At 73.0% G+C, this 56,993-nt stretch carries 50 protein-coding genes and 2 pseudogenes (1 of these 52 running past the window's edge); 28 read left to right on the top strand and 24 right to left on the bottom strand.

All coding sequences use genetic code 11. The features are described from left to right. Both groEL and ABGB17_RS10380 read left to right on the top strand, forming a co-directional pair. Positions 1 to 177, top strand: a pseudogene (groEL, locus tag ABGB17_RS10375) (chaperonin GroEL); the annotation flags it as partial. Positions 178 to 487: 310 nt separating this feature from the next. Next, positions 488 to 1,180 (top strand): DUF998 domain-containing protein, encoded by a 693-nt coding sequence (locus ABGB17_RS10380; protein ID WP_347627884.1) that lies wholly within the window; start codon positions 488 to 490, stop codon positions 1,178 to 1,180. On the opposite strand, the gene ABGB17_RS10385 is transcribed toward ABGB17_RS10380, so the two are convergent. Both ABGB17_RS10385 and ABGB17_RS10390 read right to left on the bottom strand, forming a co-directional pair. Further along, a complete protein-coding gene (locus ABGB17_RS10385; RefSeq protein ID WP_347627886.1) occupies positions 1,146 to 1,592 on the bottom strand; it encodes a GNAT family N-acetyltransferase in 447 nt (148 codons plus the stop codon). The genes ABGB17_RS10380 and ABGB17_RS10385 overlap by 35 nt on opposite strands. A gap of 38 nt (positions 1,593 to 1,630) precedes the next feature. After that, positions 1,631 to 3,877, bottom strand: a complete 2,247-nt coding sequence (locus ABGB17_RS10390) for an AAA family ATPase (RefSeq protein WP_347627888.1) — start codon at positions 3,875 to 3,877, stop codon at positions 1,631 to 1,633. A gap of 169 nt (positions 3,878 to 4,046) precedes the next feature. Here ABGB17_RS10390 and ABGB17_RS10395 point away from each other — a divergent pair, with 169 nt between their 5' ends. Continuing rightward, positions 4,047 to 4,388, top strand: coding sequence for a hypothetical protein (locus ABGB17_RS10395; RefSeq protein WP_347627890.1), 342 nt, complete (start codon positions 4,047 to 4,049; stop codon positions 4,386 to 4,388). A 233-nt stretch (positions 4,389 to 4,621) separates the two neighbouring features. On the opposite strand, the gene ABGB17_RS10400 is transcribed toward ABGB17_RS10395, so the two are convergent. The 3 genes from ABGB17_RS10400 to ABGB17_RS10410 all read right to left on the bottom strand — a co-directional run bounded on the left by ABGB17_RS10400 (position 4,622) and on the right by ABGB17_RS10410 (position 9,671). Further along, positions 4,622 to 6,268, bottom strand: a complete 1,647-nt coding sequence (locus ABGB17_RS10400) for a DNA repair helicase XPB (protein WP_347627892.1) — start codon at positions 6,266 to 6,268, stop codon at positions 4,622 to 4,624. A 294-nt stretch (positions 6,269 to 6,562) separates the two neighbouring features. Then, complete coding sequence (locus ABGB17_RS10405; protein ID WP_347627894.1) at positions 6,563 to 7,207, bottom strand: hypothetical protein; 645 nt, start codon at positions 7,205 to 7,207, stop codon at positions 6,563 to 6,565. Positions 7,208 to 7,277: 70 nt separating this feature from the next. Then, positions 7,278 to 9,671 carry a helicase C-terminal domain-containing protein gene (locus ABGB17_RS10410; RefSeq protein WP_347627896.1) on the bottom strand — a complete coding sequence of 798 codons (2,394 nt, stop codon included), beginning with the start codon at positions 9,669 to 9,671 and terminating at the stop codon, positions 7,278 to 7,280. A 235-nt stretch (positions 9,672 to 9,906) separates the two neighbouring features. On the opposite strand from ABGB17_RS10410, the gene ABGB17_RS10415 reads away from it, so the two are divergent. Further along, on the top strand, positions 9,907 to 11,169 hold the full coding sequence (locus ABGB17_RS10415; RefSeq protein WP_347627898.1) for a hypothetical protein: 1,263 nt from the start codon (positions 9,907 to 9,909) through the stop codon (positions 11,167 to 11,169). Here the strand turns inward: ABGB17_RS10415 and ABGB17_RS10420 are convergent. Further along, positions 11,114 to 11,761, bottom strand: coding sequence for a helix-turn-helix domain-containing protein (locus ABGB17_RS10420; protein WP_347627900.1), 648 nt, complete (start codon positions 11,759 to 11,761; stop codon positions 11,114 to 11,116). The genes ABGB17_RS10415 and ABGB17_RS10420 overlap by 56 nt on opposite strands. 122 nt (positions 11,762 to 11,883) lie before the next feature. On the opposite strand from ABGB17_RS10420, the gene ABGB17_RS10425 reads away from it, so the two are divergent. Next, positions 11,884 to 12,519 (top strand): HAD family hydrolase, encoded by a 636-nt coding sequence (locus tag ABGB17_RS10425; RefSeq protein ID WP_347627902.1) that lies wholly within the window; start codon positions 11,884 to 11,886, stop codon positions 12,517 to 12,519. Between the two features lie 63 nt (positions 12,520 to 12,582). Next, entirely contained in the window at positions 12,583 to 12,981 is a 399-nt protein-coding gene (locus ABGB17_RS10430; RefSeq protein ID WP_347627904.1) for a cold-shock protein, read from the top strand. Positions 12,982 to 13,013: 32 nt separating this feature from the next. Here ABGB17_RS10430 and ABGB17_RS10435 read toward each other — a convergent pair whose 3' ends face one another. Next, entirely contained in the window at positions 13,014 to 14,660 is a 1,647-nt protein-coding gene (locus ABGB17_RS10435) for an MFS transporter (protein WP_347627906.1), read from the bottom strand. A gap of 167 nt (positions 14,661 to 14,827) precedes the next feature. Between ABGB17_RS10435 and ABGB17_RS10440 the strand changes: the two genes are divergently transcribed. Further along, positions 14,828 to 15,640: a DUF3027 domain-containing protein gene (locus ABGB17_RS10440; protein WP_347627908.1), complete on the top strand. Its 813-nt coding sequence runs from the start codon at positions 14,828 to 14,830 to the stop codon at positions 15,638 to 15,640. A gap of 119 nt (positions 15,641 to 15,759) precedes the next feature. Continuing rightward, positions 15,760 to 18,804, top strand: a complete 3,045-nt coding sequence (locus ABGB17_RS10445) for a hypothetical protein (protein ID WP_347627910.1) — start codon at positions 15,760 to 15,762, stop codon at positions 18,802 to 18,804. 66 nt (positions 18,805 to 18,870) lie between these two features. Here ABGB17_RS10445 and ABGB17_RS10450 read toward each other — a convergent pair whose 3' ends face one another. Further along, complete coding sequence (locus tag ABGB17_RS10450; RefSeq protein WP_347627912.1) at positions 18,871 to 19,212, bottom strand: DUF2530 domain-containing protein; 342 nt, start codon at positions 19,210 to 19,212, stop codon at positions 18,871 to 18,873. Between the two features lie 227 nt (positions 19,213 to 19,439). On the opposite strand from ABGB17_RS10450, the gene ABGB17_RS10455 reads away from it, so the two are divergent. Beyond that, positions 19,440 to 20,870 carry an NCS2 family permease gene (locus tag ABGB17_RS10455; RefSeq protein ID WP_347627914.1) on the top strand — a complete coding sequence of 477 codons (1,431 nt, stop codon included), beginning with the start codon at positions 19,440 to 19,442 and terminating at the stop codon, positions 20,868 to 20,870. A 59-nt stretch (positions 20,871 to 20,929) separates the two neighbouring features. Here the strand turns inward: ABGB17_RS10455 and ABGB17_RS10460 are convergent, their stop codons facing one another. The 8 genes and pseudogenes from ABGB17_RS10460 to ABGB17_RS10495 all read right to left on the bottom strand — a co-directional run bounded on the left by ABGB17_RS10460 (position 20,930) and on the right by ABGB17_RS10495 (position 27,572). After that, on the bottom strand, positions 20,930 to 22,237 hold the full coding sequence (locus ABGB17_RS10460; RefSeq protein WP_347627916.1) for an NAD(P)/FAD-dependent oxidoreductase: 1,308 nt from the start codon (positions 22,235 to 22,237) through the stop codon (positions 20,930 to 20,932). A gap of 64 nt (positions 22,238 to 22,301) precedes the next feature. Beyond that, on the bottom strand, positions 22,302 to 22,847 hold the full coding sequence (locus tag ABGB17_RS10465) for a PadR family transcriptional regulator (RefSeq protein WP_347627918.1): 546 nt from the start codon (positions 22,845 to 22,847) through the stop codon (positions 22,302 to 22,304). A 71-nt stretch (positions 22,848 to 22,918) separates the two neighbouring features. Next, positions 22,919 to 23,134, bottom strand: a pseudogene (locus ABGB17_RS10470) (DUF305 domain-containing protein); the annotation flags it as partial. Then, positions 23,074 to 23,364, bottom strand: coding sequence for a DUF305 domain-containing protein (locus ABGB17_RS10475; protein ID WP_347628312.1), 291 nt, complete (start codon positions 23,362 to 23,364; stop codon positions 23,074 to 23,076). The gene ABGB17_RS10475 and the pseudogene ABGB17_RS10470, both read right to left, overlap by 61 nt. A gap of 390 nt (positions 23,365 to 23,754) precedes the next feature. Further along, the gene (locus tag ABGB17_RS10480) at positions 23,755 to 24,876 is read right to left on the bottom strand and encodes a cellulose binding domain-containing protein (protein ID WP_347627920.1); all 1,122 of its coding nucleotides are present in this window, start codon (positions 24,874 to 24,876) and stop codon (positions 23,755 to 23,757) included. Between the two features lie 124 nt (positions 24,877 to 25,000). Then, entirely contained in the window at positions 25,001 to 26,167 is a 1,167-nt protein-coding gene (locus ABGB17_RS10485) for a retropepsin-like aspartic protease (RefSeq protein WP_347627922.1), read from the bottom strand. Further along, positions 26,164 to 26,787, bottom strand: a complete 624-nt coding sequence (locus ABGB17_RS10490; RefSeq protein WP_347627924.1) for a hypothetical protein — start codon at positions 26,785 to 26,787, stop codon at positions 26,164 to 26,166. The genes ABGB17_RS10485 and ABGB17_RS10490 overlap by 4 nt, the downstream gene beginning before the upstream one ends. 131 nt (positions 26,788 to 26,918) lie before the next feature. Beyond that, entirely contained in the window at positions 26,919 to 27,572 is a 654-nt protein-coding gene (locus ABGB17_RS10495; protein WP_347627926.1) for a peroxiredoxin-like family protein, read from the bottom strand. Positions 27,573 to 27,684: 112 nt separating this feature from the next. On the opposite strand from ABGB17_RS10495, the gene ABGB17_RS10500 reads away from it, so the two are divergent. The 6 genes from ABGB17_RS10500 (at position 27,685) to ABGB17_RS10525 (ending at position 32,194) form a co-directional block, all read left to right on the top strand. Then, entirely contained in the window at positions 27,685 to 28,296 is a 612-nt protein-coding gene (locus ABGB17_RS10500; protein ID WP_347627928.1) for a TetR/AcrR family transcriptional regulator, read from the top strand. A gap of 116 nt (positions 28,297 to 28,412) precedes the next feature. After that, positions 28,413 to 29,675 (top strand): MFS transporter, encoded by a 1,263-nt coding sequence (locus ABGB17_RS10505; protein WP_347627930.1) that lies wholly within the window; start codon positions 28,413 to 28,415, stop codon positions 29,673 to 29,675. Positions 29,676 to 29,730: 55 nt separating this feature from the next. Beyond that, the gene (locus tag ABGB17_RS10510; protein ID WP_347627932.1) at positions 29,731 to 30,189 is read left to right on the top strand and encodes a MarR family transcriptional regulator; all 459 of its coding nucleotides are present in this window, start codon (positions 29,731 to 29,733) and stop codon (positions 30,187 to 30,189) included. Next, complete coding sequence (locus ABGB17_RS10515; RefSeq protein ID WP_347627934.1) at positions 30,186 to 31,589, top strand: MFS transporter; 1,404 nt, start codon at positions 30,186 to 30,188, stop codon at positions 31,587 to 31,589. Before ABGB17_RS10510 ends, ABGB17_RS10515 begins: the two co-directional genes overlap by 4 nt. Then, complete coding sequence (gene thpR, locus ABGB17_RS10520) at positions 31,543 to 32,100, top strand: RNA 2',3'-cyclic phosphodiesterase (protein ID WP_347627936.1); 558 nt, start codon at positions 31,543 to 31,545, stop codon at positions 32,098 to 32,100. Before ABGB17_RS10515 ends, thpR begins: the two co-directional genes overlap by 47 nt. Next, positions 32,072 to 32,194: a hypothetical protein gene (locus tag ABGB17_RS10525; RefSeq protein ID WP_347627938.1), complete on the top strand. Its 123-nt coding sequence runs from the start codon at positions 32,072 to 32,074 to the stop codon at positions 32,192 to 32,194. Before thpR ends, ABGB17_RS10525 begins: the two co-directional genes overlap by 29 nt. Positions 32,195 to 32,232: 38 nt before the next feature. Here the strand turns inward: ABGB17_RS10525 and ABGB17_RS10530 are convergent, their stop codons facing one another. Beyond that, positions 32,233 to 33,204 (bottom strand): aldo/keto reductase, encoded by a 972-nt coding sequence (locus ABGB17_RS10530; protein WP_347627940.1) that lies wholly within the window; start codon positions 33,202 to 33,204, stop codon positions 32,233 to 32,235. Between the two features lie 145 nt (positions 33,205 to 33,349). On the opposite strand from ABGB17_RS10530, the gene ABGB17_RS10535 reads away from it, so the two are divergent. Continuing rightward, the gene (locus tag ABGB17_RS10535) at positions 33,350 to 34,507 is read left to right on the top strand and encodes a hypothetical protein (RefSeq protein ID WP_347627942.1); all 1,158 of its coding nucleotides are present in this window, start codon (positions 33,350 to 33,352) and stop codon (positions 34,505 to 34,507) included. A 5-nt stretch (positions 34,508 to 34,512) separates the two neighbouring features. On the opposite strand, the gene ABGB17_RS10540 is transcribed toward ABGB17_RS10535, so the two are convergent. Together ABGB17_RS10540 and ABGB17_RS10545 are read right to left on the bottom strand one after the other, a co-directional pair. Beyond that, positions 34,513 to 35,355: a hypothetical protein gene (locus tag ABGB17_RS10540; RefSeq protein ID WP_347627944.1), complete on the bottom strand. Its 843-nt coding sequence runs from the start codon at positions 35,353 to 35,355 to the stop codon at positions 34,513 to 34,515. A 160-nt stretch (positions 35,356 to 35,515) separates the two neighbouring features. Next, the gene (locus tag ABGB17_RS10545) at positions 35,516 to 35,908 is read right to left on the bottom strand and encodes a hypothetical protein (RefSeq protein ID WP_347627946.1); all 393 of its coding nucleotides are present in this window, start codon (positions 35,906 to 35,908) and stop codon (positions 35,516 to 35,518) included. A gap of 126 nt (positions 35,909 to 36,034) precedes the next feature. Between ABGB17_RS10545 and lhgO the strand changes: the two genes are divergently transcribed. From lhgO to ABGB17_RS10560, 3 genes are read left to right on the top strand one after another with little or no spacing between them, the layout of a single operon-like run. Further along, a complete protein-coding gene (gene lhgO, locus ABGB17_RS10550) occupies positions 36,035 to 37,219 on the top strand; it encodes an L-2-hydroxyglutarate oxidase (RefSeq protein ID WP_347627948.1) in 1,185 nt (394 codons plus the stop codon). 25 nt (positions 37,220 to 37,244) lie between these two features. After that, entirely contained in the window at positions 37,245 to 37,949 is a 705-nt protein-coding gene (locus ABGB17_RS10555; protein WP_347627950.1) for a response regulator transcription factor, read from the top strand. Further along, the gene (locus tag ABGB17_RS10560) at positions 37,946 to 39,391 is read left to right on the top strand and encodes a HAMP domain-containing sensor histidine kinase (protein WP_347627952.1); all 1,446 of its coding nucleotides are present in this window, start codon (positions 37,946 to 37,948) and stop codon (positions 39,389 to 39,391) included. Before ABGB17_RS10555 ends, ABGB17_RS10560 begins: the two co-directional genes overlap by 4 nt. Positions 39,392 to 39,394: 3 nt before the next feature. Here the strand turns inward: ABGB17_RS10560 and ABGB17_RS10565 are convergent, their stop codons facing one another. Beyond that, a complete protein-coding gene (locus ABGB17_RS10565) occupies positions 39,395 to 41,452 on the bottom strand; it encodes an efflux RND transporter periplasmic adaptor subunit (RefSeq protein ID WP_347627954.1) in 2,058 nt (685 codons plus the stop codon). A 147-nt stretch (positions 41,453 to 41,599) separates the two neighbouring features. Between ABGB17_RS10565 and ABGB17_RS10570 the strand changes: the two genes are divergently transcribed. From ABGB17_RS10570 to ABGB17_RS10610, 9 genes are all read left to right on the top strand, one after another. Further along, on the top strand, positions 41,600 to 42,766 hold the full coding sequence (locus tag ABGB17_RS10570) for an HlyD family efflux transporter periplasmic adaptor subunit (RefSeq protein WP_347627956.1): 1,167 nt from the start codon (positions 41,600 to 41,602) through the stop codon (positions 42,764 to 42,766). Further along, positions 42,763 to 43,578, top strand: a complete 816-nt coding sequence (locus ABGB17_RS10575; protein WP_347627958.1) for an ABC transporter ATP-binding protein — start codon at positions 42,763 to 42,765, stop codon at positions 43,576 to 43,578. The genes ABGB17_RS10570 and ABGB17_RS10575 overlap by 4 nt, the downstream gene beginning before the upstream one ends. Next, entirely contained in the window at positions 43,575 to 44,855 is a 1,281-nt protein-coding gene (locus ABGB17_RS10580; protein ID WP_347627960.1) for an ABC transporter permease, read from the top strand. Before ABGB17_RS10575 ends, ABGB17_RS10580 begins: the two co-directional genes overlap by 4 nt. 14 nt (positions 44,856 to 44,869) lie before the next feature. Next, a complete protein-coding gene (locus ABGB17_RS10585) occupies positions 44,870 to 45,457 on the top strand; it encodes a hypothetical protein (protein WP_347627962.1) in 588 nt (195 codons plus the stop codon). An 8-nt stretch (positions 45,458 to 45,465) separates the two neighbouring features. Then, positions 45,466 to 46,155 carry a response regulator transcription factor gene (locus tag ABGB17_RS10590; protein WP_347627964.1) on the top strand — a complete coding sequence of 230 codons (690 nt, stop codon included), beginning with the start codon at positions 45,466 to 45,468 and terminating at the stop codon, positions 46,153 to 46,155. A 31-nt stretch (positions 46,156 to 46,186) separates the two neighbouring features. Further along, the gene (locus ABGB17_RS10595) at positions 46,187 to 47,746 is read left to right on the top strand and encodes a HAMP domain-containing sensor histidine kinase (RefSeq protein WP_347627966.1); all 1,560 of its coding nucleotides are present in this window, start codon (positions 46,187 to 46,189) and stop codon (positions 47,744 to 47,746) included. A gap of 94 nt (positions 47,747 to 47,840) precedes the next feature. Continuing rightward, the gene (locus ABGB17_RS10600) at positions 47,841 to 48,419 is read left to right on the top strand and encodes a hypothetical protein (RefSeq protein WP_347627968.1); all 579 of its coding nucleotides are present in this window, start codon (positions 47,841 to 47,843) and stop codon (positions 48,417 to 48,419) included. A 239-nt stretch (positions 48,420 to 48,658) separates the two neighbouring features. Next, on the top strand, positions 48,659 to 50,689 hold the full coding sequence (locus tag ABGB17_RS10605; protein ID WP_347627970.1) for an ABC transporter: 2,031 nt from the start codon (positions 48,659 to 48,661) through the stop codon (positions 50,687 to 50,689). Next, entirely contained in the window at positions 50,686 to 52,425 is a 1,740-nt protein-coding gene (locus ABGB17_RS10610) for a GTPase (RefSeq protein WP_347627972.1), read from the top strand. Before ABGB17_RS10605 ends, ABGB17_RS10610 begins: the two co-directional genes overlap by 4 nt. A 28-nt stretch (positions 52,426 to 52,453) precedes the next feature. Here the strand turns inward: ABGB17_RS10610 and ABGB17_RS10615 are convergent, their stop codons facing one another. The 4 genes from ABGB17_RS10615 to ABGB17_RS10630 all read right to left on the bottom strand — a co-directional run. Beyond that, the gene (locus tag ABGB17_RS10615; RefSeq protein WP_347627974.1) at positions 52,454 to 53,530 is read right to left on the bottom strand and encodes an SPFH domain-containing protein; all 1,077 of its coding nucleotides are present in this window, start codon (positions 53,528 to 53,530) and stop codon (positions 52,454 to 52,456) included. A gap of 18 nt (positions 53,531 to 53,548) precedes the next feature. Further along, a complete protein-coding gene (locus ABGB17_RS10620) occupies positions 53,549 to 53,980 on the bottom strand; it encodes an NfeD family protein (protein WP_347627976.1) in 432 nt (143 codons plus the stop codon). Between the two features lie 111 nt (positions 53,981 to 54,091). Continuing rightward, positions 54,092 to 55,297 carry a fumarylacetoacetase gene (gene fahA, locus ABGB17_RS10625; RefSeq protein WP_347628314.1) on the bottom strand — a complete coding sequence of 402 codons (1,206 nt, stop codon included), beginning with the start codon at positions 55,295 to 55,297 and terminating at the stop codon, positions 54,092 to 54,094. A gap of 863 nt (positions 55,298 to 56,160) precedes the next feature. After that, positions 56,161 to 56,993: the 3' portion of a homogentisate 1,2-dioxygenase domain-containing protein gene (locus ABGB17_RS10630; RefSeq protein ID WP_347627978.1), read on the bottom strand. The gene runs 343 nt beyond the window's last position; only the last 833 of its 1,176 coding nucleotides appear in the window; its start codon lies off the right edge, out of view — the gene reads right to left on this strand; it ends in the stop codon at positions 56,161 to 56,163.

Here is a 56,993-nt window from a genome sequence, read left to right on the forward strand (position 1 = left end):
TACGTCAACATGCTCGAAGCCGGCATCATCGACCCCGCCAAGGTCACCCGCTCGGCCCTGCAGAACGCCGCGTCCATCGCCGCGCTGTTCCTCACCACCGAGGCCGTCATCGCCGAGAAGCCCGAGAAGACCCCGGCCGCGCCCGCCATGCCCGGCGGCGGCGACATGGACTTCTGAGTCCGCAGTAATGGGCTCCTGAGTCCGTCAGTACCTGAAAGGGCCATCCCCGGCACCGCCGGGGGTGGCCCTTCGGCGTTCCACACCTCACGGACAGCCTTTCCACCTGCACGACGGAGTCCCCTGCGGAACCCGGACGGCGAACCGCGCGCCGGCGGTCACCGGGACCGGCGTGCCGCACGCGGTCCGCCCCGAGCGGTCGCGCCGTGGACGTTCGATACCGGTATGGGGGCATGTGGCACTCAGGACTCATGAGGAGCGTTCTCATGCTGACCGTGCTGATGCCGTCACCCGACATGGGAGGCCGATCATGACACCCGCGACGACGCGGCGCCTGCTCACCTGTGGCGCGATCGGGGGGCCGTTCTTCATCGTGGCGTTCCTCGTCGAGGGGGCCACCCGGGACGGGTACGACCCGGTGCGGCACCCGGTCAGCTCGCTGGCGCTCGGCGACTTCGGCTGGACGCAGACGGCCAACTTCCTCGTCACCGGCACGCTGATGCTGGCCTTCGCCTTCGGGTTGCGGCCGGCGTTGCTGCCCGGCAGGGGCGCCCGGTGGGCACCCTTGCTGGTGGGGATGTACGCGATCGGCCTGATCGGCGCGGGGGTCTTCGTGACCGACCCGGTGAACGGCTACCCGCCCGGCACCCCGGACAAGGGGGCGCAGACCACCGTCGGCCTGCTGCACGACCTGTTCTCCGCGCCGGTCTTCCTGGCGCTGCCGATCGCCTGTTTCGTGCTCGCCCGGCGGTTCACCGGCACCCGCCAGGTGGGCTGGGCGGTGTACTCGCTGGTCACCCCGGTGTTGTTCCTCGCGACGTTCTTCATGGCGGGCCTCGGCTTCAGCGGTCAGGAGGGCCTGATCGAGGTGGGCGGCTTGTACCAGCGGCTCAGCATCGTCATCGGGTGGACGTACCTGAGCCTGCTCGCCGTCCACCTGCTCCGGGCGGGCGCCGCGCAGGGGACGGTCAGCCTGCCGGGCGACCGCCGGTCAGCGGCTTGACCCACCGGTCGGTGTGGGTCTGCTGGCGGTAGCCGAGGGCGTCCCACGCCTCGTGCGCGGGGAGGTTGTCGTTGAGGACCATGGCGTCGGCCCGCACCCCGCCGAGCGTGGCCAGCCGCTCCTCGGCGGCGGCGAGCAACGCGCGGGCGACGCCGCGGCGGCGCGCCGCGGGATCGACCGCGAGCCGGTACAGGTGGCAGCGCCACCCGTCCCAGCCCGCGATCAGCGTGCCCACCATGCGGCCGTCCAGCTCGGCGATCATCAGGGCGTCCGGGTCACGGGCGATCAGCCTCCGGACGCCTTCGGGCGTGTCGTGCCGGTCGGTGTTCTCCGCCGCGCCCTTCCAGAAGCGCAGGACCGCCTCCACGTCGTCGTCCACGGCGGGACGCAGCACGAGGTTCGATTCGTTCATGCCGTAGAACGTAGCAAGATCCCCCGAAGGCGGCGGAGTCAGGACAGCCGGCCCGGAAGCGGGCGGGCGTGCAGCAGAGTGAGGGTGGTCACCGCGCGGGTGAGCACCACGTAGAGCCGGGCGAGGCCCCGGGGCTCGGCCTCGACGATGTCGGCGGGCTCCAGCGCGACGACGTGGTCGTATTCGAGGCCCTTGGCGAGCGAGGCCGGGATCACGCAGACCCGGCGCGCCGCGGCCGTGTCGGGCGCCAGCACGTCGTGCTCGACGCCGGAGGAGGTGAGCGCGGCCGAGGCCGCGGGGACCGTGGCGTCGGCGGCGATGACGCCGACGGACCCCTCGTGGTCCAGCACGCCGCGCACGGCGGCGGCGAGGTCGGCGAGGACGTCGGCGGACGGGCGCACGGTCAGCGACCCGGCGCCGGGGCGCAGCGAACGCGGGGCGGCGAGATCGGGGGCGATGGACGGCAGCAGCCGGGCGGCGAAGTCGAGCACCTCGCGCGGCACGCGGAAGCCGAGGGTCAGCTCGGTGACCACGCCCTCGGCGGCGCCGAGGTGGGTGAGCACGTCGTTCCAGGAACGCGCGGACCACGGCGTGGTGCCCTGCGCCAGGTCGCCCAGCACGGTGGCCGAGCCGGTGCGGCACCGGCGGCCGAGGGCGCGCAACTGCATCGCCGACAGGTCCTGCGCCTCGTCCACCACGATGTGCCCGAGGGTGGGGGTGCGCTCGTTGAGGTCGGCCAGCTCGTCGAGCAGCGCGGCGTCCGCGGCGGACCACTTGGCGGACTTCCAGGAACGGGGCGGCTTGCGCCACAGCAGCGCCTCCCGCTCCTCGGCGGTCAGATCGCTCTTGGCGGCGGCGGCGAGGAACGCGTCGTCGGAGAACAGCCGGAAGAGCACCTGCGCCGGGGTGACCTTCGGCCAGACCTGGTCCAGGAGCCGCTTGACCGGCGCGGACCGGGCGACCGCGTCCTGCACCCGGTCGTCGGGTGACTCGCCGCGCTGTTCCATGCGCACCAGCACGGTGTGCGCGAGGCGCTGGGCGAGCGCGGCGCGGCCGGGGCCGTACCGGGTGGTGCCGCGCAGCGACGCGACGATCTCGCGCACCTCGTGGTCGGCGACCCGGAAGCGGCTGGCGCCCCGGGTGATCAGCAGGCCCTCCTCGGGCTTGTTGATGTGCAGCCACAACGCGCGGCGCAGCACCGGCGCCATTCGGGCGTCGCCCTTGATCGCGGCGACGGCGGGGTCCTCGGGCGCGGCGTGGCCGCCGAGGATGCCGGCGACGGTGGTCTGGTCGACCTTCACCTCGCCGAGGGCGGGCAGCACCGAGGAGATGTACGACAGGAACGCGCCGTTCGGGCCGACGATCATCACGCCGGACCGGGCGAGCTTCTCGCGATGGGTGAACAGCAGGTACGCGGCCCGGTGCAGGCCGACGGCGGTCTTGCCGGTGCCGGGGGCACCCTGCACGCACACCGTGCGGGTGAGGTCCTCGCGGACGATCTCGTCCTGGTCGGGCTGGATGGTGGCGACGATGTCGCGCATGGGGCCGGTGCGGGGCCGCTCGATCTCCTCGGTGAGGATCCTCGACTGCGAGAGCGGCGCGCCCTCGTCCAGCCGCTCGTCCTCGAACGCGGTCAGCTCACCGCCGCGGAAGCCGAACCGCCTGCGCAGCCGCACGCCCATCGGGTCGGCGGGCCTGGCCTGGTAGAACGCCCGCGAGATCGGCGCACGCCAGTCGATGACCAGCGGCCGGCTCTGGTCGTCGTGCACGTGGCGGCGCCCGACGTGGATGGTGTCCGGCAGGTCGTCGGCGGCGGACCGGTCGAGGCGGCCGAAGAACAGGGGCGTGTCGGGGTGGTCGGCCAGCGCGGCCACCCGCTGGTCGAGCAGGCTCTGCAGGATCTGCTGGGACACCCAGTCGCCGGCCGCGTCGGCGGACAACGACTGCGCGTGCTCGCGCATCGCCTGGAGCGCGGCCCGGGAGGCGGCGAGGTGGGCACGTTCCCCGCCGAGCACGGCCGCGGGGTCGCCGGCGGTCGGGTCGCCTGTGGTCGGGTCGCCTGTGGTCGGGTCGCCTGTGGTCGGGTCGCCTGTGGTCGGGTCGCCTGTGGTCGGGTCGCCTGTGGTCGGGTCGCCTGTGGTCGGGTCGCCTGTGGTCGGGTCGCCTGTGGTCCGGTCGCCTGTGGTCCGGTCGCCTGTGGTGCCGCCGTCCGCGGTCCGGTCGGCCGTGGTCGTGCCGATGGTCTGGTCGTCGGGTATGTCGGGGGCCAATCGATGTCCCGGCATGCTGAAGCGCTCCTTGGGGGACGGGGTGGGTTCGACTGAGGCGCGAACCCACTAGCCTACGCGCCCCACGTTCCACCGGCATCCGAATATCCGGTGGCCCACCTGCGGCGGTGCGATCTAGTGCTTATCCGGCGTTTGCCCGCTCTTGGCTTTTGGGTACGCCGTGGAGGTGACGACGCGCACCGAGAAGATGACGGTCTCGCCGGTCATCCCCGCCATGGCCAACCTGCTGCTCGGTGGGCTGTGGACGCTCTCGGTCTTCGCCGGCTGGGGGCTCGCGGCGTTCTGCGGCAGGGAGGAGTCGCCGGAGTCGTGTGTGGACCGGCTCATCGTGGTCTCCACGCTGTCCGGATTGTGCGCCTTCATCGCGGCGACCTGCACAGTTATCGGCTTGCTGCCGCCACTTATGCGTAGATATCCCGAAAAGTCACTCGTGCTGGTCGCGGTCGCGACGGCGTCTTGGCTATTGGCGTTGGGTGTGCTTTACGTGGGAGGGTTAGTCGGTCGGTGATGTCCCCGACACGATGCGTTAGTACATACCAAAATCCCCAAAAAGCGGGACAAACCTTGTGATTTGGTTAGATCATGGGGTATGTCGCAGTTGGCGTGCGTGGCAGCCAATACGCGAGGGGGTGACGCGGTTGAACAGGGCCGACGGTATTTCCTGGACCTGAATGCCCGCCCACCCGGGGTGAATATCCACGGGCGGGTCCGGGGGAGCCGGCGACGTGCCGCTCAGCGAGGTCATTCGCTGGCGAGCACGTCGTCCGCGTCGATGATTTCGTAGGCGTAACCCTGTTCGGCCAGGAACCGCTGCCGGTGGGCCGCGAAATCCTGGTCGATGGTGTCGCGGCTGACCACGCTGTAGAACCGGGCCCCGCCGCCGTCCGCCTTCGGCCGCAGCACCCGGCCGAGCCGCTGCGCCTCCTCCTGGCGCGACCCGAACGTGCCCGACACCTGGATCGCCACCGACGCCTCCGGCAGGTCGATGGAGAAGTTGGCGACCTTGGAGACGACGAGCACCTGGATCTCCTTGTCGCGGAACGCCTGGTACAGCCGCTCCCGCTCCTTGATGCGCGTCTCGCCCTTGATCACCGGCGCGTTCAGGTGCTCGGCGAGCTCGTCGAGCTGGTCGATGTACTGCCCGATCACCAGCACCTGCTCACCCGCGTGCCGCCGCACCAGGTGCTCGGTCACCCGGGTCTTGGACGGCGTGGTGGCGCAGAAGCGGTACCGCTCCTCGGCGTCGGCCATCGCGTACGCCAGCCGCTCCTCGTCGGTCAGCGTCACCCGCACCTCGACGCAGTCGGCCGGCGCGATCCACCCCTGGTTCTCCATCTCCTTCCACGGCGCGTCGTACCGCTTCGGGCCGATCAGGGAGAACACGTCGCCCTCGCGGCCGTCCTCGCGGACCAGCGTCGCGGTGAGGCCCACCCGGCGCCTGGCCTGCAGGTCGGCCGTCATGCGGAAGATCGGCGCGGGCAGCAGGTGGACCTCGTCGTAGATGACCAGGCCCCAGTCGCGGGCGTCGAACAGCTCCAGGTGGCGGTAGGTGCCCTGCCGCTTGGTGGTCATCACCTGGTAGGTGGCGATGGTGACCGGGCGGATCTCCTTCTTGCTGCCGGTGTACTCGCCGATCTCGTCCTCGGTGAGCGACGTGCGGCGCAGCAGCTCCTGTTTCCACTGGTGGGCGGACACCGTGTTGGTCACCAGGATGAGGGTGGTGGCCTGCGCGTGCGCCATCGCCGCCGCGCCCACGATGGTCTTGCCGGCGCCGCAGGGCAGCACGACGACGCCTGAGCCGCCGTTCCAGAACGCCTCGGCGGCCTCCCGCTGGTAGGGGCGCAGGTGCCAGGTGTCCTCGTTGAGCGCGATGCGGTGGTGCTCGCCGTCGACGTACCCCGCGAGGTCCTCGGCCGGCCAGCCGATCTTCAGCAGCGCCTGCTTGATGTTGCCGCGCTCGCTCGGGTGCACCACCACCGAGTCGTCGCCGATGCGCTCGCCGAGCATCGGCTGGATCTTCTTGGACCGCAGGACCTCGGCGAGCACCGCCTTGTCGGTGCTGGTGAGGACCAGCCCGTGGTGCTGGGTCTTCTCCAGCCGCAGCCTGCCGTACCGCGACATCGTCTCCGCGACGTCCACGAGCAGCGCGTGCGGCACCGGGTAACGACTGTGCGTGATCAGCGCGTCCACGACCTGCTCGGCGTCGTGCCCGGCCGCCCGCGCGTTCCACAGCGCGAGCGGCGTCACCCGGTAGGTGTGCACATGCTCGGGCGCACGCTCGAGCTCGGCGAACGGCGCGATCGCCTTGCGGCACTCGTCGGCCCTGTCGTGGCCGACCTCCAGCAGCAAGGTCTTGTCGGATTGGACGATCAGCGGCCCGTCAGACACGTCTCTCTCTTCTCCCGGATTCGCCGGAGGCCGCGATGACGGCCCATCCCGCTATCCAACAAGACTAGGAGCCGGATCAGTCCCGTTTTCCCGCGCCTTGACCCACGGCCTCGTCCGCGTGGCGCTCCCGTCCGTGTGCGTGGGGATCGTGTGGCGCTCCCGTCCGCGTGCGTGGCGACCGTGTGGCGCTCCCGTCCGCGTGCGTGGGGACCACAGCGTCCAGGCCGCGCCGGGTTCTCACGGCGCCGACGCGGCGGGACGTGGTACGGTGAACGCGGCGCCGCCGTACGGCGGTCAGCTCGAGAGGCCGCTCGGGGTGAAGGCTCCGTTGACGCCGAGGAAGACGATCAGGGCGATGCCGGCGATCAGCAGCACGACGTTGATGCCGATGGCGATCCAGCACCACTTCAGCAGGGAGCGGGCCCGCTGGGGCTCGGTGTCGACCTTGCCGAGGGCGATGCCGGCGAGGATGGCGCCGGCGAGCCCGCCGAGGGACACGTAGCAGCTCAGCGCCAGAATAATGCTGATCACCAGCGCGACGATCGCGTGGGTGCGCGGGCCCTGGCTGCCGTACTGCGGCGGCGGGCCGTACGGCTGCTGGTAGCCGTAGCCCGGCTGGGCGTAGCCGCCGTACTGCGGGTCGTAGCCCTGGCCGTACCCGCCCTGGTCCGGCGGCTGGCCGTACCCGGGCTGGCCGTAGCCCGGCTGGCCGTACCCGGGCTGGTCCTGGGGCTGCCCGTGGCCCGGCTGGCCGTAGCCGCCCTGGCCCTGGTCGGGCGGCTGGTTGTAGCTCGGCTGGCCGTAGCCGGGCTGGCCGTAGGGCTGCTGGCCGTGCTGGTACTGACCGCCGTAGGGATCCTGGTGGCCGTACTGGCCGCCGTACGCGTCCTGCGGGGTCTGGGGGTGCCAGCCGTGGTGCTCCGGGGTGCCGCTGCTCACGATCTTCTCATTTCCTGGCCGTCCGAGCGGATCTACAAATACCACGACGGCACACGCGCAAGGGGGAGGATCAGCTTACGTCGGCGACCCCGGTGATGCGATGAAGCGCGAAACGGTGGACGGCGGCGCGGGTCTCGTCGTACGCGGTGAGGTAGCCGCCCTCCATGCGCGCGGGTTCCAGGATGCGGCTGGTGGCCTGCCCCTGCGCGTCGAGATAGCCGATCCACACCCGCGCGCCCTGCCTGATCGCCTCCTGCAGCGCGGTGATCGTGCTGGACGACGGCGAGCGCGGCACCTGACCATCCGGCTCGGGCACCGGCCGCCGCCGGGCCCGGTGCGCCTCGTCGCCCGCCCGGACGGCGCGCACGGCCGCCGCCACCACGTCGGTGTCCAGGCCGAGCGCCCCGGGGGCGGGGCGTGCGGCGGGCGGGCGTTCGGTGCGCTTGGCGTCGGCCCGGGACACCAGCACGTCGCCGTCGGACGACTCGGCCACCGGCGCGTACCCGAGGGCGCGCAGCGTGTCCACGACCACCGTGCGGGAGTTGCGCGAGGCCACCACGGTCGGCGCGAGGCGGCGCAGCCGCAGCGGCGAGGCCCGCCGGTCGGCCATCACCTCGTCAAGGACCGCCGGGTCGTCGCACCGCACGTACGCGCCGGCCGTGCCGACCCGGACGCGTCCGTGCCGCCGGGCGACGTCGGTCACCAGGTAGCGCAGCGGCTGCGGCACCGGCGTGGTGGAGTGTTTCTCCAGCATGGCCAGCAGCTCGTCGGCGCTGGACCCGGCGTCCAGGGCCCGCCGGATCGACCCCTCGGCGAACCGGTACACCGTCGCGCCGCCCTTGGACTCGATGTCGGCGGCCAGGGCCAGCCACCGCCCGAGGTCGCTGGTGAGCGGCCCCGGCGCCACCGCGGTCAGGTCGGCCTGCAGCACCACGTGGTCGACCGGCTCGGGCAGCAGGGGCGCCAGCACGAGGGCCGCCTCGCCGGAGGACCCGGGGAGCAGGGCGCGGCCGAAGGCGGACAACGTGCCGAGGCCGGTGACGCCGAGCTGCTCGGCCTCGCGCAGGGTGAAGGCGACGAGCTGGTCCCGGTACGCGGCGCGGCGGCGCGGCTGCTCGTACGCCAGCCGCTCGTGGACCGACTCGGGGGCCGGGGCGAGGCCCGGCGGGGCGGAGGCGAGCACGCGCAGGGTGCGCAGGCGCACCTCGGCCGCCACCGGGCGGCGCAGCTCGGGGTGCAGGACGTTCAGCAGGCGCTCGCGGTCGTCCCGCTCGCCGACCAGGCCGGGGACGCGCTCGCTGGTCAGCCAGGACGACGCGAGCGCCTCCCAGCGGTCCTCGGTGGCGCGCACCCGCCACACGTCGTAGGCGGTCGTGGGGGTCCACTCGCCGTCGGCCTGGCCGGTGGCGGCGATCAGGCCCGCGCCGTGGGCGACCTCGATGACCAGGGCGGCGGTCCACTCGGGCAGGTCGAGCACCTGGGCCGTGCGTTTCAGGTCGCGCACCGCGAGGCCGCCGGTGCGCAGCATCCCCGGCGGGTCGACGCCCCAGTGCTCGCAGAGCTCCTCCACCGTGCGGGTGAACGTGAACGCCTGCCCGGCGGCGGTGCGGTCGGCGAGCCGCTGGTCGCGGTCCGCGCCGGTCAGCGCCGGTGCCCACGGGCTGAGGTCGCGGTGCACCCGGCCGCCGCGCAGCACCAGGCCGACCTCGCGGGGCAGCGCCACGCTCTCGTCGCCGGTGGCGCCGAGCAGGCCGCGGGCCAGGAGCTGCTCGATGGGGGACTGGGCGGTGGCGAGGGTCACCTCGCGCCTGGCGTTGGGGACGCGGCCGGTGGGCGGGCCCCAGGTCAGCTCCTCAAGGGCGGCCCTGGCCTGGGGGCCGACGTCGGCCAGCAACCTTTCCACGACCCCGCCCTCGGCCAGGGCCTCCGCGAGCCGTTCGACGACGCCGGCCTCCGCGCCGGGGCTGTGCTCGTGGCCGTGCACGGCGTCCAGCAGGCCGGTGAGGCGGTCCGGCGGGTGGTGGCGGAAGACGTCGGCGGCGGGTGGGCCGAGGCCGGCGGGGCTGTCCGAGACGTCGCGGACGCCGGGGGCGACGCGCAGGCCCTGGTCGTCGCCGTAGGCCAGCGCGGCCGTCTTGAGTGCCTCCACGGCGCGGCGCAGGGCCTCGTCCAGGCGCGGGGTCTCGCCCGGGGGGACGGAGCGGGCCACGGCGGCGCGCAGAGCGGTGTACGGCAGGGCGGGGCCGTCGTCCTCGGTCAGCACGACGAGGGTCTCGATCACGGCGAGGGTGAAGCGGTCGAGGCGGTCCAGGGCCCTGCTGGTGGCGGAGGGGCCGGCGGCCCGGATGGCGAGGCCGTCCACATGGGCGGGCACGGGAGTGATCAGCTCGGGGCGGGTGGACACCAGGGCGCGCAGCCGGTCGTCGGGCAGGCCGCGCAGCCACTCAGCGAACTCGGTGTTCACCACGCACCACCGAACCCCCTGTCAGCCGTCACCGCGTGCCCGTTCCACACCGTGGGATCCACTCCATCGTAGGAGGCGAGAGCGGATGGCACGGCGCTGGAGGGATCAACTCCATGTGAACTCCCTCATTCCTGACATCTCACCAATGGCCTTAGTGGAGGGCCATTACCTCCGTAAAACCCGCCATTCATCCGAAGGGATGCGGGGGGCCTGCGGCTGGGGCAGTATGACGAGAGTGATCGAGCGCGCCGACCAGCTCGTCCTGGAGTACGTCAGCAAAGTGGCCGACGCCGCCCACGGCGTGCTGCGCACCGAACAGCGGCTTGACTTCGTCCGCCGGCTGCGTGACCGCATCGAGGAGGAACGGCGCGGCAGCGACGACCCCGCCACCGTGCGGAAGGTGCTCGGCCGCTTCGGCGACCCCGCCGTCCTGCTGCGCCGCGAGATCGAACGCCTCACCGCCGCCGGCCAGCCCCTCGCCGCCCGGCCCGCCTCCGCCCGCTCCACCCGCACGTCCGGCCCGATGACCGGCGCCGGGTCCGGACGCGTGCCCGGCTCCACCGGCCTCTCCGCGACGCCGCCGGCTCCCGGCGGCGGGGGCCCGGCTCAGGCCGGCGGGCCGCCGCCTACGGATGCCGCTCCCCCGGCCGACGGCCCGGGCGGCGTGACCCCGGGGGCGGCGGGTGAGGTGTCCGAGGCCGACTTCGACGACTCGGCCACGCAGGTGCTGCCCGTGGTCGGCGACGCCGCGCCCGACGAGCCGGTCACCGCCGTGCAGCCTCCTGTGCCGCCCGTCGAGCCGGCCGTCGAGCCCGCCGCGTCCGGTGTCCGGTCAGAGGAACCCTCAGGGCCGGACGGGCCCGGCACGCGGATGCGGGCGGGGCGGGCGCCGTTGAAGGGCACCTGGGGGGCGCCGCCGGCGAGTATGCGCAGGGCGCCCTCCTCGGGTGCGGCACGCAAGCCGTTGCCGCCGTCGGCGCCCCGGATGGCGCGGGGCGCCACCCGGGGGCCGGTGGCGTCAGGGCGGCCGTTGGGGGAGCGGTTGCGGCGGGCCACCGGGGCTGCGGACGGGCGGGACGTGGGAACGGTGCTGCGGAATGAGCGGCGGGAGGTGGCGGGGATGGCACTGCTGCTTCTGGCGGGGTTGTTGATTCCGTTCCCGTTGCCTTACGTTGCGATTTTTCCGTTCCCGGTGTTGGTCTGGGCCGTCGGGGCGCTGACCGTGCTGGCGTCGCACGGGTGGATGTTCAAGGATCGGCTCACCGGATTGGCGGCGCCGATCCTCGCTTATGTGGTCGGCGGGGTCGTGCTCGGCGCGCTCAGGTCGCCCGAGGAGGAAGGCAACGCGCTGGAGGCGTTCACCGCGTCGTTCTTCCACGTCAGCGGGCTGATGTTCATGTTCGGCGCGGCCGGTGGCGTGGCGTGGCTCGGGTACCGGCTGCTCAACCCGCCACCTCCGCCACCCCGGCGGTCGTCGCCGCCCGGGCTGGTGCGCTGAGCAGGCCCAGCGACAGGCGCACCCAGGACGCCACGAACCGGTCAGGATCGGCGTGGCCCGGCATGTCGCTCACGGTGTCCTGGAACAGGCGGTAGTGCACGACCGCGCCGCCGAGCACGGCACCGATGGCCGGCCAGTCGACGTCGGCCTCGGCGTACTCCGGCTGCGCGCGGAACCACGTGGTGATCGCGTCGAACATCGGCTGGAGCAAGCCCTCGCGCACGAGGACGACCAGCTCGGGGAACTGGCTGAGGTCGCGGAAGAACACGCGCGTGAGCTGGCCTTCCTCACGCACCTTGGCGAGACCCGCGCGGCAGATGTGCGCGAGCCGCTCCTCCAGCGGCACGGGCGCGCCGAGCGCGCTCGCCTCCGCCAGCGCGTCCGCGATGTGCGTGCGGGTGCGCGCGGCGTGCTCGCCCACCGCGGTGGCCAGGACCTCGTACTTGGACCGGAAGTGCCGGTAGAGCCCGCCCGCCCCCGGGGAGAGCCCGGCGGCGGCCTCGATCTCGGCGACGGAGGTCGCCGCGTACCCTCGCTCGGCGAACAGTCGCAAGGACTCGCCGACGATGCGATCGCGCGTGGATCTGGTCATGTCGCTCCACACCTTCCTCGGCCGGTGAGCGCCCCGAGATAAGTGACCCCTTTCTTTGGTGCACTCAGGTTCCCATACGAGGACTGGGGTGCGCGCGGCCCTCGGCTGTTTGGCATCCTGCAATGGTGTGCTCGGTAGGATTCGATCTCGATCTGACGCTGGCGGACACCCGCGCGGGGATCGCGGCGGTGTACGACGAGGTGGCGTCCCGGCTCGGCGTGCGCATCGACAGCGCCGAGGTGGTGAGCAGGCTGGGCCCGCCGCTTGAGCAGGAGCTGGCCCGCTGGCTGCCCGAGGAGGACGTCCCGGAGGCGGCGGCGCTGTACCGCTCTCTCTACGGGGAGGTCGCCGTGCCGCGGACGACGCTCATGCCGGGTGCGGCGGAGGCGGTGGCCGAGGTGCGCCGCCACGGCGGCCGGATCATCGTGGTGACGGGCAAGAACGGCGTCTCCGCGCGCGAAACGGTCGATTTCCTGCGGCTGGATGTGGACGAAGTAGCGGGTTCAGTGTTCGGAGCGGCTAAAGGGGCCGCCATCGCGCAATTCGGGGCCGCCGCCTATGTCGGGGATCACGTGGCCGATATCGCGGCGGCGCGGGCGGGCGGCGCGGTCAGTGTGACGGTCACCACCGGGGCCTACCCGCAGGAGGCGATGCGGGCCCATGGAGCCGACGTCATCCTGCGCGATCTGACAGAATTCGCCTCGTGGTTCTCGGCGTGGTGCGCCCAGGAAATCGGGGCCGTTTCGACGGTCATCTGACGTCCCGGGTGGGCATAACCTACATCCATTACCATTCATGACAGTCTGAACGAGGTCACCCCTGTGCCTACTGGCAAGGTCAAGTGGTACGACGCTGACAAGGGCTTCGGATTCCTCACCCGCGACGACGGCGGTGAGGTGTTCGTGCACTCCTCGGCGCTCCCCAAGGGCGTCGAGGCGCTCAAGCCCGGTCAGAAGGTCGAGTTCGGTGTGGCCGAGGGTCGCCGTGGCCAGCAGGCGCTGTCGGTCCGTGTGCTTGAGCAGCCCCCGACGCTCGCCAAGACCGTGAAACCCAAGGGCAAGCGCAAGAAGCCGGACGAACTCGTCGTCATCGTCGAAGACCTGATCAAACTTCTGGACGACGTCTCCAACTCGTACCAGCGGGGCAAGCACCCTGATGCCGCCCACGCCAAGAAGATCGCGAGCGTCCTGCGGGCCGTCGCCGACGACATCGACGCCTGATCCTTCCCTCGCCCGGATGTGGCGGGGGATGATCAGCCGTATGGGTTGGTCAAGGGCTTGGTTGTTCCTGGCCGCGCGTGGCCGCCATCCGTCCCCGGCCGGTCACCTTCCGTCGCGTCCGGCGTCCCGGACGGCCCGGCGTCCGGTGCCGGGCCCTCCGGCTCCCGCGGCGGCCCGGTGCCGTCCGGTTCGTCCCGTCCCTCCGCCCGTGCGGGGACCACGGCCGTGGTGCGGGCCGCGGCGCGCAGCCGTTCCCTGGCGGCGCGCAGCCGGCGTCGGCGCGCGCTGACCAGGGCGACGAGCGCGACCACCATGGCGGCGGCGATCACCGCGAGGCCGGTCGGCCCGGCGGCGCGGCCGGACAGCAGCGACAGCAGCAGCCCGGCCAGCCCGCCGATCACCCAGGCGATCTGCAGCAGCGCCTCGACCACGCCGAACGTCGAGGAGCGCACCTCCTCGCCGATCTCCCGCTGCACGATGGCGTCCAGGGCCAGCTTGCCGACCTCCTGGGCGAACCCGGCCACGGCGGCGACGGTGACGGCCGGCCACAACGAGAAGAAGAACGCGCCCGCGACGGCGGTCGCCGTGGCGAGGCCGAGGGCGATGAGCACGATCACCTGCGGGGAGTGCCCGCGCACCCACGAGGCGACCACCGCGCCGAGCAGGCCGCCCGCCCCCGCCCCGGCCGCGAGGATCGCGATCAGCACCTGCTCGGACAGGCCGCTCTCGCGCAGATGCCCCTCCTGCACGAGGAACAGCAGGAAGAAGATTAAAAAGCCGGACAACACGCGGAGCGCGGCGTTCGCCCGCATCGCCTCGGTGACCACCGGGCCGAGCGTGAACAGCGTGCGCCAGCGCCGCTTCCCGCGTCCGCCCTCCGGTTCGCCCTCCTCACCGAGGTCGAGGTCGGGCGCGTCCACGTGCCGGGGCAGCCGCATGGCCGACACCCCGGCCGCCAGAAAGATGATCATGGTGCCGCGCAGCACCCACTCGCCGCCGATCCAGGCCGCGAGCCCGGCGCCCGCCGCGGCCGTCACCCCCACGGACACCAGCGAGAACAGCGCCACCCTGGCGTTCGCCGTCACCAGGCTGATGTCGGCGGGCAGCACGCTCGGCATGGTCGCGGCCCGCGACACGTTGTAGGCCTTGGACAACACGAGCACCGCGAGCGCGGCGGGGAACAGGGTGAGGCCGTCAGCGGGGCCGATGGCCGCCGCCATCGCCCAGCACAGCAGGCCCCGCGCGAACAGCGTGCCCGCCATCACGTAGCGGCGCCCGGAGCGGAAGCGGTCAAGGACCGGCCCCACGAACGGCGCGACCACGGTGAACGGCACCATCGTGATCAGCAGGTAGAGCGCCACCTGGCCGCGTGCCTGGTCCACCGGCAGGCCGAACAGCAGCGTGCCCGCCAGCGACACCGTGATCAGGGCGTCCCCGGCGCTCTGCGTGGCGGTGAGCTCGATCAGCCGCCCGAGCCCGGTGCGGCCGGCGCCCTGGGCGTGCGTGAGCCTGCGCGTGGCGTGGCCGACCCCCTTGCCGGCGCGCGCCACCCCCTTGGCGGTGACCTGCCCGGCCCGCGCCGTCCGGGTGGCCGCCGTACGGCTCGCGCGCAGCGTGCCGCGCCCGGCGCCCGCCACGGCGCGGCCGGCTCGCCGCGCCCGTTCCCAGCCGCCTCCCATCAGTCCCGCGTGGACGGCGTCCCACCCCTGGACCGGCCCATACTCCCTCCCCTCACGCTCGATTTCCCCGCCGTTGATCTCCCTGGTCCGGTCTGCCGCATCGGTTTACAGTCCTACCCCACCGATAGGCGTGATGTCCGCTCGTGACATGGGTGAGAATTGACAGTGTGAGTCGCACTCGTTCCCGCACCTTCGCCGTCGACCAAGCCTGTGCCGACGCCGTCGACCTCGCCCGTGCCGCGGCCGAGCAGATCGCCCGCGCCGGCGAGGTGGGCGAGCATCTCGGCTTCGTGAGCGAGGCCGAGCGCGTCGTCACCCACTACTTCGCCTGCCTCGACCGCGCGTACAGCGGCTGGCGCTGGGCCATCACCGTGGCCCGTGCCTCCCGCGCCCGCAACGTGACGGTCAGCGAGACGGTGCTGCTGCCCGGCACCGGCGCGCTGATGCCGCCCGCCTGGGTGCCGTGGAGCGAGCGGCTGCTGCCGGGCGACCTCGGCGTCGGCGACCTGCTGCCGACGTCCGACGACGACGACCGGCTCGCCCCGGGCTTCACCCAGACGGACGACGACCCCGACCACCAGATGCTCTTCGAGTACGGCCTCGGCCGGGCCCGGGTGCTCTCGGCCATCGGGCGTGACCGCGCCGTGCACCGCTGGCACGCCGGGGAGTCCGGCCCGCACACCCCGATCGCGCACGCCGCGCCCGCCCAGTGCTCCACCTGCGGCTTCTACTGGCCGCTCGCCGGGTCGCTGCGGCTCGGCTTCGGCGTCTGCGCCAACGAGTTCGCCCCCGACGACGGCAAGGTGGTGGCCGCCGACCATGGTTGTGGCGCCCACTCCGAGGCCGCGGTGGTGCAGGGCGGCGGCGAGGCGGCCACGCCGATCCTCGACGATCTCGGCTACGACCTGATGGACGACGGCGCACCGGCCGTAGGCTCGGTGCCCGATGAGGAGGACTCCGAGCCCCTCGGCCACGCCTGACCCTTCCGACCGGCGTGCCCCGTCCCGTGACCCGCGGGACGGGAGATCCCGCCTGTTCTCCGGCGACCCATCGCGTACCGTGCTCGCGACGGGTCTTCCCGACCTTTTGGACGTGACTGGTGACTGACACCTTTGGCACCGAACATCTGCGCACGACCGTCCTCGCCGCCTGGGCGGCCTCACCCGCGAGGTTCCGTGAGGACGCCAACGCCGAGGAGGACTTCGCGCTCGGCGGGTACCGCGACCGCCTGATCGTCGAGCTGGCGCAGAACGCCGCCGACGCCGCGCTGCGGGCCGGCGTGCCGGGGCGGCTCCGGCTGAGCCTGGCCGGCGGCGTGCTCACCGCCGCCAACACCGGGGCCCCGCTGGACGCCGCGGGCGTCGAGGGCCTGTCCACGCTGCGCGTGTCGGGCAAACGGGACGAGCACGGCGCGGCCGGGCGGTTCGGTGTGGGCTTCGCGGCCGTCGTGTCGGTCTGCGACGAGCCGACGATCGGCTCCCGGTCCACCGGCACGGTGCGCTGGTCGCGGGCGGAGACCGCCGCGCTGGCCGGGAAGGTGCCCGAGTTGTCCGGGGAGCTCGCCGAACGCGGCGGCCACGTGCCGATGTTGCGCCTGCCGTTCGAGGCCGACGCGGTGGACGTGCCCGAGGGTTTCGACACCGTCGTGCGGCTGCCGCTGCGCGACGAGGGCGTCGAGCAGGCCGTGCGCACCATGCTGGACGGCACCGGGCCCGCGCTGCCGCTGGCCATGCCCGCGCTCTCGTTGATCGAGATCGAGGTGGACGGCGTCTCGCGCGTGGTCACCGCCGAGGGCTGGCGGGTGGTCGAGGAGTCCGGCGGGTTCACCGCCGCGCAGGTCGCCGAGCTGTACGCCGACCGTCCCACCGAGGAGCGGGCCCGGCCGTACTGGCTGATCCGATGGGCCGTGCCCGAGGGCCTCGGGCGCCTGCCGAAGGACGTCGCCCCCGTGGTGCACGCCCCGACGCCGAGCGACGAGCCGCTGGACCTGCCCGCGCTGCTCATCGCGACGTTCCCCCTGACCACCGACCGGCGGCACGTCGCGCCCGGCCCGCTGACGACGTTCCTGGTGGAGCGGGCCGCCGAGGTGTACGTGCGGCTGCTCGGCACGCTGCCGAAGACGCCGGCCCTGCTCGACCTCGTGCCCGGCCTGATGGGCAAGGGCGAGCTGGACGCCGCGGTCCGCCGCGCCATCCTCCGCCTGCTGCCCGGCACGCCCCTGCTGCCCGCTCTGTCGCCTCCCGCCGACCCCGACCGGCCGTCCGCGGCGCCGCCGGAGCCCGGCGCGTCGTACGTGGTGGCCGGGCGGGAGGCGTCCGCGGTGGCCGGGTCCGCCGAGTTCCTCGACAAGATCGCCCACGCCGTGCCCGGGCTGCTGCCCGCCGGGTGGGCCTCGCGGCACCCCGCGCTCACCACCCTCGGCGTCACCCGGGTCGAGCTGGCCGACGTGATCGACATGCTGTCCGGGGACGCGGTGGACGACGTCCCGCCCGCCTGGTGGCGCGAGCTCTACGAGGTCGTGCCGGGTGACGACCGCGAGGCGCTCGGCGCGCTGCCCGTCCCCCTGGCCGACGGGCGCCTGGTGCGCGGGCCGCGCGGCACGCTGGTGCTCACCGACAGCTCGTCGCTGGACGCCGGGCTGCTCGGCCCGCTCGGGCTGCGCGTCGTGCACCCCGAGGCGGCCCACCCGCTGCTGCTGCGGCTCGGCGCCGCGGAGGCGACCCCGCGCAGCGTGCTTGACGACCCGCTCACCCGGGCCACCGTGTCCGAGTCGCTGGACACCGCCGACCCCGAGCCGGTCGCGCAGGCGGTGCTCGCCCTGGTGGACGCCGCCGGGCTGACCGCAGGCGAGGCGCCGTGGTTGTCGGCGCTGGCGCTGCGCGGCGCGGACGGCGAGCTGTACCCGGCGGGGGAGCTGCTGCTCGGCGGCGGGTCGCTGGCCGGGCTGATCGACCAGGACGTGCCGTTCGGCGTGGCCGCGCCCGACCTGGTCGAGCGGTACGGCAGCCGCGTGCTGGAGGCGGCGGGTGTGCTGGACGGCTTCGCCGTGGTCAACGACTCCGACGTGCTGCTCGACCCCGAGGAGTGCGACCACGACCTCGACGCGGAGGACGAGTGGCTGGAGGCGGTGCTCGACGTGCTGCCGGAGGCCTCGGTGCCGCCGGTCGCCCGCGAGTTCACCGCCGTCCGCGACCTTGAGTACGTCGCCGACTGGGCGTCCGCGCTGGCCCTGCTCACCCGGCCGCCGCTGCGCGCCGCCCTGCAGCCGCTGCGTGCCCTGGTGGACGGCGAGATCGCCGAGGCGCCGTCGTACACCGCGTGGTGGTTGTCCCGCCATCCCGTGCTGGACGGCCGGCGCCCCACGTCGCTGCGCGTGCCCGACGGCGACCCGCTGCTGTACGGCCTGTACGGCGACGCGCCGGCGGGGCTGGACGCCACCGCGCTCTCCATGATCGGGGTGCGCACCACGCTCGCCGACCTGCTCGCCGGACACGGCGGTCCCGACGAGCTGCTCGACCTGCTGGCCGATCCCTCGCTCGAGGTGGACCGCCCGCAACTGCGCGCGTTGTGGATCGCGCTGGCCGCCGTGGACCCGTCACGGGTGGCCCCGCCCACCGCGGTGCGGGCCGTGCAGCGCGGCGAGATCGTCGTCGCCGACGCCGAGGACGGCCACCCGATCGGCGGCAACGGCGGCCCGCTCCCCGAGGGGCTGACCGCCACCGGCGGCCCGGTCGTGGTGGAGGCACCGGACCTGCTGCCCGTGGTGGCGGGCCGGCCGCTCGTGCTCGCGCCGTCCGAACTGGCCGAGGCCCTGTCGGAGCTGCTGGACCTTCCGACGGCCGGCGAGGCCGCCGCCGGTGAGGTCACCTCGTCCGGCGAGGAGCGGCCGGTGCCCCCGCAGGTGCGGTCCCTGCTGCCCACGGCCCCGGCGACGTACGTGGAGCACACGGAGCTGACCGTCGACGGCGTGCGGGTGCCGTGGCGTTTCTACGAGGGCGCCGTGCACGCGAGCACCGTCGAGGGCCTGGCCCGCGGCCTCGCCTGGGCCACCGGCCAGTGGGGCGACCGCCTGGCCGTCGCCGCGCTGCTCCGCGACCCCGGCGCGGTGCCCGTGCTGCTGGCCGAGTCCGACCTGGACGCCTGAGACCCGGAGCGCGTCCGCCCGCCCGTCGCGCCGCCGGTCGCCCCCCAGGGGGACCGGCGGTCCGGCTCAGGGCTGGTCGCGCCGGATGGTCAGCCCCGCCGGGTCGCCGCTGTCCCCGGGACGGGCCTGTGTCTCGCTGATCGCGGCGGTCCCGGGCACGACGGGATCGCCCTCCTCGGGGTCGATCCCGCTCTCCCCGTGCCGGTCACGCCGCCACACGTACCAGCAGCCGAAGAGCCCCAGCCCGACCCCGGCCACGCACGTCCATATCCACCACAGGCGATCAGGGCCGGGCTGCACGATCAGCAGCACGACCAGAGCGACCGCCCACAGGCCGGTGCCCGCGAGGATGGTCGCCGCGTCGTTGGTCCTCAACGGCGCGAGATCCGGGGGGCGCGGCTCGTTCACGCCTCCACCCTAGGCGAGAACCCCCGGCGCGGTGCTCGCCGGGTCGTACCAGCTCGCGCCCGATTCGCGCTCATTGGGGCATCGGTGGGGCCGCAGGCTCCGAACCGCGCACAAGTTGGTCTCGATCGGACCACGGGGACGGACTGGGCCTTCACGACATCAGCCTCACCTGTCACTCTGCCCGCGTGAGCGAGATTACCTCCCCCTCTTCGCACCCCACGGGCCTTATGGGGTGGATTGACCGCTTTTTCGGAATCACTGAGCGTCAGTCGACACTGAGCCGTGAGATCCGCGGCGGCCTGGCCACGTTCTTCACCATGGCGTACATCGTGGTGCTCAACCCGCTGATCCTCGGCGGGGCCAAGGACGCCGACGGGCAGTTCCTCGGTGACGGCGGCGCCGCGAACTACGCCCTGATCGCCGCGGCCACCGCCCTGGTCGCCGGTGTGCTGACGATCCTCATGGGGTTCGTCGGCCGGGTGCCCTTCGCGCTGGCGGCGGGGCTCGGGCTCAACGCCTTCGTCGCCTTCGGCATCGCTCCTCTCATGTCGTGGGAGGACGCGATGGGCCTGATCGTGCTGGAAGGCATCGTGATCACGATCCTGGTGCTCACCGGGTTCCGCACCGCGGTGTTCCACGCGATCCCGATGCAGCTCAAGACGGCGATCAGCGTGGGCATCGGCCTGTTCATCGCGCTGATCGGCTTCGTCGACTCCGGTTTCGTCCGCAAGGCCGCGGGCACCCCGCTGGAACTCGGCATCGGCGGCGCGCTGACGAGCTGGCCCATCTTCGTGTTCGTCGTGGGCCTGCTGGTCACGGCGGTGCTGGTGGCCCGCAGGGTCAAGGGCGCCATCCTGATCGGCATCGTCGGCACGACCGTCCTGGCGATCATCGTCGAGGCCGTGGCCAAGGTGGGCTCGTCCATGGGCGGCAAGAACCCCCTCGGCTGGAACCTCGTCGTCCCCGTGTTCCCCGAGCGGATCGCCGGAGTCCCCGACCTCAGCCTGATCGGCCAGTTCAGCCTGTTCGGCTCCTTCACCAAGATCAGCGTGGTCCTCGCCGTCCTGCTGGTCTTCACCCTCCTGATCACCGACTTCTTCGACACCATGGGCACCATCGTCGGCGTCGGCGGCCAGGCGGGCCTGGTGGCATCCGACGGCACCCTCCCCCGCACCCGAGAGATCCTCCTGGTCGACTCGGTCGCCGCCGCGGCGGGTGGCGCCGCCGGCACCTCCTCCAACACCACCTACATCGAGTCGGCCGCCGGCGTCGGCGAAGGCGCCAGAACCGGCTTCGCCAGCATCATCACCGGCGTCCTGTTCCTCCTCGCCGTCTTCCTCTCCCCCCTGGTCGACATCGTCCCCTACGAGGCCGCCGCCCCCGCCCTCGTGATCGTCGGCTTCCTCATGATGACCGCCATCAGAGACATCGACTTCACCGACTACGAGATCGCCATCCCGGCGTTCCTCACCATCGTCCTGATGCCCTTCACGTACTCCATCTCCAACGGCATCGGCGCGGGTTTCATCACCTACGTCCTGATCAAGGCCATCAAGGGCAAAACCCGCGAGGTCCATCCCCTGATGTGGGTGGTGGCCGCCCTCTTCGTCGTCTACTTCGCCATGGGCCCCGTCAAGATCCTTCTGGGGCTTGCCTGACGCTGCTTGTGGGGCCGTCGCGATGACCTGAACAGTCACTCGCGACGGCCCACATCGCCTCAGCGCTCCCCGAACACCGCCCGGCCGAGGGGCGGAACGGTTCCGCAGGCGCGGAAGAACCACCGGGTCGCCGACCGCTTCAGAGGACTGCGGATGATCGCGGCGTTGGTGTTTCGGACAACGTCGCGGACGGTGCGGAACCCGTGGCGGAGCATGTCCGCCTCGTAGGCATGCAACGCCTGTGGCAACGGCTCCTCGCCGCGGTCGGCCGCGGTGAGCGCGGCGCAGAGTCGGTGCGCGTCGCGCAGCGCGGTGTTGCCGCCGAGTCCGCCGACCGGAGGCATGTGGTGGACGGCGTCTCCGAGTCCGGTGACGTTGCCCGTCTTCCACGGTCGGAGCGGTTCGGCGGCGCCGAACTCGGTCCGGTAGAGGGTGTCCGGGGTTGATTCCGTGAGCAACCGGCGCAGGTCGGGATGCCACCCGGCCGTCCGCTGGGCCAGCATCTTCCGTAGTGCGGCCGGGTCGGCCTGGGTTTTGGAGGTGACGTCGCCCGGAAGGGAGTCACGGTGTGCGATGAACGCCCACAACACGTAGTCGTCGTCATGTGAGTCCGCCAGCAGTTGCTCCGGCTCCAGTCCGAGCGCCCGTAACCGGTCGCCGAGCCTGGCGGTGATCGCTGCCGGATCTTCGCGCCTGCGGAAGATCGCGGTGAACAGGAAGTCCTGGTGTGGCCAGAAGACGTTCATTCCGGCGAGCAACTGCTTCGGCAGCCATCGTCGGTTCGCCTCGGCGAGGAGGAGTTTGCCGGCGACGGCCGTCGCCGGCAGTGTGGTGCGGCCGGCCGAGGGATGGAGTTGTGCCCACACCCGGGAGTTGGCGCCATCGGCCGCGACGAGCACGTCGGCGGTCGCGGTGGTGCCGTCAGCGAACTTCGCCGTGACCGTCCCATCGTCCAGCCGGGTGAAACCGGTGAACTCCTTGCCGAAGCGGACGACGTCCTCCAGGCCGGCCAGCAGCAGCTTGCGCAGTGTGACGCGGCTTACCGCGTGCCGGCCGGTCGTGGGGTCCAGCGGGTCCGAGACCCGGCCGTCCTGTCCGATGCGGACGAGCAGTCGCATCCGCTCGTCGAGGAAGCTGATCCCAGGCCCCGGGTCGCCCGCGCTGGCCACCAGCACCTCCCACAGCGCGGGCGGTAGACAGGCGTGCAGCGCGATACTCCCGGTCGGCTCGATGTTGAGCCGGAAGCCCTGGAGTCGAGAGTCGGGAGTGAGATCCCGTTCGTACACGGTGACGTTCACGCCGGCCTGCCTGAGGCCATGCGCCAAGCAGAGCCCGCCGACGCCGCCGCCGATGACGGCGACGTTCAAACGCCCAGGTGACATTGGTTCCCGCTTTCCGGTAAAGGGGCGCCTCTTCGCGATGCCCGTGCTGTCAGGCCGGCTCGGTCGTGTTCGCGAGTTCCGCGATCAGGCGGTCGTGCCAGGCCAGCTCCGTCTCCAGCCGCATCAGGGTGTAGTCGAAGGCGACGGCCTCCAACCTGGTCAGGTGCGGCTGGGCTGCGACGCGCAAGGTGCGCCAGAAGTGGAGTTGCGTGGCGTAGGCATCGCGGCGCTGCTGAATGGCCATGTGCAATTCGTCGGGACTGATCGCGCCGCCGTGGAGGAGGACCACCTGGATCGGGTCCGGCCGGAGCTTGGTGTCGGCGAGGACGGATCTGATCAGCGAGACCAGCTCGGTGCGGCCTTTGTCGGTGATGCCGTACACGGTGCGAGCAGGAAGGTTGCCTTCCTGCTCGGTGCGGACCACCTCGACGATGCCTTCGTCCGCCATCCGGCGCAGCGCACCGTACAACGATCCGGGCTTGACGTCTGCCCACAGCTCCACCCGGTCCATCTGCGCGGCGGCCCGGATCTTGTGCCCGTGCATGGGGCCGCCGTCGGCCAGGGCGCCGAGGATGAAAAGGCGTGTTGCTCGCATAGGAGTACTCAAACACGAGCATCTATTCAGGTCAAGCGAGAGTACTCAAAAGCGAGTAACGGCATCCTCGGTCACGCCGTCCGGGAGAGGAGTTGCCGCATGCGGTCTATCTCGATGCGCTGGTCGGAGTCGACGTGGCCGGCGAACCGGTCGATCTCCGGTTCCTCGCCGCCCTTGCCGGCGTAGAGCTGTTCCACCATTTTCAGGGCGCCCCTGTGGTGCTGGATCATGCCCTGGGAGAAGAGGCGGTCGAAGGCCGGGCCCTTGGCTTCTCCAGTTCGGTCATCTGTTCGTCGGTGAGCGTTCCCGGCATGAGGATGCCGTGGTCGTGACCCTTGTCCACGTTGGGGACCTGCTGGAGGCGGGTGCGGAGCCGGCGGAGCATCAGGTCGATCTCGTCCTGTTGTGAGGCTTCGATGCGTTCGGCGAACCGTGGGAGGTCCTTGCTGGTGCTGCGGCCGGGGACCAGGGCGGTCATGCGCAGGGCTTGGGAGTGGTGGCGGATCATGCCCTGCATGGGGTATGTGCGGCGCGCCGCGGCGACGGTCGCCTTCGACAGGTTCAACGCGCAGCACCAGCCCGCGCTGACGTGGCCGGCGAGCTTCAACTCGTGCGGGCCCACTTCGCGCGGGCGCTGCGCACCGGCACCGTGAGCGACGAGACCGCCGGCCACGTGCGCAAGTTCGTGGGCCGCGGGGAGCGGTTCGCGAGCGGGCCGCGGGCGCACGCCGCCGTGGCGCAGCTTCGGGCCGTCGCGGGCCGGCTCGACGCCTCCGTGCCCGGCCGGGCGACGCTGGTGGCGTCGCTCCACGACCTCGCCGACGCGCTCGACGGCCAGGGCGTGGCGGCGAAGAGCACGTCCCGGACCCCGTCCCTCACCTGTGAGGGGCGGGGTCCGGCCGTTGTGTCAGCCCATGGTGCAGGGGACGCCGTTCACGCTGATCCTCACCGGGACGGGCGGGGTGCCGGTGTAGGAGGCGGTGTAGCCGATCTGGATGGAGCCGCCGGGTGGGATGACGCGGTTCCACGGCATGCTGGTGGCGCTGATCTGGCTGCCTGACTGGCTCCAGGTGGCGGCCCAGCCCTGCATGAGACGAGGCCCGGAGCTCCCGTACTCGATGATCACGGACCAGCCGTCGATGGGGACCGTGCCGGTGTTGCGGATGGTGATCGTGGCGGTCAGGCCGTTGTACCAGACGGTCGCGCTGTAGGTGGCGTGACAGGAGATCCCGGTCGGGGTCGGGGTCGGGGTCGGGGTGGGGCGGGGAAGACCCTCGCGGGCCAGGGCGCTCAGCGGGGCCGAAGGGGAGCTGAGGTTGCCGGCGGCGTCCCGGGCGACCACGACGTAGGTGTAGCGGGTGCCGGTGACGAGGCCCGACTGGTAGAAGTGCAGCGGGGTCCTGTTGGGGAGGACCGTGCCGACCAGGAGCCAGGAGGTGGCGGTCTCGCGGTACACGTCGTACGCGGTGACGCCGACGTTGTCGGTGGACGGCTGCCAGCAGAACGACACGCCGGGGTAGTCGGCGAGACAGGGTTCCTGGAAGTTCGCGGGCTGCGACGGCGGGGTGACGTCACCCGGCGTGGGGGTGGGGGAGGCGGTCGGCACGACGCCGGTGGACGCGGTGACGGTGATCAGGCTGGACGGCGGGCTGGTGTTCCCCGCGGCGTCCCTGGCCACCACGTACATGGTGTACCGGCGGCCGTACACCCCGGAGAAGCCGCCTATGGTGCCGGTCGTGGTGGTCGCCTTGACGAAGCCGCTCTGTTCCAGCCGGTAGATGTCGTACCCGGTGACGCCGGTGTCGTCGGTGGACGCCGTCCAGCAGATCGAGGCGTACCCCATGGTCGATGTCGACCCCGGCGGGGCGGACGGCATGGGCGGCGGGCACGCCATCAGGTTGGTGGGCCGGCTGGGCGGTGAGGTGTCCACGGCCTGGGCCGCCAGCGCGGCAGGCACGATCGCGAGCCCCGAGGCGAGCAACGCCGCGGTGACCACAACCCTCCGTAACGACGACAAGCCGAATTTCATGATGCGCCTACCTTGTGATCCGTGCCGGCACGTGACTCCTCCGCCGATCGTGAATCGGTCCTGGAGCAGGAGTAAAGCGCCGGGCCGTGTCGCACGGAGTAAACGCTGGTCGGCTCTGAACGGTTCAGGCGCGGAAGGCGTACTCGTGGCGGTCGAAGTCCAGCGTCCAGGTGTAGCGGGAAAGGAAGGCGTGGGAGAGCAGGCCGTGGACCCGGATGCCGCCGAACGACGACCAGGGCGGCCGGCGGCCCGGGGTGGTGGCGACGAAGGGGTCGTCCATGGTCAGGGGGCCGAGGTGGACGGGGACCCCGGGGAGGAAGTGGGGGCGGGCGGTGGTGGCGCGGGGGACGCCCCATGACCGGTAGTGGGCGGCGGTCGTGTACAGGCAGGCCTGGCGCGGGGGCGTGCCGTCCTCGGCGTCGATGACGTAGACGAGGCCGGAGTCGATGAAGAAGTTGAGGTCCCGGCGGGCGCCGAACCCGCCCCGGGCGATCATGTAATGGTCGGCCCAGAGGAGGAAGGGCACCCGGGCCACCGGCTCACGGCCACCGAGCAGAGCGAGATGGGCGGCGGCGTGGCCGGGGGAGCGGCGGGGGGACAGCAGCAGCCGGCCGCCGGGGTGGTCGACGGTGCTGAGGAACCGTTGCAGCACATTGGTGCCGATGATCACCAGGTCCTGGCCGCCGCGCAGGGTGGGCATGGCCTCCACGGGCACGTCGGTCAAGGTGGCGTCGCCGACGGTCAGCCTGGCCGCCGTCCCGGTGTACACCTCGGTGCGTGTGGTGCCGTGGTAGTCCTTCCCGGCCGGGGTGAGCCGGATCCCGAGGGCACGGGCCCGCTCGGTGCCCATGACGAGGAACGTTCCCCCGGTGTCGATGTGGGCCACCAGCTCGTGCCCGTCGAGACGGGCCGGGACCGCGGGCAGATACGCCGCGAGCGGATGATCCGCGAACGGCACCGCGGTCGTACGCTCCAGCGTGACCGCCATCGGCCGCTCCACCCGCCCCCGCAGGTCGGCCGGCACACGCCGCGCCCCGCACCGCCGCACCACGTGCTCGTACGCCTCCCCTGCCCGATCCAGGTGCAGCAGGGCGTGCGCCACCACCTCGTCCAGCCTCCTGCCCGGCCGCTCCAGCGTCCCGTACCGCCCGAGCGCCCGCTCGTACTCCCCTTGTACGCAGAGCGCCAGGACCTCAAGCTCTCCGAGCCCGGCCTCCGCCGCGAGCCGTCCCGCCGCGTCGGCGTCCCCGCGGCGCCAAGCCCGCCACGCCGGGGCCGGCAACGGCCTCACCGCCCGTCCTCCGCCACCCGGTCGGCGTTGACCATGAGATCACGCGTCGCGGCGATGACGGCGAGCAACGGCACCAAAGCATGCGAGGCCAGCTCGTACTCCCCCCGCCGCCGCTGCACGATCAGCCCCGCACCCTGCAACTCGCGCAGATGGTGATACAGATGCCCGGTCGACGTCTCCCCCAGCGCCTCCTGCAGTTCCCCCCGCCCCCGGGGCCGCTCGGCCAGCACGATCAGCAACGCCAGCCGCGCGGCACTCCCGAGACACTCCAGCATCGCGGCGGCACCCACCTGATCGGTCCCCACCAGGTCCCCCACCTGGTGCTCCTTGGCCCAGAGATACTCCCGCCCGTCGAACCCCACCGCCCCCACGTAAACGACCCGCCCGGAAGCCCCGGCGCCACCCACCCCCTCTCGCACCCCCTCCAGCAACCGAAGAGCCCCCTCGCTCCCGAGCCGCCCCACGCCGCCGTCCGTGAGCGGCTCCGGCGGTGCGGTGGCTTCGCGTCGTTCTGAGGGTGGGCCGCCGGGCGCTCCCGGGACATCCGGTACCGAGGACCCCGCTTCGAGTTGTTCCACCCGGCGTTCCAAGGCCGCGAGCCGGTCCTCCAGCGAGCCCATCACCCACCACCCCGTTCTCCGTTGTTACGAAATTCCGGACCAACGTACAAACGGGGTGGGTGCCGGGTCAACAGGAGCCGGCGGGTGAATGTTCCGCCCTCCCCGAGGGCGCCGGCGGGGAGGGCGTGGGGTCAGGAGGAGAGCGCGTCCCTGTGGGTGCGGGCGAGGGTGAGGAGGTGGTCCACGGGCCACTGGTCGTAGGCGTGGGTGCCGTAGTAGGCGGCCAGGGTGCGGCCGTCCGGGGCGATGAGGAGGTCGGCGGGGAGGCCGAGGCGGCCGCCGGGCTGCCTGCGGGACGGGAGGGGGCGGCGGCCGCGCAGCACCGGGCCCAGGTCGCGCAGTACGGCGCGGAGGATGGTGCCGTAGACCCGGGGGTCCAGCAGGGCCCGGGGGGCGGACTCGACGCCGAACTCCGCGTACAGCTTCTTGCCGGGGTCGGCGACGACGGCGAACGGCAGGTCGTCCACGTGCGGCAGCAGTTCCTCGGCGGGGGAGTGGAACATCACGACCTCCCGCACCCCCGCCGCCGCGATCTCCTCGTGCCGGGCCGCCACCGTGCGCAGGTGCAGGTTGCACACCGGGCATCCCGCGAACCGCCGGAACTGCAGATGGGTCAGCCACCCGGCCTCCGGCACCGGCACCGCCTCCCCGGTGACCGTCCGCAGTTCCCGCTCCCCGATCACATCCCCGGCCGCGAGGCGCTTCCCGCGGCCGTTCCTGGACTCCCGCCCTCTGGTCCCCCTGCCTGCGGCGATGTCGTCCTCGGACTCCCGTTCCGTGGTCACGTCTGATGTGACGCGATTCCCCCGATTGTTCATGGACATGAGCCCTCCGCTCGTAAGCGTGCGATGTACGCTTACGAGCACGCTATGAGCGTATGGTGTACGCTGTCAACCCGTGCCACGTCCGCGTTCGCTCTCGACAAGCGCGCTCGCCGTCGCCGCGTTGACCGTCATCGACCGGGACGGCCTCGGGGCCCTGTCCATGCGTGCGGTGGCGGCCGAGCTGGGCATGGCGACGATGTCGCTCTACCGGTACGTCACCGACCGGGAGCAGCTCGAAGGGCTGGTCGTGGATCTCGTGCTGTCCGAGGTGGACATCGAGCCGCCGCCGGGCCTCCAGTGGCGTGAGCAGGTGACGGTGATGGTGGACCGGGTCAGGACGGCGGTCGGCGGCCACCCTGAGGTCGTTCCGCTGACCATGACGCACCGGCACACCTCGGTGAGCTTGCTGCGCTGGACCGAGGCGCTGTTGCGCGTGCTCACGCAGGCGGGGTTCGCGGGCGAGCGGCGGGTGCTGGCCCTGCGGGCCGTGCTCTCCCACACCGTGGGGTCGCTGCAGCTCCAGTACCTCGGCCCCCTGGCCGGCGCCGGCACCGCCTCCATGGCGGCGCTCTCGCCCGGGGACTACCCCCTCCTCGCCGAGACGGCCCGCACGGCCCGCCGGGTGCCGCCGGACGAGGAGTTCCAGCACGGCATGGCCGCGCTGCTGTCCGGTCTCACCCCGTAAGCCGGAAAAACGGATTGCCGTCCCGCGGACGCATCGCCTAGCGTCGAGGGTCCTCCTTGACCCCCTTGCCGGGTTCGTCATGCCGATTCACTCCGGGCACCGATCGGACGGTAACGATGTTCGGCCTCGACCTGTACCGGCGTTTCCCGGTACTCGCCATCCGTGACTTCCGGCTCCTGCTGGCCGACCGGCTGCTCGCGCCGGGTGCCGTGGCGTTCTCGCTGGTCGGGGTGTCGTTCGCGGTGCTCGATCTCACGGGATCCACGGCCGACCTGTCGTACGTGCTGGCCGCGCAGATCGCCCCGTCGCTGATCTTCACGCTGATCTCCGGGGTGTTCGCGGACCGTTTCCCGCCGCAGCGGGTGATCATCGCGGCGAACGTGCTGATCGCCGTCAGCGAGGGCGCACTCGGTCTCCTGGTGGTGACCGGCCACGCCGTGTTGTGGCACATGATCGTGCTGGAGGCGCTCACCGGCATCGGCATGGCGGCGTTCTGGCCGGCGTCGCAGGCGCTGCTGCCGCGCATCGTGCCGGACGACCTGCTCCAGGAGGCCAACGCCCTCAGCAGGCTCGCCATGAACATCGCGCAGATGGGCGGGGCCGCGGTGGCGGGCCTGGTGGTGGCCGCGGTGGGGCCGGGCTGGGCGATGACGGTGTGCGGCGTCGGCCTGCTCGGCACCGTCCCGCTGCTGCTGGCCATCCGGGCGGGCGCCGGCGAGCGGGTGCCGGGCACGGGCATGATCAGGGAACTGCGGGACGGCTGGTCGGAGTTCGTCAGTCACACCTGGTTGTGGGCGATCGTCGCGCAGTTCGCCGTGGTGCTGATGGCCTGGTACGGCGGCTTCCAGGTGCTCGGCCCCGCCGTCGCCAAGGCCCATCTCGGCGGCCCGGCCGCCTGGGGCCTGATCATGGCGGCGGAGGCGGCGGGCCTGATCCTCGGTGGCCTGCTGTCCTTGTGGTTCACGCCGCGGCGGCCGATGCTGTTCGTGGTGTGCATCGGCGGAATCATGGCTCTCTCGCCGCTCTCGCTGGCGATGCGCTGGCCTTTGGTGGTGATCTGTGGCTCCACGGTGATTCTCGGCGTCATGATGGAGATCATGGTGGTGCAGTGGAGTGTGGCGCTGGTCCGCAACATCCCCCAGCAGAAGCTGGCCCGGGTCTCCGCCTACGACGCCCTCGGCTCGGTGGTCGCCATGCCGCTCGGGGCGTTGGTCGCCGGCCCGCTGGCCGGCCGCATCGGGCTCTCGGCCACGCAGTACGGCGCGGCCGGGCTGATGGTGCTCGCCGCGGCATTCACCCTGCTTTCCCGGGAAGTACGTACGATGCGATCCCCCGAGGCGGCCGGCGAGGGCCTCACCCCTGCTCCGGCCGTGAAATGACCCCGCGACCCCGGAATCACGACGTGGCTCATATAGTTAGCAAAGGTAATGACTCATGCTAACGAATCCCAAGATCGCACGCCGCTCGGACCTGCGCAGCGACGCCGGGCTGGCCTCGGCTCTGCGCGTGTCGCTGGCACGCCTGAGCAGACGTCTGCGCCGGCAGGCCGGAGCCAGCACGCTGACGCCCACCCAGCTCGCGACGCTCGCGGCCGTCGAGCGGCATTCCGGAATAACCCCTGGCGAGCTCGCCGAGCACGAAAAGATGCAGCCTCCTTCGATGACCAGGGTGATCGCCGCCCTGGAGGAACGGGGACTGCTCGCGCGCACGCCGCACACGACCGACCGCCGGCAGGTGACCGTGACCGTGACCGAGCCCGGTCACGCCCTCCTGGCCCAGGAGCGCCGCAGCAAGGAGGTGTGGCTCGTCCACCGGCTGAAGGAACTGACGCCGGAGGAACGGGCGACGCTGCGGGCCGCGGCGCCGATCCTGGAAAAGCTCTCGCAGATGTGAGTCCTCCCCAGGGTGCGGACGGCGAGAAAGCCGACCCCCTCGAACCCACCGCCGGGCGCCGTGGGGGTGACGAGGCCCAGGCCGCGGAGCTCACCGAGGTGCAGGCGACCGAGACCCGGGGCGCGGGGCCGGTCGGGCAGACCGGGAACGGCATGTTCCGTTCGCTGCGCAACCACAACTACCGCCTGTTCGTCTCGGGCAGCGTGGTCTCCAACGTCGGCACCTGGATGCAGCGCACCGCGCAGGACTGGCTGGTGCTGGACCTCACCCACGGCAGCTCGGCCGCCCTCGGCCTCACCACCGCCCTGCAGTTCCTCCCCGTCGCCCTGTTCGGGTTGTGGGGCGGGGTGCTCGCCGATCGGTACTCCAAGCGTCCCCTGCTCATGGTGGCGCAGTCCCTCATGGGTGTGTTGTCCCTGACGCTCGGCCTGCTCACCGTCACCGGCCACGCGCAGGTGTGGCACGTCTACGTGATGGCCTTCCTGCTCGGCGCGGTCTCCTGCGTCGAGGTGCCCACCCGGCAGTCGTTCGTGGTCGAGATGGTGGGCCGCACCGACCTGCCCAACGCCATCGCGCTGAACAGCTCCACCTTCAACCTCGCCCGGGTCGTCGGCCCTGCCGTCGCCGGTGTGCTGATCTACGCGCTCGGCGGCACCGGCCCGATCTTCCTGCTGAACGCCGCGTCGTTCGCCGCGGTGATCGCGGGCCTGTCGCTGATGCGGAAGTCGGAGCTGCGCACCCCCGAGCGGGTCGCCCGCGCCAAGGGCCAGCTCCGTGAGGGCCTGCGCTACGTGTGGCGGCGTCCCGACCTGCTGATGCCGATCCTTGTGGTGGCCTTCGTCGCGATGTTCGCCACCAGTTTCACGATGAGCATCGCGGTCATGGCCAAGCAGGTGTTCGGCCAGGGAGCGTCGTCGTTCGGCGTGGCGTCCAGCGCGTTCGCGGTCGGCGCCCTCGGCGGCGCGTTGCTCGCCGCGCGGCGTGGCCGTCCCAGCCAGCGCTTCCTGATCGGCGGCGCCATCGCGTTCGGCGTCGCGGAGGTCGTCGCCGGGCTGGCGCCGGGTTACCTGTGGTTTCTGTTCCTGCTGGTCCCCGCGGGCGTCGCGATGATCACCACGAACACCACCGCGAACGCCACCGTGCAGCTCGCGGCGTCGCCGGAGATGCGCGGCCGGGTCATGGGAATCTATGTCCTGGTGTTCACCGGCGGAGCCCCGATCGGCGCGCCGCTGATCGGCTGGGTCGGCGAGCTGGCCGGGCCCCGCCTCGGCATGGTGATCTGCGGGGTCATGTGCCTCGCCGGGCTCGGCCTGGCGATGCTGCTCACCCGGTTCGCCGCGGGAAGGACGCAGGGTGCGGTTGTTCGTGGCGTTGTCACCTCCGCCGGAGGCGCTCACTGAGGTGAGCGGGGCCGTCGGCCGGCTCCGGGAGGGGTGGCCCGAGCTGCGGTGGACGGCCCCCGAGTTGTGGCACGTCACACTGGCCTTCCTCGGCGAGGTGCCCGAGGGGAAGCTGCCGTCGCTTTCGACCCGGCTGGCGCGGGCGGCGGGCCGGTACCCCCCGATGACGCTGGCGTTCGCGGCGGCCGGGGCTTTCCCCTCGGCGAAGCGGGCGAACGTCCTGTGGCTGGGCCTGCGCGGCGGCGACGCCACGCTCCCCAAGCTGGCCGCCTCGCTCGCCGCGGGCGCGCACCGGGCGGGTGCCAGGGAGCCCGAGCGCCGGCGGTTCCACCCCCACCTGACCCTCGGCCGGTCGCGGACCGGCCTGGACCTGCGGGAGCTGGTCGAGTCGCTCGCGGCCTTCGAGGGCACGCCCTGGCACGCGGGCAGGGTGCACCTCGTCCGCAGCCACCTCGGGCCGCACGTGCGGTACGAGACCGTGGATGCGTGGCCACTGGCCGGGCGCGGCTAGGCTCCACTGCGTGGACCGTCCCCGCCGCTGGCTGCTGCCGCTCGTGCTCGCGCTGCTGGTGCTCATCGTCGTCGCCGGCGCGCTGCTGCGCTGACGGCGGGGAGCCGCGGCTCCCCGCCGGGCACGCGTGTCCTACCAGGCGTACGCCTCCGGGGCGGTGCCGCCGGGGCCGGGGAAGATCTCGTCGAGCCGGTCGAGCGTCTTCTCGTCCAGCTCGATCTCCAGGGCACGCAGGCTGCCGTCGAGCTGCTCGACGGTGCGGGGGCCGATGATCGGCCCGGTCACGGCCCGCTGCCGCAGCAGCCAGGCGAGCGCGACGTTGGCCGGGTCCTCGCCCAGCTCGTCGCACAGCCCCTCGTACCGCTCGATCTTGTCGCGGTGCTTGTCCAGCTCGGCCAGCATGCGCTCCGACGCCGAACGGCCCTTGTCGATCTTGCGGAGCACGCCGCCGAGCAGGCCGCCGCCGAGCGGGCTCCACGGGATCACGCCGATCCCGTAGTCCTCGCAGGCGGGCAGCACTTCCAGCTCGACGGTCCGGGTCAGCAGGTTGTAGTGCGACTGCTCGGAGACCAGGCCGCCGAAGCCGCGCCGCTTCGCCGTCTCCTGCGCCTTGGTGACGTGCCACCCGGCGAAGTTGGACGAACCCACGTAGATGATCTTGCCCTGCTGGCGGAGGGTCTCCATGGCCTCCCAGATCTCGTCGAACGGGGTGTCCCTGTCGACGTGGTGCATCTGGTACAGGTCGATGTAGTCGGTCTGAAGCCGCTTCAGCGAGGCGTCGCAGGCGCGGCGGATGTTCAGCGCGGACAGCTTGTCGTCGTTCGGCCAGTCGCCCATCGCGCCGTACAGCTTGGTCGCGATGACGGTCCGCTCCCGGCGGCCGCCGCCCTGGGCGAACCAGCGCCCGATGATCTGCTCGGTGACCCCCTCGCCCTTCTTCCAGCCGTAGACGTTCGCCGTGTCGAAGAAATTGACGCCCAGCTCATGAGCCCTGTCCATGATCGTGAAGGAGTCCTCTTCCGAGGTCTCCGGCCCGAAGTTCATGGTGCCGAGGCACAGGCGGCTCACGGAGATGCCGGCGCGTCCGAGGTTCGTGTACTTCATGGACATCACCCTAGGAACCTGGAGTGCACTCCAGCCCAGCCCCCCCACGGACCTTTCACGCGAGACCGGCCCTATCCCAACTCCAGGCCGGATCCTTCACGTGCGGCGCGGCACGGCGTGGGGCGCACCGGGGCATGATGAGCAGGTGGGGAGTCTACGGGTGGTGCGCGTCCTGCGGGTTCTGGCGGTCCTGGCGCTGGTGACGGCGCCGGCCGCCCCGGCCGCCGCGGGGACGGCGGGACGCCTTGACACGGCGGGGAGCGCGGCTCGTCCGGCCGCGGCGGGGGGCACGGAGACGGCGGGGAGCGCGGCTGGTCCGGCCACGACGGGGGGAACGGCCGGGGCCGCGGGCCGGCCGGCGGCGGCCGAGCGGCTGGTGTTCCGGTTCAAGGATGCCCGCATCACCGAGTCCAGCGGGCTGGCCCTCTCGCCCGCGCACCCCGGTGTCTACTACACCCACAACGACAGCGGCGCGCAGCCGATGTTCTTCGCGGTCGGCGGCGACGGGCGCACCCGGGCGGCGTTCACCGTGGCCGGGGCGCAGGCCCGCGACTGGGAGGGCATGGCGGCCTCGGTGGACCCCGCGACCGGGCAGGGCGTGTTGTGGTTCGCCGACATCGGGGACAACCTCAACGGCGCCTGGGCCGACTACTCGATCTACAAGGTGCCCGAGCCGCGCACGCTGCGCGACGCCACCGTGCCGGCCACCCGGTACCGCGTCCGGTACAAGGACGGCGCACGCAACGCCGAGGGCATCATGGTGCACCCCCGCACCGGGCGGCTGTACGTGATCAGCAAGGAGTTCGCCGGGTCGGTCTACCAGGCGCCGGCACGGCTGCGCACCGACCGGGTCAACGTGCTGCGGCGGGTGGGCCCCGCGCCCATCATGGCCACCGACGCCGCCTACGCGCCCGACGGGTCGAGCTTCGTGATCCGCACCTACCTGTCCGCGTCGCTGTACCGGGCGCCCGGCGAGCTGATCGGCCGCGTCACCATGCCGTCCCTGCGGCAGGCCGAGTCGATCGCCTACACCCGCAACGGCAGGGCCCTGCTCACCGGCACCGAGGGCGTGAACAGCCCGGTGTACGAGGTGCCGCTGCCCGCGCAGGCGTCCCCGCGCAGGCTGACCGCCGAGCCGCCGCGCACCACCGCCCCGCCGACCCGCGCGGCGGGCGGGGCGTCGGCGCGCAACCCCGAGCAGGACGCGGACGGCGGCGTGCCCGGTTCGCTCATCGCCCTGTGGCTCGGCATCGCGCTGGGCGCGACGGGCATCATCGCGCTCATCGCCCGCCGCGCCCAGTGAGGCGGTCAGCCCCGGGTGGAGCCGGTACGCGGGCGTGGGGCACCCGCCGGGGGCGGCGGCACGGCCGGGGGCGGAAGCACGCCCGGGGCCGCCGGATGGGGGCCGGGCGAGGGCAGCGGGATGCCGAGGATGTCGCAGCCGCGGTGCGGGGGCCGCAGCTTCGGGCAGGGCCGGGTGCAGGCCACCGAGACCGAGTCGACGAAGTTGCCGTACGTCGGGCCGCCCACCGAGGACACCGACTCGATCGCGATGCGGGTGACCCGCTGGCCGCGCGGCACGCGGTACAGGCCGACGTAGTGGCCCCACTCGGTGCCGCCGTCCGCGATGTCCGGCGTGATCTGGCCGAGCGGGATCTGCGCCGTCGTGCCCCCCGGTGCGCCGATCCGCACCCGGATGACGTCCCTCTGCTCCTTGGTGGTGCTGCGCGCCCGGTGCGCCAGCCGCCACACGAGGATCGTGCGGGGCTGGGTCGCCACGTCCTGGTAGAGGGTGGATACCTGCGTGCCGTTCACCTCGGCGAACTGCCTGCCGGAGTCGGCGGGCACCTCCAGGCCGCCGTTGGCGCCCGCGTTGCCGGGGCCCCACAGCTCGATGACGCCGTCGGCGGAGGTGGTTCTCCAGTCGGGGACGTCGGTTCTCATGTTGCCCGGCCCGAGCAGGGGGCCGGGGGCCTCGAAGCCGCCGTTGCCGACCATGCAGGCGGGTCGCGGCTGGGAGACCGCGGCGGGGCGCGCTTGCGCGTCCGCGGGGCCGCCGAGGGCGAGGCCCGGCACGGCGGCCAGCGAGGCGGCGGCGCTGTGAAGGAGGACACGCTTCGGCAGTGATGCCCGAGCATGGCGATTGATCATGAAGTTCCCCTCGATCGGCGGATCGCCCCGGAGAGGGCCGGGGCGGGGCGCGCCGGAACACCAGTGCGGATCATGCTCGGCGTGCCGGACCGATCCATGCCCTGATCAAACGCGTGGCCGAAGGTCGGGGAAGAATCTTGGACGAGGCGGCCCCAGGCTTTTACCTGGGAGTTCTCCTATGTCCTGACGTGTCCATGCGCGGCGTGAACGGCTCGCCGCGCAGCGCCTGCTCGACCAGCTCCACCGCGCCGGCGAGCTGTACCAGCCGGGGACCCTCGCGGCGGTAGGTGGCGAGCACCGCCTCGATCGCGTGCGGCGGCAGGTGGTCCTTCAGGTCCGCCGCGGCGCCGCGGTAGCCGGTGCGTGCCGCCTCGACCATGGCGTTGACGTGGTGCCGCGCCATGCGGGCCAGCGCGAGCGGATGGCGGCGCAGCACGCCGTAGGCGCGGTAGTCGGGCGGCACCGCGTCGAGCAGCCAGGCCACGGCGGAGGCCTCCCAGTCCGGGCTGCCGGGCGGGCGGACCTCCGGCGGCCATCCGGGTGGCAGGTACACAAGAGAATCCTACCCGAATGTCTGTTCGATAGCCGGGTATCACTTCTGAGGTGATTTGTAGTTACCGGGGCGGCAGTGATAGGGCCGTGTGGCGCGCCCCGGGCAAAGCATGGGAGATTTCCCTTTGTGAGCAAGCGAATCGGGGTCGTCGGCGCGGGCATCGTGGGACTGGCGGTGGCGCGCGAACTGGCGGCGCGCGGCGCCGAGGTCACCGTGCTCGACAAGGAAGACCGCGTCGCCGCCCACCAGACCGGCCACAACAGCGGCGTCGTGCACGCGGGCATCTACTACACCCCCGGCTCGCTCAAGGCGCGGCTGTGCCGGGACGGCGTCGCGATGCTGCGGGAGTACTGCGCCGAGCACCACCTGCCGTACGAGGAGGTCGGCAAGCTCGTCATCGCCTCCACCTACGCCGAACGGGCCGGGCTGCGGCGCATCGCGGAACGGGCCAGGGAGAACGGCGTGCCGGGCATCGCCGAGCTGGACGCCATCGGGCTGCGCGAGGTCGAGCCGAACGCCGTCGGCGTCGCCGCCGTCCACTCCCCGCGCACCGCCATCGCGCACTTCCCCGCCGTCGCCCGCCGCCTCGCCCGCGACCTGACCGACCTCGGCGGCACCGTGCGGCTCGCGTCCCCGGTCCGCGCCGTACGCGAGACCGCGGGCGGTGTGCGGGTGCTGGCCGGCACCAGCCGGCTGACGTTCGACCGGCTGGTGTGCTGCGCGGGCCTGAGCTCCGACGACGTCGCCGCCATGGCGGGCCGGTCCGGGGACGTGCGCATCGTGCCGTTCCGCGGGGAGTACTACCGGCTGGCCGGCGCCGCCAAGGACCTCGTGCGCGGCCTCGTCTACCCGGTGCCCGACCCCCGGTACCCGTTCCTCGGCGTGCACCTGACCCGGCGCATCGACGGCGAGGTGCTGGCCGGGCCGAACGCCGTGCTGGCGCTGGCCCGCGAGGGCTACCGCTGGCGCGACGTGTCGCTGCGCGACCTGCGCGACATCGTGACCTGGCCCGGCACCCGGCGGCTGGCCGCCCGCCACTGGCGCACCGGGGTGGCCGAGGTGTACGGCTCGGTGGCCAAACGGGCGTTCGTGTCCGCCGTGCGGCGTTACGTGCCGTCCCTCACCGGGGCCGACCTCGTGCGGACCGAGGGCGGGGTGCGGGCCCAGGCCGTCGGGCGGGACGGGAGCCTGGTGGACGACTTCGTGGTGGACGTGCACGGGCCGGTCATCCTGGTGCGCAACGCGCCCTCACCTGCGGCCACGTCCAGCATGGCCATCGCGCGGCATATCGTGGGTTTTATACCCGCTTGAGGAAAACAGGGTCACTATAGATTCCGTGAGTGATGTGCCGGAAGCCCGCCTGTTGATCGTCGAGGACGACCCGAACATCCTGGAACTGCTCGCCGCCAGCCTGCGGTTCGCCGGGTTCGAGGTGACCCCCGCGTCCGGCGGGGCCGAGGCCGTCGCGGCGGCACAGCGCCACCGTCCCGACCTGATCGTGCTCGACGTCATGCTGCCCGACATGGACGGCTTCGACGTCGTACGGCGGCTGCGCGCCGGCGGCACCCGCACACCGGTGGTCTTCCTGACCGCGCGGGACGCCACCGAGGACAAGATCCGCGGGCTCACCCTCGGCGGGGACGACTACGTGACCAAGCCCTTCAGCCTGGAGGAGGTCGTGGCCCGCATCCGGGCCGTGCTGCGCCGCACCGCCGGCGGCCCGGCGGCCCCGCCGCCGCGGATGACGTTCGCCGACATCGAGCTGGACGAGGAGAGCCACGAGGTGTGGCGGCGCGGCACCGTGATCCCGCTGTCGCCGACCGAGTTCAAACTGCTGCGGTACTTCATGGCCAACGCCGGGCGGGTGTTGTCCAAGGCGCAGATCCTCGACCACGTCTGGGACTACGACTTCCGGGGGGACGCCGGCATCGTCGAGTCGTACGTCTCGGTGCTGCGCCGCAAGATCGACAACACGACGCCCCGCCTCATCCACACCCTGCGCGGCGTCGGCTATGTCCTGCGTACGCCACCGGTGACGTGATCGCCTCCCCGCGGCGGGCCTTCGGCGGGCGGCTGGTGCGGCGCACCCCGCTGCGGGTACAGCTCATCGCCGCCATGCTGGCCCTGGTGGCCATCGCGCTCGCCGGCATCGGGATCAGCAGCGTGTCCGTGCTGCGCGGATACCTGGTGGACCGGGTGGACCAGCAGCTCGGCATGTTCACCCGGGACTTCGGCCGGTTGCTGATCCGCGGCGGCGGCCCGGGGTCGCGCGTGCCGCCCAACGGGCTGATCCAGGTGCGCGGCCCGGACGGCAAGGTGCTCGCGACGCTGGCCGGCGTGGACGCCGAGAAACTGCCAGGCCCCACGCTGCCCGAACCCGGCGTCCGGGTCCTCGAGCCCGTGACGGTGCCCGCGGAGTCCGGCGGCGGGAGCTGGCGCACCCGGGTCGTCACGGTGAACGGCGAGGGCAGCGTGCTCATCGCCATCGACCTGTCCTCGGTGGACCAGATCACCACCCGCCTCGCCCTCACCGAACTGCTCGGCGGCGGCGTCGTGATGGTCGTCCTCGCGGTGCTCGGCGTGGTGATCGTGCGCCGGAGCCTGCGCCCCCTGGTGGAGATGGAGCACACCGCCGCCGCCATCGCCGCCGGCGACCTCGGCCGCCGCGTGCCCGACGCCGACCCCCGCACCGAGGTGGGCAGCCTCGCGACGTCGTTGAACGGCATGCTGGCCCAGATCGAGGCCGCCTTCCGCGCGCGAGAGGTCTCCGAGGCCGCCGCGAGGACCTCCGAGGAACGTATGCGCCGCTTCATCGCCGACGCCTCCCACGAGCTGCGCACCCCCCTGACGTCCATCCGGGGCTTCGCCGAGTTCTACCGCCAGAACCCCGCGGGCGACCCCGCGCGCCTGATGCGCCGGGTGGAGGACGCCGCCGCCCGCATGGGTGTCCTGGTGGAGGACCTCCTGCTGCTGGCCCGGCTGGACCAGCAGCGCCCCGTGTCCGTGCACCCGGTGGACCTCCTGGCCCTGGCCGCCGACGCCGTCCAGGACACCCGCATCCTCGCCCCCGACCGTGAGATCGCCCTGGAGTTCACCGGCGACGTGGCCCCCATCGTCCCCGGCGACGACCCCCGGCTCCGCCAGATCCTCGGCAACCTGCTGAGCAACGCCCTCACCCACACCCCCGCCGGCACCCCCATAACCGTCCGCCTGGGCACCACCGGGCCCGACGCGTTCCTGGAGGTGGAGGACAAAGGCCCCGGTCTGACCGCAGAAGAGGCGGCCCACGTCTTCGAACGCTTCTACCGCGCCGACCCCAGCCGGACCCGCACCACCGACACGCCGGGCACGGGCCTCGGCCTCGCCATCGTCGCCGCCCTCGCCGCGGCCCACGACGGCCGGGCCACCGTGCGCACCGCGCCCGGCGCCGGCGCGACGTTCCGGGTCACCCTTCCCCTGGCGCCCGACCTCCACCCCGAATAGCCGTCACGGGGCTGCGGGGAAACCCTCGTCGGGGAAGCCGCCGGAGGTCGTGCCGGCGGGGAGTTCGATCTGGTCGCCCTCGGTCAGGCCGGAACGGATCTCGACGTACCGGTCGCCGCGGACCCCCACCTCGACCGCGCGCCGCACGGTGGTGGAGCCGTCGCGCACCTGGACGGCGGCGGTGCCGCCGGGGCCGGTCCGCACCGCCTGGGCGGGGACGTACACCGCGTCACCGGCCTCGGCGACCGTCACCTGGACGGTGGCGGACTGGCCGAGCATGAGGCCCTTCGGCTGGGGGTCGAAGGCGATCAGAACGCCGTACTGGACGAGGCGGCCGGTCGTGGTGGCGGTGACGTCGATGTGGGTGACGGTGCCCTCGTACCTGGCGCCGAGACGGGTCGCCAGCGACACCGATGCGCGCTGGCCCAGCTTGAGCACGCCGACGTCGGTCTGGGAGAACATGGCCTTGACCTGGAGCTCGTCCAGGTTCCCCAGGGTGAGGAACGCCGCTCCGGCCGTGGCGGTGCTTCCCGCGGTCCCGGCCACGGTGAGGATCGTCCCCGCCACGGGCGCCTTGATGGTGACCCCGGCCAGCGCGTCCCGCGCGGACCGCAACGTCGACTGGGCCTCGGCGACCTCCGCCTCGGCCTGCGCCACCGTGGTGACGGCCTGCCCACCTGAGCGGCCCGCGCCCGCGAACCCGTGCCCACCCCGCGGCGGTCCCGGCCGCACGGTCGGCGCGGCGGAGGGCGGCGTACCGCCGGGACGGCACCCGGTGGGCGCGACCTTGGTCGGCTCCGGCGTCGCGGTGGGCGTGACGGGCGGAGTGCTCACCGTGGGGGCGGGACGCGGCGATCGCGTCCGGGTCGGTGAGGGGCCGGCCGTGGGGGAGGACGGCGAGACGGTCGGAGTGGGGGAGGACGGCGAGACGGTCGGAGTGGGGGATGTGGCCGGCTTGTGGCCCCAAGCGTGGCCGCCGGTCCGGGAAGGGGCCGCCGTGGTCTCACCGCGTCCCCGCCGGGTGGGGGTGGTCTCACGGGGTTCCCGCCGGGCGGGCGATCCCGGCACGGCGGCGTCCGGCCGTTCCACCCCCGCCGTACGTGCCGGCCTGCCCGTACGCGTCGGTGAGGGCTTCGCCGTACGGGACGGAGCGGCCGTACGGGACGGGGCCGCCGTACGGGACGGGGCCGCCGTACGGGACGGGGCCGCCGTACGGGACGGGGCCGCCGTACGGGACGGAGCGGCCGTACGGGACGGGGTCGGCGTGGGAGTGGCGGAAGGTCCCGGCTCGGCCGTCCCCGATGGGGAGGGGGACGGGCTGGGGGCCGCAGGGGCGGCGATCGGCTCCTCCAGGGCCGCGAGCTCGACCGATCGCGGCTCGATGGTGAACTCGACCGGCGGGGGCGTGCCGTCGCTCGCCGACGGTGTGGGGGTCGGATCCGGCCGCGCGGAGCCCGACGGCCGGGGACTCGGCGCACACGTCGGAGCGGCACCGGATGGGCGGCCTGGGGGAGCGGAACCGGTCGGCCGGCCGGCCGGGGCGCCGGTCCCGTTTCCGCTGCCACCCCCGTTCCCGGAGGTACCGCCCGATCCCGAAAGGGCGGATCCCGAACCGCCGCCGGACGGCACCCCCGCACCGCCGCCGGACGGCACCCCCGCACCGCCGCCGGACGGCAGCCCCGTGCCCCTGCCCGCCGCGATGTCGTCGCGTCTTTCCTCCGCCGCGGCGAGGGCGGCCTCGGCGGCGTCCACCGACTCGCGGGCCTCGGTGTCGTCGACGCGGGCGAGGACCTCGCCCTTGGCGACCTTCTCGCCGGCCTGGACGTACACCTTCTCCACCGTGCCGGACACCGAGAAGGACAGGTCGCGTACCCCGGTGTCCACGGTGGAGCCGGCGGCGGAGACCTCGCTGACCACCGTGCCACGGCGGGCCGCGGCCAGTTCGACGGGCGTCGCGGGGGGCTCGCCGCCGGCGTGGACCACCCCGGCGCCGGCCAGGACGACGGCCGCCAGCGCCAGCGCTCCGGTGCGTACGGCGGTCGGGACGGTGCTCAAGCTCATGGGGCTCATCTTGGTGACCGCATGTCACTCCCAGCTCAGGCGCGGCTGAGAGTTTCCTGTAAATGGCGGCGCGGCGGCGGGGGTTGTCAGGAAACCTTCAGGGACGGCGGAGGTTCGTCCAAGCGGGGTGGGCCAGGCTCTGGTGTCGTGAAGTTGTCGACGAAACGCAGGGCGCTGGTCGTGAACGGCGTGCTCGCGGTGCTGCTGGTCGGGGGCGCGGGTGTCGCGTTCGCCTCCCTGAGGGGAGGGGAGCCGGGGGAGGTCGTGCCACCGACGGCCCGGGTGACCCGGGGGAGCGTCATCGCGGCCGTGTCCGCGGCCGGCGCGGTGGAGAGCGCCAAGACCCGGGCGCTGACCTTCGGCGCCACGGGCACGGTCGAGAAGATCTACGTGGACGAGGGCGAGAAGGTCTCCAAGGGGCAGGTCCTCGCCCGCCTCGACGACACCGCCGCCCGTGAGGCCGTGGACGCCGCCCGCGCGAGCCTGGACGCGGCCGACGACGCGGACACCTCGACCGCGCAGGGCTACTCGCAGTACATCCAGGCGAGGAACGCTTACCGCGAGGCCGAGCGCACCCGGGACGGCACGGTCATCAAGGCGCCGTTCGCGGGGACCGTCACCGCGGTGAACGGCACGGTGGGCGGAAGCTCGTCCGGGTCGGGCGCGTCAGGAAGCGGCTCCGGCAGTGGCTCCGGCAGTGGCTCGGGAAGCGGGTCCGGCAGTGGCGCGGGCAGTGGCGCGGGCAGCGGCAGTGGCACGTCCTCCGGTGGTTTCATCGACATCGCCGACACCGGCAGGCTCCGGGTCGTCGGTGACTTCACCGAGTCCGACGTCACCAAGCTGAAGACCGGCCAGCCCGCCACCGTGACCTTCGACGCGCTGCCCGGCGTCTCCGCCTCCGGCAAGGTGACCCTCATCGACCCGGTCGCCCAGACCAGCGACAACGTCGTCCAGTACGCGGTGACCATCTCCCTCGGCGACGTCCCCAAGACCGTGCGCCTCGGCCAGACCACCAGCGTGCAGGTCGTCGTGGACAAGGCCGACGGCGTGCTCACCGTCCCCACCTCGGCCATCACCACCGCGGGCGGCCAGAACACCGTCACGGTCATCAGGAACGGGCAGCGGGTCCCGACCCGCGTCGAGGTCGGTGTCCGGGGCGACGGCACCACGGAGATCGTGTCAGGGCTCGACGAGGGCGACCAGGTGGTGCGCACCGCGGCGACCACGGGCGGCGGCCTGCAGAACGGCTTCCCCGGCGGCGGCTTCCCCGGTGGCGGCGGCATCCGCCTCGGCGGCAGGGGAGGCGGGGGATGACCGCCGTCATCCAGGACACCGCACCGGTGCTGGACGTGCGCGCCGTCACCAAGACGTACGGCACGGGCGACACCACGGTGCGCGCCCTGCGCGGCGTGTCCCTCACCGTGCGGCGCGGCGACTACGTGGCCATCATGGGGGCGTCCGGCTCGGGCAAGTCCACGCTGATGAACATCCTCGGCTGCCTGGACGTCCCCACCCGCGGCAGCTACCTGGTGGACGGCACCGACATCGGCGCGCTGGACGAACGGCAACTCGCCATCCTGCGCAACCGGAAGATCGGTTTCGTGTTCCAGTCGTTCAACCTGATCCCGAGGATGAGCGCCCTGGCCAACGTCGAGCTGCCCCTGGCGTACGGCGGGGTGGGCGCGGCCGTGCGGCGCCGCAGGGCCCTGGCGGCGCTCGGCCAGGTGGGGCTGTCCGACCGGGTGCACCACGAGCCGAACGAGTTGTCCGGCGGCCAGCAGCAGCGGGTCGCCATCGCGAGGGCCCTGGTCACCGCGCCGTCGCTGCTGCTGGCCGACGAGCCGACCGGCAACCTCGACACCCACTCCACCGCCGACGTGCTGCGCATCATGGACGGCCTGAGCGCCGACGGCCGCACCATCGTGCTCATCACCCACGAGGTGGACGTGGCCGCCCACGCCAAGCGCGTCGTCCGCCTGGTGGACGGCGAGGTGGTCGAGGACCGACGCCAGGCCGAGGTGGACGACCTGCCGCCGCGCCACCACCAGGACGGCCCCCGGTACGCCGGGGCGGAGCCCCGGCACTTCGGCGACGAGCCGGGGTACCCCGAAGGAGCGGCACGATGAACGCCCTGGAGGTCATGCGGTTCGCCCTGCGCGGCCTGACCGCCAACAAGATGCGCAGCGCGCTCACCACGCTCGGCATCCTCATCGGCGTCGCGGCGGTCATCCTGCTGGTCGCGGTGGGCGAGGGCACCTCGCGCACGATCCAGGAGAACATCCAGCGGCTCGGCTCCAACACGCTCACCGTGATGCAGTCCCTCTCCGGCAACGGACGGGGCGGCGGGGCGGGAGGCGCGGGCGGAGGGGCCTTCGCGGCGCAGGCCCCGCAGGGCACCGGCACCGGCCCGCGTACCCAGGCCAAGGATCTCAGCCTCGACGACGCCAGGGCGCTGGCGGACACCGCCAACGCCCCCTCGGTGCGCAGCGTCTCCCCGGTGGTCACCGCGCAGGCCCAGACCGTCACCTACGAGGGCGCGAGCCACACCGTCGGCCAGCTCGTCGGCACGTACCCGAGCTACTTCGAGGCGTCCAACAAGCCGGTCGCCAAGGGGTCGTACTTCTTCAACGACGACGTGCTGAGCGCCCGCAAGGTCGTCGTGATCGGCCACACCGTGGCCGAGGAGCTGTTCGGCGCCGTCGATCCGGTCGGCAAGCAGATCGGCGTGGCCGGGGTGCCGTTCACCGTGGTCGGCGTGCTGAAGGAGTCCGGCTCCGCGGGGTTCCAGGACGCCGACGACGTCGCCGTGGCGCCGCTGCCCGCCGTGCAGCAGAGCCTCACCGGGTTCGGCCCGCTCGGGCAGATCATCGTGCAGGCCAAGGACGCGGCGTCGGTGGACGCGGCACAGGCGGAGATCACCGCGGTGCTGAACGAGCGGCACGGCATCACCGGCACCGCCGCGGCCGACTACCGCATACTCAACCAGGCGGCGCTGCAGGAGACGGTGGCCACCGCGACCGGCACGTTCACCGTGCTGCTCGGCGCGGTCGCCGCGATCAGCCTGCTGGTCGGCGGCATCGGCATCACCAACATCATGCTGGTGACGGTGACCGAGCGCACCAGGGAGATCGGCATCCGCAAGGCCATCGGCGCGCCCCGGGGCGCGATCCTCGGCCAGTTCCTCGCCGAGGCGACGATGCTCAGCCTGGTCGGCGGCGTCCTCGGCGTGCTCATCGCGGTGATCGGCGCCTCGTTCACCATCGCGGGGTTCAAGCCGGTCATCGTCCCCGGTTCGATCGTGCTGGCCCTCGGGGTCTCGGTCGCCATCGGGTTGTTCTTCGGCAGCTATCCGGCCAACCGTGCCGCGAAGCTGCGTCCCATCGAGGCGCTGCGGCACGAGTGACGACAGGAGTGGGCATGAGTCTGAGCAGGCGGAAGGCGCCGGAGACGGACGGCGGGCTCGGTGACTCGCCGTTCGACGGCGACCTGGACGCCGAGCTGGCGCCGCGGCCGAGAGCGCGCCGCGTGCCGAGGCTGACGATGGTCCTCGGCGCGGGGGTGCTGCTGGTGGCGGGCATGGTGATCGGCATCCAGGCGCAGAAACTGTTCGGCGGCGGCCGTGCCGGGGCGGTGCAGGCACTGCTCGCCGGCGGCGGGGCCCCGGCGGGCCTCGGCGGCGGCCAGCGTCTCGGCGCCGGGGGACTCGGGCAGCGGGGCGCGCCCCTCGGGCAGCAGGCCGGGGGCATGCCCGCCGACGTGACGCTCGGCACGGTCAAGCTCGTGGACGGCCGCAAGATCTATGTGGAGACCCCGGCCGGAGAGCTGGTCGTCGTCACCACCACGGGCGACACCAAGGTGCAGATCAGCGAGGAGGGCGCGGTGAAGGACCTCAAGCCCGGCAGCACCGTCGTCGTGCAGGGCAAGCGGGGTGAGGACGGCACGGTGGCCGCCACCACGGTCAACCAGGGCGGTCTCGGCGGGCGCGGCGCCCGGGGCGGCAGGTGAGCGGTGGCATGAGCGGGGAGGCGCGGCTGCTCGTCGTGGACGACGAGCCGAACATCCGCGAGTTGCTGTCGGCGTCCCTGCGGTACGCCGGGTTCGACGTGGTGACGGCCGCCGACGGGAGGGACGCGGTGCGGCTCGCCGAGCGGGTGCGGCCGGACCTCGTGCTGCTCGACGTGATGTTGCCCGACATGGACGGCTTCACGGTGGCGAACCGGCTCGCGACGGCGGGCCGGCGGGTCCCCGTGCTGTTCCTCACGGCCCGGGACTCCACCGAGCACAAGATCACCGGGCTCGGGCTCGGCGACGACTACGTCACCAAGCCGTTCAGCCTGGAGGAGCTGCTGGCCCGCATCCGCGCCGTGCTGCGCCGCACGCGGGCCGGCCTCGGGCTGCCCTCACGGCTCCAGGTCGCCGACCTGGAGATGGACGAGGAGGGGCACCAGGTCTGGCGGGCGGGGCAGCGGGTGAAGTTGTCGCCCACCGAGTACAGGCTGCTGCACTACTTCATGGTGAACGCCGGGCGGGTGCTGTCCAAGGCGCAGATCCTCGACCATGTGTGGAACTACGACTTCGGCGGCGACCGCAACGTGGTCGAGTCGTACGTCTCCTACCTCCGCCGCAAGATCGACACGGTGGACCCCCGTCTCATCCACACCCTCCGAGGAGTCGGCTACGTCCTTCGCGCGCCACGGCAATGAGCGGCCTGCCGCGCGATCCGGGGAGCCGGCGGTGAGCGTGCTGTCGCGCGTCCCGCTGTGGGCGCGGCTGGTGGCGGGCACCCTGCTGCTGGTCACGCTGGCCGTCACCGTGACCGGCGGGTTCGCGGTGCGGCTGCTGCGCGGCTACCTGGTCGACCGGGTGGACCATCAGCTCGGCGTGGCCGCCCACGCCCTGCGCGACCTCCGCGACCCGCCGCCGGGGCAGCCCGGCGCCGCCCGGCAGTTCGGCCTGTTCTACATGGCGACGCTCGGCCCGGACGGCACCGTCGGCCGCACCCTGCAGGAGAGCCCCGACACCGAGCCGCCCCGCCTGCCGCGCATCACCCCCGGCGTCCTTCCCGGCGGCTTCTCCCGCCCGTTCACCGTGTTGTCCCCCTCGGGGACGCCGTGGCGGGCCCAGGCGGTGGTGACGCGGGCCCGCGTCCGCGTGATCGCGATCCGCGTGGACGACGTGGACGCCACCGTGTCCCGCCTCGGCGTCATCGTGACGTCCACCGGCGCCGTCGTGCTGGTCGTCCTCGGCTTCGCCTGCCACTGGCTGGTCCGCCGCAGCCTTCGCCCCCTGGGGGAGATCGAGCGCACCGCCGAGGCCATCGCCGGCGGCGACCTGAGCCGGCGTGTCCCACCCCGCCACCCCGGCACCGAGACGGGCCGCCTCGGCCGTTCCGTCAACGGCATGTTGGCCCAGATCGAAACGGCGTTCCGCGCCCGCGAGGCCTCGGAGACCGCCGCCCGCCACGCGGCCACCGAGGCCCGCCGCTCCGAGTCGCGCATGCGGAGGTTCGTCGCCGACGCCTCCCACGAGCTCCGCACCCCCCTGACCTCGATCAGAGGCTTCGCCGAGCTCTACCGCCACGAGCCCCCCGACCTCACCGAGGCCTCCCGCCTGCTGTCCCGCATCGAGTCCGAGGCCACCCGCATGACAGGTCTGGTGGACGACCTCCTTCTCCTGGCCCGCCTCGACGAGAACCGTCCACAGCCTGTGGACGGAGGTCCCCCCGGCCAGGACCATCCCGCCGGACGGCCGCGTCCCCTCGGCCACCACCTCGCCGAGCCTCCGCCCGCTCCCGGCCACCACCTCGCCGATCGGCCGCGTCCGCTCGACCGCCGTCCCGTGGACGTGCTGAGCCTGGCCGCCGGGGCCGTGCTGGACGCCCGCGCGCTGGCACCCGACCGTGAGGTGGACCTGCGGCGGCTGGACGGCGCCGACGGGCCGGTGACCGTGACCGGTGACGAGTCCCGGCTCCGGCAGGTCCTCGGCAACCTCGTCGGCAACGTCCTCCACCACACCCCCGCGGGCACGCCCTTCGAGCTGGCCGTGGGCACCGTGGACGGCGCCGTCGTCATCGAGATCACCGACCACGGGCCCGGTATCCCGCCCGAGCACGCCGGGCACGTCTTCGACCGCTTCTACCGCGCCGACCCCTCCCGCACCCGCGCCACCGGCGGCACGGGCCTCGGGCTGTCGGTCGTCGCCGCGCTCGTGGAAGCCCACGACGGCCGCGTCACCCACACCACCAGCCCTCAGGCGACCACCTTCAGGCTGACCTTCCCCGTCCCGGAAGGTTGACAGCGGACACTCAGGCCGGGCGTACGTTCCTTTGAGAATGGCGGGCTGAGATGGAGGATGCCAGAGTTCCCCGACCTCCCGAGGAGCCGATGTCATGATCGCGTTGTCGCGAGTGCTCGGTGCCGCCACCGTGGCATCCGCTGTCCTGCTGGCCTCCGGCTGCGGTGGTGTGGCGGCCGGCACGGCCGGTGCCCAGGTCTCGCCGGCCGGTGCCCAGGCCTCGCCGGTCGGCGATGGGCGCGCGGCGTTCGCCGAGTGCATGCGCGAGCACGGCGTCACCCTGCCCACCGGCCGCCCGGGCGGCGCGCCGACGGCACGCCCGGACGGGGCCCCGTCCGGCGGGCCGAGCGGGAGACCTTGGGGCTTCGGCGCCATGGGTCCCGAGGCGCGCAAGGCCCTGGAGGCGTGCCGCTCGCTGATGCCCCAGGGCGGGCCGGCGCGGGCCGGCGGGCCGCGCGGCGGGGTGAACGCCGGGGTGCTCCAGGCGTTCCGCACCTGCATGAAGGACAACGGCGCCGAGATCACCGGCGAGAACCTCCGCGACCTGACGGAGACCGACGATCCCAAGGTGGCCGCCGCCCTGAAGAAGTGCCGCCCCCTCCTGCTCGCCCGCGCCCCCGGAACCCCGGCCCCCGGCGCCACCCCCGCCCCGTCCGCGAGCACAGGCGACTGACCCGGCCCCACCCGCGGGCACAGGCGACCGGCCCGGCCCCACCCATGAGCCACCCGCGGGCACAGGTGACCGGCCCCAGCCATGAGCCATGGCGAACACGTGTCCCGTGCCGCGCGTGCGTGGCGGAGCGGCGTGGCATAGTGATCAGTGGGTGCCGTTCACGTTTCCCTGACCGGGGACGGAGCTGGGGGAACGGTGCCGATCGGGTGGGGTGGCGGATAGCTTGCGGCGGGTGGGGCATGACCGTTCGTATGGTGGGGAACAACGGGCTGCACGCGGCCCTCGAAGCCCTGCGACGCCGGCTCGATCACGATCTGTTCCCCCTCGCGATCGGCGACGTCGCAGCGCATCGCCGTGACCTGAGAGAGCTCAGAGGCCAGCTCGACGACTACCTGCTGCCCCGCGTCGCCGCCATGGACGCACCCCTGCTCGCCGTCGTCGGCGGCTCCACAGGGGCGGGCAAGTCCACCCTGGTCAACTCGCTGACCCAGGCGGACGTCACCGAGCCGGGTGTGCTCCGGCCGACGACCCTCGCGCCCACCCTGGTCGCCAACCCGGCGGACGAGGCGTGGTTCGGGCGGCCGAACGTCCTGCCCGGGCTCGCCAGGCGCACCGGCGGCGGACGCGGCGAGCCGGGCACGTTGCGCATCGTCACAGCGGGCACCCTGCCTCCCGGCCTGGCCTTGCTTGACGCCCCTGACATCGACTCCGTGGTCACCGCCAACCGTGAGGTCGCCGCGCAACTGCTCGCCGCCGCCGACCTGTGGTTGTTCGTCACCACCGCCGCCCGCTACGCCGACGAGGTCCCCTGGGGTTTCCTGCGCGTCGCCCGGGAACGCAGCACGGCTCTCGCCGTGGTGCTCGACCGGGTGCCGCCGGAGGCCCGCGGCCTGGTGACCGCCGACCTTCAGCGCCTGCTCGACGCGAACGGCCTGGAAGGCACACCACTGTTCCCCGTGCCCGAGGTGGACCTCCCGCATGAGAACGCCCGGCTGCCCGGGGAAGCCGTCCGCGCCATCAGCGACTGGCTGGCCGGCCTGGCGGCCGACGCGCACGCCCGCGCCGCGGTGGTGCGCCGCACGCTCTCCGGGGCGCTCGACAGCCTCGCGGTCCGCGTCCCCGCCCTGGCCGACCAGGTGGAACGGCAGCGGGCCGGGCTCGCGGACCTGCGCCGGTCGGTCGAGTCGGCGTACGGGTCGGCGATGGCCGGCTTCGACGACGGCATCAGAGACGGCTCGCTCCTGCGCGGCGAGGTGCTGACCCGCTGGCAGGACTTCATCGGCACCGGCGACTTCATGCGCTCACTGGAGTCCCGCGTCGGCCGCCTGCGCGAGCGCCTGGTGTCGGCGTTCACCGGCCGCCCCGCCCCGGACACGCAGCTCCGGACGGCCCTGGAGACGAGCGTCGAGGCCCTGATCCGCGCCGCCGCGGACGGCGCGGCCGAGCGGGCCCTGGAGTCGTGGTCCGGCATGCCCGCCGGCCGGGACGTGCTGGAACGCGCCGGTGTGGTCACCGCGGGCCGCCTGGGCCGCGCCTCGGCCACCCTGCCCGCGCGTGCGGAGGCGGCCATCCGCGGCTGGCAGAGCTACGTACTGGAACTGGTCGCCAAGGAAGGCGCCGAACGGCGCACCACAGCCCGTGTGGCGTCGTTCGGCGTCAACGGCGCCGGCCTGCTGCTGATGCTGGCCGTGTTCGCCTCCACCGGCGGCCTCACCGGCCTGGAGGTCGGCATCGCCGGAGGCACCAGCGTGCTCAGCCAGAAGCTTCTGGAAGCCATCTTCGGCGACCAGGCCGTACGCTCCCTCACCCAGGCGGCCCGGGAGGACCTGCGGAACCGGGTCCACGTCCTCTTCGACGAGGAGTCCGCCCGCTTCACCGACCTGCTGGCCGGCGTGGAACCCCCCGCCGACGCGGCCGCCGGCCTCCGCGAGGCCGCCCTTGCCGTACGCGACCGGCGAGGCGAGGTGAGCGGAACGGCCCCCGCGGCCGCGGGCGACGGCCCCGTGACACCTGTGGACGCTCCGGCGAGCGGCCCCGCGGACGCTTCCGTGAGACCTGTGGACGCTCCGGCGGACGCTTCCGTGAGACCTGTGGACGCTCCGGCGGACGCTTCCGTGAAGCCTGCGGGCGGCCCCGCTGACTCTTCCGTGAGACCTGCGGGCGGCCCGGCGGACGCTTCCGAGAGGACTGCGGACGTCCCGGTGGACGGGCCGGTGGATCCCAGGCCGGTGGACGGGCCGGTGGATCCCAGGCCGGTGGACGGGCGATGAGGACGATGCGGCGGCCCCGGGCCGTCTCCCTGGACGATCGGCTGGGGGCACTGGCCGAGGCGGTGGAACTCGCCGAGGGTCGGCTGGACGCGGCCGCGGTGGCGCGTGCGCGGGCCGTCGTGGAACGGGCCGGGGTGCGGCGTGGCCTGTCGGTGGACCACACCGTGGTGGCGCTGGCCGGCGCCACCGGCAGCGGAAAGTCATCGCTGTTCAACGCACTGGCCGGTACGTCCCTGTCCCCCGTCGGGGTGACCCGCCCGACGACCTCCACCGCACAGGCCGCCATGTGGGACCCCGAGGGCTCGGCCGGGCTGCTCGACTGGCTGAACGTCCCCCGGCGGCACGAGGTCGACACCGAGACCGACGCGCTGTCCGGCCTGGTGCTGCTGGACCTCCCCGACCACGACTCCATCGAACTCGCCCACCGCCTGGAGGTGGACCGGCTGGTGGCGGTGGTCGACCTCCTGGTGTGGGTACTTGACCCGCAGAAATACGCCGACGCCGCCGTCCACGAGCGCTACCTCCGCCGCCTCCGGCGCCACCAGGACGTCATGGTGATCGTCCTGAACCAGGCGGACCGTCTGTCTCCCCCCGCCGCCGACCGCTGCCTGTCCGACCTGCGCCGCCTGCTGGAGGAGGACGGCCTCTCCGGCGTCCCCGTCATCGCCACCTCCGTGACCACCGGCGCGGGCGTGGACGAACTCCGCACGACCCTGACCAAGCGAGTAGCCGACCGCCGCGCCTGGGCCTCCCGCCTGGCCGCGGACGTGGGAACAGCCGCGGACGCCCTCGCGACCGCCGGCGGCGCGGACAGGACACCGGCCGGCACGGAAGCGGACCGTACGGAGCTGGACCGTACGGGGGCGGAAGCCGGCCGTACGGGCACGGAGGCGGGCCGTACGGAGGCGGAGGCGGGCCGTACGGGCACGGAGGCGGGCCGTTCGGAGGCGGATCTCTCCAAGAAGCTGGTGGGGCAGGTGCGTCCGCTGACGGTGGCGCTGGCCGAGGCGGCCGGGGTGCCGGTGGTGGTGGCGGCGGTGGCGAAGGCGCACCGGCATCGGGCGGTGGCCGCGACCGGCTGGCCGGTGACGCGGTGGCTGCGGCGGCTGCGGCCCGACCCGTTGCGGCGGCTGCGGCTGGGTGGCCCGCCGGGGGAAAGGACACCCCTCACCTCGATCCCCCGCGCGGACACCGTGCAGCGGTCCCGCATGGACCTGGCGGTCCGGGACGCCGGGGCCGCGGCTTCGGCGGCCCTGGCCGAGCCATGGGCCACAGCCGTACGGCACTCGGCCCGTTCCCGCTCCGACGAACTGGCCGACCGCCTGGACCGCGCCGTGGCCACCACCACGGCCGGAGCCGGCCGCCGACCTCGGTGGTGGCGCGCCGTCGGCGTCCTGCAGTGGCTCCTGTTCGCCGCCATGCTGGCAGGCGCCCTCTGGCTGGCCGGCTTGTTCTTCCTCGACTACCTCCGGCTGCCCGAGCTCCCCACCCCCACGGTAGGCCGCCTCCCCCTCCCCACCGCCGTCCTGGCCGGAAGCGCCCTGGCCGGCCTCCTGGTGGCGCTGCTGTCCCGCCTGGCCGCCGCCCTGGGCGCCCGCCGCCGCGCCAGGAAGACCCGCCGCGCCTTGACCAGGGCCATCGAAACCGTCGCCCGCGAACTCGTCCTCACCCCCACCCAGGCGGAACTCACCCGGGCCCACCGCTTCACCGACCTCCTCACCACCGCCCGCGGCTGAGGAGACGGCTGATTCGTCGCCGCGCTCGTCAGGAGCGGTGGTCGGGTTCGGTGGCCGGGTCGGCGTTTCGGGCGGGGGTCAGGCCGGAAAGCGGGTCGGGGGTGGCGGGGCCCAGTTGGCGGGGGCCGGATTCGGCGTCGGCTATGGCTTCCTCGGCGGCCTTCTCGGCGGAGGAGGCTTCGGAGCGGACCTTGTCCTTCCTGGGCGCGGTTTCGCGGGTGGCGTCGGACGGAGGAAGGGACTGGGTGAAGGCCTTGGAGACGGTCTGGAGGGCTGAGGTGACCTCGCTGGGGATCACCCAGAAGGTGTTGCCTTGGCCTTGGGCCAACTGGGGGAGGACCTGGAGGTACTGGTAGGCCAGCAGTTTGGGGTCGGGGTCGTTGCGGTGGACCGCTTGGAAGACTTCGTCGATGGCTTGGGACTCGCCTTCGGCGCGGAGAATGGCGGCGGTGCGCGCGCCCTCGGCGCGGAGGATGGAGCTCTGCTTCTCGCCTTCTGCGGTGAGGATCTGGGACTGGCGGAGGCCTTCGGCGGTGAGGATGGCGGCGCGCTTGTCGCGTTCGGCGCGCATCTGCTTCTCCATCGCCTCTTTGATGGTCTTGGGGGGATCGATGGCTTTGATCTCGACGCGGTTGACGCGGATGCCCCATTTCCCGGTGGCTTCGTCCAGCACGCCGCGGAGCTGGCTGTTGATGGTGTCGCGGGAGGTCAGGGTCTTCTCCAGGTCCATGCCGCCGACCACGTTGCGCAGGGTGGTGACGGTGAGCTGTTCGACGCCCTGGATGAAGTTGGCGATCTCGTACGCCGCGGCGCGCGGGTCGGTGACCTGGAAGTACAGCACGGTGTCGATGTCCACCACCAGGTTGTCCTCGGTGATCACCGGCTGGGGCTTGAAGGACACCACCTGTTCGCGCAGGTCGATGAGCGGGCGCACCCGGTCCACGAACGGGATCACGAAGTTCAGGCCGGGCCCGAGGGTGCGGTGGTAGCGGCCCAGGCGCTCGACGTTGCCCGCGCGGGCCTGCGGGACGATCCGCACGCTGCGTAGGACGGTGAACACCGCGAGAAGGACGATGAGGATTCCGGCGATGAGTGCGGCGTCCATTGGCTCAACTCCCTGAAACTACTCCCGGGGATAAACGAGGGCGGTGGCCCCTTCGATCTCGATGACGTCCACGGTCGCGCCGGCGGGGATGACGAGCGTCTCGTCGTAGGCGCGGGCGGACCATTCCTCGCCGCCGATGCGCACCCGGCCTTCGCGTCCGTTGACCTCACGGGTGACGTACGCGGACTTCCCGACGAGGGCCGAGATCCCGAACCGCCGCGGCGGCGGCTGCGTGATGTGCCGCTGGGCGATGGGACGCAGGATCGCGAGGCTTGAGACGGCCGACAGGACGAACACCGCGAGCTGCACGCCTGTGGGCAGTCCGATGGCCGCGACCGCCGCGGTGAGCAGTGCGGCCGCGCCGAGCAGTCCCAGTGCCGCCGTGAGGGTGAAGATCTCTGCCACCCCGAGCACCGCGGCGAGGATCAACCAGAAGATCCACGAGTCCATCGCTCCGGCCCTCCTGAAAATAAGAACGCGTTCCAGGCGCCGATGGTTCCCAGATACCACCGTAAACCCGTCCAGCGGAACGGGGCAGGGTGAGGAGCCCTCAACTCGCGGTCACGGAGCGGTACGCGCGGGATGGATCGTGCCGGTCACCTCCCCGAGGGCGATGCGGGTGCCGTCCGGCCCGGGGGCGGTCGCGGTGATGGTCACGGTGTCGCCGTCCTCCAGGAACGCCCGGGTGCGGCCGTCGGAGAGTTTCACCGGCTCGGCGCCGTTCCAGGTGAGCTCGATGAGCGACCCGCGTTCCCCGGCCTCCGGCCCTGAGACGGTGCCGCTGGCGAACAGGTCGCCGGTGCGCAGCCGGGCGCCGTTGACCGTCATGTGGGCGAGCATCTGGTCGGGCGTCCAGTACATCTCGCGGTACGGCGGCCGCGACACCGGCTCGCCGTCCAGCAGCACCTCCATGGTGATGTCCAGACCCCACCGTTCCCGGCGCCGCAGGTAGCCGAGCGGCTCGGGGTCCTGTGCCCGGCCGGGCACCCGGGCGTGGGTGAGCGCCTCCAGCGGGGTGATCCACGCCGACATCGACGTGGCGAACGACTTGCCGAGGAACGGCCCGAGCGGCACGTACTCCCACGCCTGGATGTCCCGTGCGCTCCAGTCGTTGACCAGCGCCACCCCGAACACGTGGTCGGCGAAGTCACCGGAGGGCTCGCCGAGCCGGGTGGGTGTGCCGACGACGAACCCGAGCTCCGCCTCGATGTCGAGCTTGGCCGTCGGCCCGAACGCCGGCCGCGGCGGGTCTGCGTCCGGCGCGGGGGGCCGTTGCCCGCGTGGCCGCACGATCGGGGTGCCGGACACCACGACGGTGCCCGACCGGCCGTGGTACCCGACCGGCAGGTGCCGCCAGTTGGGTTTCAGCGGGTTCTCGTCCGGGCGGAACATGCGGCCGAGGTTGGTGGCGTGCTCCAGCGAGCAGTAGAAGTCGACGTAGTCCCCGACCTCCACCGGCAGGTGCATGCTCACCTGGCCGAGCGGCACCAGATGGGGTTCGATCGCGGCGCGGTTGGCCCCGGCCTCGGGCGCCTCCGCGTCCAGCAGCCGCTGCACGCGCCGCCGGGTGTCGTGCCACGCCGTACGCCCCCGCGCGAGGAAGGCGTTGAGGCTGCCGGTCGCGAACACCTCGTCGTGCAGCACCGGCGCGAGGTCGAGCACGTGGTCGCCGATCCGCACCCCGACCCGGGGCTGCTCGCCGGGCACGGAGAACACCCCGTACGGCAGGTTGGCCGTGGTGTAGCCGGAGGAGTCGGCGCCGGGCACCCACGAGGACGGGCGGGCGGTCGCCGTGGCCCGGTGGCCGTCCACCAGGCCGAGCGCCCGCAGGTCCTCGACGGGCGTGCGCGTGTTGCACGAGCCGTAGGACACGAACAGCTCCCTGGCGCGCCGCGCGGTGGCGTCCGTCACGTCGCGGGCCCGGCGCAGCAGCTCGTGCCGGTCCATGCTCTCCAGCACCGGCACCGGGTCGCGGCCCTCCACGGCGGCGCACACGGCGAGCAGCAGGTTGAGGAACCCGTGCCGGTACGCGCCGATGGACGGGTCGGGGTGGCGCACCGCGTGGTGCAGCCCCGCGGTGGCCTTGAACGGGATGCCGTTGGTCACGCAGTCGACGATGAACGCCCCGAGCTCGTGCGCGGTCGGGGCCTGGTCGGCGGTCACGCCGCCGCAGCGCACCTTCAGCCCCACCCCCGGCGGCGCGTGGTGCGTCCGCCCCGGCGGGACCTCGACGAACAGCCGCGTGCCGTCCGGCGGGCGCACCCGCCGCACCACGTCCTCCACGGTGCCGCCGTCGGGCAGGCGCACCTCGATCAGCTCCACGGTGATCCGCGGCTCCCCGGCGAGGACGTCCAGCCGGGGCGGCTCGGGCGCGTCCAGGATCAGGCCGATCCGCAGCGGCCGGGTCACCGAGGCACGCAGCTCGCCCAGGCGGCCGGACGGGCACAGGAACCGGTGGGTGAGCACCGGGCTCCCGGCGTCCTCGTCGGCGGCGTGCCGGGCGAGCGCCGCCGACATGGGCAGCAGCGACGGGGGGAACAGCCCGGCGTCGTCCACGAGCGCGGACAGCAGGGGGCCGGCGCCGCCCGGGGCGCCCGCGGGCCCGGCGGGACCGGGCATGTCAGGTGTGATCACCGGGCCCACGTCCAGGCGTAGTCGGGGTCCTCACAGGCCAGCGCCGCGTCACCGAGGTCCAGCGGCCGGAAGGTGTCCACCATGACCGCCAGCTCGCTCGTCACCGTGTGCCCCTTCTCGACGGCCGCCACGGCCGCCTCCACGGCCCCCGGCTGCGGCCCGTGGGTGAACCCGGCGGGGTGCAGCGAGATCGACCCGACGTCGATCCCGGACCCCTTGCGCGCGGTGTAGTCGCCGCCCACGTAGAACATGAACTCGTCGGAGTCCACGTTGTGGTGGTTGTAGGGGATCGGCACCGCCTCAGGATGGAAGTCCAGCGGCCGCGGGCAGAACGAGCACACCACGAACCCCGGCCCCTCGAACGTCTGGTGCACCGGCGGCGGCGCGTGGGTCCGCTTCACGATCGGCTCGAAGTCCGCGATGTTGAAGGCGTACGGGTACAGGTACCCGTCCCACCCGACCACGTCGAACGGATGGTGCGCGTAGGTGAGCCGCGTGAGCCCGCCCCGCGTCCGCACAAGCACCGTCGTCTCGTCCCCCTCGGCGATCAGCGGCTCGGACGGCGCCCGCAGATCCCGCTCGCAGTACGGCGCGTGCTCAAGGAACTGCCCGTACTGCGACAGATACCTCTTGGGCGGCCTGATGTGCCCCGCGGCCTCGATCGCCAGCCCGGTCACCGTGGTCCCGTCCAGCGGCACCCACCGGTGGATCGTCCCGGTCGGGATGACGACGTAGTCGCCCTCACCTACGTCCAGCGCCCCGTAGGTCGACTCCAGCCGCGCCCGCCCGGACGCGATGTACACACACTCGTCACCCTTGGAGTCCCGGT

Source organism: Sphaerisporangium sp. B11E5 (genome assembly GCF_039871875.1).
GTDB lineage: Bacteria > Actinomycetota > Actinomycetes > Streptosporangiales > Streptosporangiaceae > Sphaerisporangium.

Coding starts and splice junctions, on each gene's coding strand:
- ABGB17_RS10380 (WP_347627884.1), top strand. CDS start 488: ATGACACCCGCGACGACGCGGCGCCTGCTCACCTGTGGCGCGATCGGG.
- ABGB17_RS10385 (WP_347627886.1), bottom strand. CDS start 1,592: ATGAACGAATCGAACCTCGTGCTGCGTCCCGCCGTGGACGACGACGTG.
- ABGB17_RS10390 (WP_347627888.1), bottom strand. CDS start 3,877: ATGCCGGGACATCGATTGGCCCCCGACATACCCGACGACCAGACCATC.
- ABGB17_RS10420 (WP_347627900.1), bottom strand. CDS start 11,761: ATGACCAGATCCACGCGCGATCGCATCGTCGGCGAGTCCTTGCGACTG.
- ABGB17_RS10425 (WP_347627902.1), top strand. CDS start 11,884: ATGGTGTGCTCGGTAGGATTCGATCTCGATCTGACGCTGGCGGACACC.
- ABGB17_RS10435 (WP_347627906.1), bottom strand. CDS start 14,660: ATGGGAGGCGGCTGGGAACGGGCGCGGCGAGCCGGCCGCGCCGTGGCG.
- ABGB17_RS10455 (WP_347627914.1), top strand. CDS start 19,440: ATGGGGTGGATTGACCGCTTTTTCGGAATCACTGAGCGTCAGTCGACA.
- ABGB17_RS10465 (WP_347627918.1), bottom strand. CDS start 22,847: ATGCGAGCAACACGCCTTTTCATCCTCGGCGCCCTGGCCGACGGCGGC.
- ABGB17_RS10475 (WP_347628312.1), bottom strand. CDS start 23,364: ATGCAGGGCATGATCCGCCACCACTCCCAAGCCCTGCGCATGACCGCC.
- ABGB17_RS10480 (WP_347627920.1), bottom strand. CDS start 24,876: ATGAAATTCGGCTTGTCGTCGTTACGGAGGGTTGTGGTCACCGCGGCG.
- ABGB17_RS10490 (WP_347627924.1), bottom strand. CDS start 26,787: ATGGGCTCGCTGGAGGACCGGCTCGCGGCCTTGGAACGCCGGGTGGAA.
- ABGB17_RS10505 (WP_347627930.1), top strand. CDS start 28,413: ATGTTCGGCCTCGACCTGTACCGGCGTTTCCCGGTACTCGCCATCCGT.
- ABGB17_RS10510 (WP_347627932.1), top strand. CDS start 29,731: ATGCTAACGAATCCCAAGATCGCACGCCGCTCGGACCTGCGCAGCGAC.
- ABGB17_RS10525 (WP_347627938.1), top strand. CDS start 32,072: ATGCGTGGCCACTGGCCGGGCGCGGCTAGGCTCCACTGCGTGGACCGT.
- ABGB17_RS10530 (WP_347627940.1), bottom strand. CDS start 33,204: ATGAAGTACACGAACCTCGGACGCGCCGGCATCTCCGTGAGCCGCCTG.
- ABGB17_RS10540 (WP_347627944.1), bottom strand. CDS start 35,355: ATGATCAATCGCCATGCTCGGGCATCACTGCCGAAGCGTGTCCTCCTT.
- ABGB17_RS10565 (WP_347627954.1), bottom strand. CDS start 41,452: ATGAGCTTGAGCACCGTCCCGACCGCCGTACGCACCGGAGCGCTGGCG.
- ABGB17_RS10575 (WP_347627958.1), top strand. CDS start 42,763: ATGACCGCCGTCATCCAGGACACCGCACCGGTGCTGGACGTGCGCGCC.
- ABGB17_RS10580 (WP_347627960.1), top strand. CDS start 43,575: ATGAACGCCCTGGAGGTCATGCGGTTCGCCCTGCGCGGCCTGACCGCC.
- ABGB17_RS10585 (WP_347627962.1), top strand. CDS start 44,870: ATGAGTCTGAGCAGGCGGAAGGCGCCGGAGACGGACGGCGGGCTCGGT.
- ABGB17_RS10590 (WP_347627964.1), top strand. CDS start 45,466: ATGAGCGGGGAGGCGCGGCTGCTCGTCGTGGACGACGAGCCGAACATC.
- ABGB17_RS10600 (WP_347627968.1), top strand. CDS start 47,841: ATGATCGCGTTGTCGCGAGTGCTCGGTGCCGCCACCGTGGCATCCGCT.
- ABGB17_RS10605 (WP_347627970.1), top strand. CDS start 48,659: ATGACCGTTCGTATGGTGGGGAACAACGGGCTGCACGCGGCCCTCGAA.
- ABGB17_RS10610 (WP_347627972.1), top strand. CDS start 50,686: ATGAGGACGATGCGGCGGCCCCGGGCCGTCTCCCTGGACGATCGGCTG.
- ABGB17_RS10615 (WP_347627974.1), bottom strand. CDS start 53,530: ATGGACGCCGCACTCATCGCCGGAATCCTCATCGTCCTTCTCGCGGTG.
- ABGB17_RS10620 (WP_347627976.1), bottom strand. CDS start 53,980: ATGGACTCGTGGATCTTCTGGTTGATCCTCGCCGCGGTGCTCGGGGTG.